Source organism: Maritimibacter sp. 55A14, assembly GCF_003122205.1.
In the GTDB taxonomy this organism is placed as follows: Bacteria; Pseudomonadota; Alphaproteobacteria; order Rhodobacterales; family Rhodobacteraceae; genus QEYE01.
In genome coordinates this window covers 108,622-162,331 of record NZ_QEYE01000004.1, presented here as the reverse complement: position 1 = coordinate 162,331, position 53,710 = coordinate 108,622, and the positions used below count along the sequence as shown (strand labels likewise).

Here is a 53,710-nt window from a genome sequence, read left to right as displayed (position 1 = left end):
CTGGGTTTCCGCGGCGTGAACATTACGATCCCGCACAAGGAGGCGGCGTTGGAACTGGCGAATGCGGTCTCCGACCGGGCGGCGCTGATCGGGGCGGCGAATACGCTGATCTTCCGCAGCGACGGGACGATTCAGGCCGACAACACGGATGGTTACGGGTTCCTGGCCAATCTCAAGCAATCCGCCCCGCATTGGCGGGCCGATGCGGGGCCGGCGGTGGTGCTCGGCGCCGGGGGCGCGGCGCGCGCGGTCGTCTCGGCGCTGCTGGGCGACGGCGCGCCGGAGATCGTGCTGGCCAATCGTACCCGCGCGCGGTCCGACATGTTGCGCGAACATTTCGGCGCCCGTGTGCGTGTGGTGGAGTGGACGCAGGTCGGCAGCCACATGGAAGGCGCCGCGACGCTGGTCAACACGACATCGCTGGGCATGACCGGAAAGCCGGAACTGAACGTGAAACTCGACCGGCTGCCGCAGACCGCGCTTGTCACGGATATCGTCTATGCCCCGCTGCGGACCGCGCTGCTGGAACGCGCGGCGGACCGGGGCAATCCGACCGTGGACGGGCTGGGAATGCTGCTCCACCAGGCGGTGCCGGGGTTCGAAGCGTGGTTCGGCGTGCGCCCCGAGGTAGATGACGAGTTGCGCGCGGCGGTTCTGGAGGGATGAGCGGGCGGCCCTTCATCCTGGGTCTCACCGGGTCCATCGGTATGGGGAAATCGACCACCGCCGGGTTCTTTCGCGAGTTCGGCGTGCCGGTCTGGGATGCCGACGCGGCGGTGCACCGGCTCTACGCGGCGGGTGGCGCGGCGGTTGCGCCGATTGCCGCGCTCTATCCCGATGCGGTCGTGGGGGGCGCCGTGGACCGCGAAGCGCTCAAGCGCCGCATCTCAGCCGATCCCGCGGCACTGGGCCGGATCGAGCGCATCGTGCACCCGCTGGTCGCGGCCGACAGGCAGGCTTTCATCGCGGCGCAGGCGCGCGCCGGGGCGGATCTGGTGGTGGTCGATATCCCGCTGCTCTACGAGACCGGCGCCGAAGGCACGGTGGATGCGGTCGCTGTCGTGTCGGCTCCCGAGGAGGAACAGCGTGCCCGCGTCCTGGCGCGTCCCGGCATGACCGAAGCGCATTTCGAAAGCATCCTGTCGCGGCAGGTTCCCGACGCCGAGAAACGCCAACGCGCCGACCACGTGATAGAGACGCGGACGCTTGAAGACGCGCGCCGGGCAGTGCAGGATCTGATCGCGGAACTGACCGGGGTGGATAAGGGGGGCGAATGATGCGCGAGATCGTGCTCGACACCGAAACCACGGGGCTCGACCCGGAAACCGGCGACCGCATCGTGGAAATCGGCGCACTGGAGCTTTACAACCATGTTGCCACGGGCCGTACCTATCATCAGTACATCAACCCCGCACGCGCCATGCCGGCGGAAGCCTTCGCCGTGCATGGACTGGGCGACGATTTCCTGCGCGACAAGCCGCTTTTCGCCGAGATTTCGCAGGCTTTCGTGGACTTTATCGGCGATGCCCGGCTGGTGATCCACAATGCCAGTTTCGACATGAAATTCATCAACGCCGAACTGGGTTGGCTGAATCTACCGAGAATCCCGATGTCGCGGGCCGTCGATACGCTGGAGATCGCCCGGCGGAAGTATCCCGGCGCGGGCAATTCGCTCGACGCGCTCTGCCGCCGTTTTGGTGTGGACAATAGCGGGCGCACGCTGCACGGCGCGCTTCTGGACAGTGAATTGCTGGCCGAGGTCTATCTGGAGCTGATCGGCGGACGCCAGCCCGATTTCGGACTGAGCGCCGGGTATTCCGGTTCGGGAAACGCGCTCGGCAATACCGACTGGGCGCCGGGCCCGCGGCCGCGTCCGCTCGGGCCGCGGCTGACCGAGGCCGAGGCCGACGCCCATGCCGCCTTTGTCGCGGCGCTGGGCGACAAGACGCTCTGGCCTTCCTAGTTGGCGGCCTTGTTCTGCCCCTCGGCCTGCGCCTTCTGGTGCTGCGCAAGCTGCTGGCGGTACATCTGCAGGAAGTCGATATTGTCGAGGTTGAGCGGCGGATAGCCCCCGTCCCGCGTCACGTCGCTGACGATGCGGCGGATGAACGGGAAGAGCATCCGCGGACACTCGATCATCAGATAGGGGTGAAGCTGGTCCGCGGGCACGTTTTCCAGATGGATGATGCCGCCATATTCCAGCTCCATCAGGAAAATCTGCGTGTCGCCGCCCTTCGCCTTGGACGAGATGTTGAGCTTCACGATCACGTCGTACTGGTTTTCGGTCTCGCGCTTGCGGGCATCGACGCCGACCTGCACGTTGATGTCGGGCTGTGCGTCGCCCTTCATGCCGGATTGCGCGGCAACGTTCTCGAATGACATGTCCCGGATGAACTGCCCCAGGATTTGCATCCGCGGGGGCTGGTTTTCCTGGGCGGCGCCATTGCCGGATTCTGTCGTCTCAGCCATCGGTATCTCCTGATCGGTCGGTGCGTGTGCGATTTGAGCCGGTCTTTAGCAGCTTGCAGATAGGGCAGCAACGCTACTGATGCCGGCTCCAGCCCGAGGGGCGGTCGCGCCCGTCTTCGGGCGCGCTCTCGTCAACGACTTCGTAATCACCCTCGATCGTGTCCGCTCCCTGCGGCGGGCGGCCGGGGCCGGGTTGCGGACCGCGGGCCGAGGTCGAGGTGAAGACCACGCTCCGCGCCACCATCTGCCGTCCGACGATGCGGATGATCGTCGTGCGCAGCGGCGGGATCAGAAGTGCGATGCCCAAGGCGTCGGTGAAAAAGCCCGGCGTCAGCAGCAGCACCCCGGCGACCAGGATCAGCGCCCCGTGGACCAGCGGCACCGCCGGATCGCCGCCTTCGTTGAGCGCGCGTTGCAGCCGGTGCAGCGCCTGCACCCCCTGCGTGCGCATAAGCGCCGTGCCCAGCACCGCGGTCAGCACCACGATGCCCAGTGTCGGCCAGAGCCCGATCGCCCCCCCGACCTGAATGAAAAGCGCGATCTCGACAATCGGAACCGCGACAAAGAGAAAAAACAACCACATGACGCCCCCCTGGCGCAGAATGGGTTCCGGGCCATGCTAGACTTGGCCCCAAGCGTCCCCTACATATGGTGCGAGCGGCGCGATGCCAAACCCTTCACGCCTCAAAGAGGTTTCCAGCACATGAGTTCAGCGGTGATTCAACTCGTCGTCCTTGCCGGTATCGCGATCTTTCTGATCCTGCGGCTTCGCAGCGTGCTCGGCACCCGCGACGGGTTCGAGAAACCCCCGGCCGAAGCCCCGGCCCGCAGCGAACAGCGCCGCGATTTTCAGGTAATCGAGGGCGGACCGGATACCGATATCACCGACTACGTGTCCGAAAGCTCGGACGCCGCACGCGCCCTGGCGCAAATGAAGCAAGCGGATCCATCCTTCAATGTGGGCGAGTTCCTGCGCGGCGCGCGCGGCGCCTATGAAATGATCCTCATGGGCTACGAGAATGGCGAGCTGGATGAGATCGAGCCTTACCTGGCCGAGGACGTGCGCGACACCTTCGTCGATGCGCTCGCCGCGCGTGAGGACGAGGGGCTGAAGGTCGAGGCGACATTCGTCGGGCTGCGGGACATCAACATCACGAATGCCGGCTTCAACGCCGACACCGCCGAGGCCGAGATCACCGTTCGCTTCACGGGTGAGTTGACCTCGGTCGTGAAGGACAGCGAGGGCCGGGTGATCGAGGGCAACGCCAACGAAATCAAGCGCCAGCGCGACGTCTGGACCTTTGCGCGCCGGATGGGCGCGGATGATCCGAACTGGCTGCTTGTCGCGACCGGTGGATGACGCCGGCGCCGCTCGTCCGGGCGTTGCTGGCGGCGCTTCTCCTGCACGCCCCGCCGGCCATGGCCGGGCCTGACATCGAGATCATCGATTACGCCGATCTCGACGGCTGGGCCGACGACGATCACGCGGCGGCATTGTCGGTCTTCCGCAAGACCTGCATGGATATAGAAGATCCCGAATGGGCCCCTGTCTGCGCGCTGGCCCATCAGGCCCCCGGCGCGCGCAGTTTCTTCGAGATGTTCTTCCGCCCGGTGATCTTCGAGCCGGGGCAATCCGCGCTCTTCACTGGCTATTACGAGCCGGAACTGAACGGCGCGCTCCGCCCCGACGGGCGCTTCCGCTATCCGATCTACGCCAAGCCGCATGAACTGGTGCCGGGCCGCCCCTGGTATACCCGCGCCGAGATCGAGAGCGGCATCATCGCCGGACGCGGGCTGGAGATCGCCTGGCTCGACGATCCGGTGGACGTGTTCTTCCTGCATGTGCAGGGCTCCGGGCGCATCCGGCTGCCTGACGGGCGCGTGATGCGCGTGGGCTATGCTGCCAAGAACGGCCACGAATACCGCTCGGTCGGCAGGGAGCTCGTGCGCCGGGGCGTGTTCCGGCCGCATCAGGTCTCGGCACAGGTGATCCGCAACTGGGTGCGGCGCAATCCGCGCGACGGGCGCGACCTGCTGCATCACAACCCGTCCTTCGTGTTCTTCCGCAAGCTGCGGGGCGTAGACGAGAAGGACGGCCCGCCGGGGGCGATGAACCGACCGATCACGGCGATGCGCACGATCGCCGTCGATCCGGCCTTTACGCCGCTCGGCGCGCCGGTCTGGCTCGAAACGGACGGAAAGCCAAGGCTGCGCCGCCTGATGGTGGCGCAGGATACCGGATCGGCGATCAAGGGCGCGCAGCGCGCGGATATCTTCTTTGGCAGCGGCGAGGCGGCGGGCCGGGCCGCCGGCACGATGCGCGATCCCGGCCGGATGATCGTGCTGCTGCCCATCGAGATCGCCTATCGGCTGGCGCCGGGGGGTTGAGCCCATGGCGCGCCGAAAGGAACCCAGAAAGCTGAGCCCGGAGGAACGCGCGCTCTGGCGCAAGGTGGCGGAGACCGCAGCACCCCTGCGCCGCGATCCGCCGGCGCCATCGGAACCCGAGCCCGGCAGGGCAGCGCCCGAACCGGCCCGCGATCCACGCGGCACAACCGCGATCCCGTCTTTCCGAATGGGTGAGCGTGCGATCCGCGACCGTCCGCACCACGATCTCGCGCCGCCGATCTCCGAGACGCTGGAGGCCGCGCCGCTGACCATGGACCGCCGCGCCTATACCCGCATGAAGCGCGGCAAGCTGAAACCCGAAGCCCGGATCGACCTGCACGGCATGACGCTGGCCCAGGCCCATCCGGCGCTGACCGGCTTCATTCTGAGTGCCGCGGCGGACGGCAAGCGGCTGGTCCTGGTGATCACCGGCAAGGGCAGGCGCGGCCCCGACGAAGGACCGATCCCGGCGCGCCCCGGCGTGCTGCGCCACCAGGTGCCGCACTGGCTGGCCGCGCCGCCGCTGGCCGCGCTGGTCCTCCAGGTCGCGCAGGCCCATACCAGCCATGGCGGCGGCGGGGCGCTCTACGTCTATCTGCGGCGCCCGCGTTAACCCGCAGGCAAGGCGGTTGAGGCCCGGCGCACGCCCGCGCCCATCAGCATCATCGCGCAGAGAACATAAACCGCGATGCCGGCCATCTGCGTGTGGAATGGATAGCCGAGGTCGATGAGCCCGCCGGTCAGCCCCGGTCCCAGCGCGGTGCCGAAGACCATCACAGCGGTCGCCATCGCCTTGATCGCGCCGATATGCCGGGTGCCGTAGAATTCCGCCCAGAAGGCTTGCGGCAGGGTGGCGTTCGCGCCCACGGTCATCGCCATGAGCATGATCGCCACCGCCGCCGCGGCAATGCTCTGGGCCTGGCCCATGACCAGGAAACCGGCGGCGAAGGGCAACTGGTAGACCGGCATCAGCCGCGCCGTGCCCCAGCGGTCCAGCGCCCAGCCCGCGGTCAGCATCGAGGCCACGCTCACCGCCGAGAAGAGCGGGAAGAGCGCCACGAACTCCACCAGTTCCCAGCCCTTGGAATTGGCAAGGTGCACCTGCTGGAAGAAAAGCGCGGTGGAAAAGGCCGAGGGCGCCAGGATCGTCGGCACGGTGAACCAGAATAGCGGGTGGCGCAGCATCTCTGTCCGGGTCCAGTGGCGGCCGCCCATGCCCGCCGAATGACTGCCCTCGCCCAGCGATTGCGGCCGGCGTTCGACGCGCAGCAGCATCAGCAGCACCGGGATCGTGAGCAGCGCCAGCCCCGCCGCGGCCAGCCAGAGCGTCTGCCAGTGCACCGCCGCCATGAGCGCCACGAAGATCATCGGCAGAAACGCCTCGCCCGCGGTCACGCCCAGCGTCGCAATCGACAGCGCCCGGCCCCGCGTCGCCACGAACCAGCGCGCCATCGCCACCATCGCCACATGGCTGGACATGCCCTGCCCGGCGAAGCGCAGCGCGAAGATGACGAAGGGCAGCATCCAGGCGGCGCTGACATGGGCCATCGCAAGGCAGGCCGCCGCCAGCAGCACCATCACCACCGTGCCGATGGCGCGGGCGCGGAACCTGTCGGTCAGCCCGCCCGCCCAGACCATAAGCAACGCCGAGGCCGTGGTCCCCAGCGTGTAGATGCCGCCCCACTCCCCGTGGCTCAGCCCGAAGGCGGCGCGGATCTCGCCGGCATAGATCGAGATGAAGAAGGTTTGGCCGAAGGAGGAGGAGAAGGACAGCAGCGCCCCGGCGGCCAGCCATCTGGAATTTTCGGCGAGGAATGCGCGCATTGACATGAAACCGCCTTACGCGCGGACCCGCCCAAGCACAAGCGGCGCCCGCGTCCGCCCTTTACAGGCGCTGCGGCAGGCTCGATAAGACGGGTCGTGCGTTCCGGTTTCAAAGAGGCGATGCCGATGCGGCAGGGTACCCTCAGACCCATTCTGATCCTGCTCGTCGCGCTCACGCTCGCCGCCTGTGCGCAGCGCGGTCAGATCACCTTGTCGGAGTCGGCCCCCGAAGGCGCGACGGTGCATTCCATCTTCGTGGCGACATCACGGGTGCCGACCACGGGGCCGACGCGCTTCGGCTCCAAGCGGGCGGAGGCGCTGCGCCACGCGCTCTATGACATATCGGTGCCGCCCAACCATGAGAAGGGCCAGATCGAATGGCCGCGCGGCAACCGCGTCGATCCCGATTTTGCCTTCGTGACCACCTCCGAGATGGCGCTGACGGGACCGGACTTCACCCGAAGGCTGGACCGGCACCTGGACGGGCTCGCCCCCAGCAGCCGCGAGGTGGTGGTCTTCGTTCATGGCTTCAACAACACCTATGCCGAGGGGCTATACCGGCTGGCGCAGATCACCCATGATTTCGAGATCCCCGGCGCCGCGGTCAGCTATGCCTGGCCGTCGGCGGGCAATCCGTTGGGCTATGTCTATGACCGCGACAGCACGGTGACGGCCCGCGACGGGCTGGAGCAGCTTCTGCATCAGGTGGCCGAAACCCGCACCGACCGAATCCTGATCGTGGCCCATTCGATGGGCTCCTTCCTGACCATGGAGGCGCTGCGCCAGGCTGCGATCCGCGACCGCGCCAGCCCGCTCTGGCGCAAGATCAGCGGCGTGGTGTTGCTCTCGCCCGATATCGACGTGGATGTGTTCCGCAGCCAGGCGCGGGCCATCGGCGTGCTGCCGCAGCCCTTCTTCATCTTCACCTCCCGGCGCGACCGGGCGCTGATGCTCTCGGCCGGGTTGACCGGGCGGGTCACGCGCCTGGGCTCGCTGGACGATCTCGACGCGCTGGCCGATCTGAACGTGACGGTGGTTGACACGACGCAGGTCCGGGGCGGCGACGGGCTGGGCCATTTCACCACCGCCACCTCGCCTGCCGCGATCGCGGTGCTGGGCAACCTGCGCGCCTATCAGTTGGCGCTGAACGCCGATCAGGCCGGGGCGGCGAACGTGCTGCCCGGCTCGGTCCGGCTCTTCCGCAATGTCACGCAGGTGGTGCTGAACCCGCTGGGGCTGTGAACGGGTTCAGAGAACGTACCGGCTCACATCCACCGAGCGCGCCAGTTCGCCCAGGTGCTTTTCCACGAAGGCGTCGTCCACTGTCACGCTCTCGCCGGTCTTGTCGGGAGCGTTGAAGGACAGCTCCTCGAAGACCCGCTCCATGATCGTGTAGAGCCGGCGCGCCCCGATGTTTTCCACCGCCTGGTTGACCTCCGCCGCGATCCGCGCCAGCGCCGCGATGCCGCCTTCGGTGAAGCTGACGGTGACCCCCTCGGTGCCCAGAAGCGCGGTATACTGCCGGGTCAGCGCATTGTCGGTCTCGGTCAGGATGCGGACGAAATCGCCTTCGGTGAGCGCCCGAAGCTCCACCCGGATCGGCAGGCGGCCCTGCAATTCGGGCAGCAGGTCCGACGGCTTGGCGATGTGGAAGGCGCCCGAGGCGATGAAAAGAATGTGGTCGGTTTTCACCGGCCCGTATTTCGTGGCGACGGTGGTGCCCTCGACCAGTGGCAACAGGTCGCGCTGCACGCCCTCGCGGCTGACATCGGCGCCCTTGGCGTCGGTGCGCGCGCAGACCTTGTCGATCTCGTCGAGGAAGACGATCCCGTTCTCCTGCACCGCGGCCAGCGCGGCCTTGTTCACGGCCTCCTCGTCCAGAAGCTTGTCGGCTTCCTCGGCGACCAGAACCTCGTAGCTGTCGGAAACCTTCAGCTTGCGCCGCACGGTGCGCCCGCCGAACGCCTTGCCGAAGATGTCGCCCAGGTTCATCATCCCCGCGCTGCCACCGGGCTGACCGGGAATGTCGAGCATCTGCATCGGGTTGGAGGTGTCGGCCAGGTCGAGCTCGATCTCCTTGTCATCGAGCTCGCCCGCGCGCAGCTTCTTGCGGAACAGGTCGCGCGTGCCGCCGCGCGCATCGGGACCCGCGATGGCGTCAAGCACGCGATCCTCGGCGGCCTCGTGGGCGCGCGCCTTGACCTCTTCGCGCATGGTCTCGCGGGTCATGGCGATGGCGCTTTCCACCAGATCGCGGATGATCTGTTCCACGTCGCGCCCGACATAGCCCACCTCGGTGAATTTCGTGGCCTCCACCTTGATGAAGGGCGCGCGGGCCAGCCGTGCCAGCCGGCGCGAGATCTCGGTCTTGCCGACGCCGGTCGGCCCGATCATCAGGATGTTCTTGGGATAGACCTCCTCCTGCATTTCGGCGTCGAGCTGCTTGCGCCGCCAGCGGTTGCGCAGCGCCACGGCCACGGCGCGCTTGGCGTCCTTCTGACCGATGATGAAGCGGTCGAGCTCCGAGACGATCTCGCGCGGTGTCAGGTCGGTCATGCGTGAACTCCTGATTAACTTTCAGGTGACATACGTAACCGGAGGCCTGAGTCCAAGGGGTTGATTGCTGTAGCTACAATATGTATATACAGATTATGGCTCCGATGTGGTGGACTAAAGCTTCTTGCAGAAGTTTGGAGCCCGTCAGCAAGAAGCCGGAGGGAGTTCGATGTTTTGTCTCATTCGATCCGTGTTAAAAAACGAGAAACTCCCCAATGTTCAGCTACGACGACGACAAACGGGAACAAACGCTTCGCAAGCATGGAATTGACTTTCTCGACGCCGCAGAGGTTTTTGCGAGTGAGCACCTGCTCCTTCCTGCACGCAGCGAGATCGAGCAGCGCCAAATCGCAATCGGATACGTCGAGGGCATTGCTATAGCGGTTGTTTTCACCATCCGTGATGACAGTATCCGGATCATCACCGCGCGGAGGGCGAGAAAAAATGAGCGAGAAGCATATCACACGCACGTCGCTCAGCGAGATGCGGAGAACGAAAAGCCGAACTGACTGGGAGCGCCTTCGCCGCGAAGGCGATTACGGTGGGGCTCCGGAATTCGAGGTGGACTGGACCAAAGCCAAGTTGGTCGAACCGCTTCCGAAAAAGCTTATCTCATTGCGGATCGACAAGGATGTGCTGGAGTTTTTCCGCGCTCAAGGCAAGGGCTATCAGACACGCATCAACGCGGTTCTGCGCGCCTACAAAGAAGCGCAGGAAAGGTCCGACTAGGTCGAGCTAATCTTCTCCACCGTCAGGTTGCCGTTGGTATAGACGCAGATATCCGCGGCGATCTCCATCGCGCGGCGGGCGATCTCCTCGGCGTTACGGGCGCTGTCGAGCATCGCGCGAGCGGCGGCGAGCGCGTAATTCCCACCCGACCCGATCGCGGCCACGTCATGTTCGGGCTCCAGCACGTCGCCGGCGCCGGTGATCATGTAGATCTGCGCGCCGTCGCTGACGATCAGCATCGCCTCCAGCTTTTGCAGGAACTTGTCGGTGCGCCAGTCCTTGGCCAGCTCCACTGCGGCGCGCTGCAACTGTCCCGGCGTCGCCTCCAGCTTGGTTTCCAGCCGTTCCAGCAGGGTGAAGGCGTCGGCGGTGGAGCCGGCGAAGCCCGCCACCACGTCGTAGCCGCCGGGCGACAGGCGCCGCACCTTGCGTGCGCTGCCCTTGATGACGGTCTGGCCCAGGCTCACCTGCCCGTCGCCGGCGATCACCACCTCGCCGCCCTTGCGCACGCCCACGATCGTGGTGCCGTGCCAGCCGGGGAATGATGTGTCTTCGGTCATCGGGTTCTCCCTTTTCCGAGCGGGATATGGGGCCGCGCGTCCTGGACGCAACGCGCCGGTCATAGCCCAGCCGGGGGCAAATGGAAATGCGCCGCGGGCGCTTTCCGCGGGTGTCTGGAAATGCGGCGTGAACGGCGTTACGGTTGCGCCGGAGAATTGCGCGACTTTTCCGTCTCCGGGATTAGATCAGGGGACGGCGGACTTCCCAGAGCCAGGAGACGGAACATGGTGCATCCGGGTGCAGCAGGTGTGAAACGGGTATTGGCCACGGCGGCCGCGCTTGTTTTCTGTGTATCGGCCGCCGTCGCCCAGCAGGACCGTCCGCCGACACCGGTGACGGTCGTCACCCTGGAAACACAGGACGTGACGCTGACCAGCACGCTGCCCGGCCGGGTCGTGGCCTCCGGCGTGGCGGAGGTGCGGCCGCAGGTGGCAGGCATCATCACCGAACGGCTCTTTGACGAGGGCGCGGAGGTGGCGATGGGCGACGCGCTCTATCAGATCGACGCGGCAACCTACAGCGCGCGGGTCGCTGCCGCCGAGGCTGCCGTGGCGCAGGCCCGCGCCCGGCTGAGCGCGGCGCGAAAGGAGGCTGAGCGACTGCTTACGCTCAAGGACCGCCAGATCGTGGCCGAGCAGAATGTCGACAGCGCCGTGGCCGACCGCGATGCCGCGGCGGCCACGCTCCAGGTCGCGCAGGCCGAACTCAAATCCGCGCAGATCGACCTCGATCGCACCACCGTGCGCGCGCCGCTCTCCGGCGTCGTGGGGCGGTCTCTGACCACGCAGGGCGCGCTGGTGACCGCGGCGCAGGCGCAGCCGCTGACCGTGATCCGCAGCCTCGATCCGGCCTTTGTCGATGTCACCCAGTCGGCGGCCGAACTGATCCGCTGGCAGCGCGGCCTGACCGAGGCGGATCTGGGCGCGGCCGACCGCACGGTGACGCTGACCCTGGCCGACGGCACCGTCTACGAGCAGACCGGCCATCTCGCCGCGGCGGAGGCAAACGTGGACGAGCTGACCGGCGTCGTGGTGCTGCGCATGGAGTTTCCAAATCCCGACCGGCTGCTCCTGCCGGGCATGTATGTCCAGGTGGAGATGCCGCAGGGCGAGGCAAAGGGCGTGATCCTGGTCCCGCATGAGGCGGTGCGGCGCGACCGGCGCGGCCGCCCCACGGCGCTGGTCGTGAATGACGAGAACGTGGTCGAAAACCGCGACCTGACGGTGATCCGCGACCGCGGCAACGACTGGATCGTGAGCGGCGGTCTGGAAGACGGCGCGCGCGTCATCGTCGAGGGCGTGCAGAAGATCGGCGTGGGCGCCACCGTCGCGCCGGAAGAGCGCGCGGCGGCACCCGCCCCGGCGCAGAACTGACCCAGCTTCGGAGCCGCTGAACACATGGCACGCTTTTTCATCGACCGTCCGGTTTTCGCCTGGGTCATCTCGATCATCATCATGGGGATCGGCGGGCTGGCGATCCTGATCCTGCCGATCTCGCAATATCCGCAGATCGCCCCGCCCTCGGTGACGGTGACCGCGACCTATCCGGGGGCCTCGGCGCGCACTGTGGCCAACACAGTGACGCAGGTGATCGAACAGCAGATGACCGGGCTCGACGGGCTGCGCTACATCTCGTCCTCCTCGACCTCCTCGGGCCGGTCCGACATCACCCTGAATTTCGAGACCGGAACCGATCCCGACATCGCCCAGGTGCAGGTGCAGAACAAGCTGGGGCAGGCCTCGGCCCTGCTGCCGGAGATCGTGCAGCGCCAGGGCGTGACGGTGCGCAAATCCTCGGCCGGGTTTCTGATGGTGCTGGGGCTCATCTCCACCGACGATACGCTGGAGCAGGTGGATCTGGCCGATTACATGGTCAGCAACCTCGTGGACGAGTTCAGCCGGATCGAGGGCGTCGGTGAGGTACAGGTCTTCGGCGCCCAATACGCGATGCGCATCTGGCTCGACCCGGTGAAGCTGGCCGCCTATGAGCTGGTGCCGTCGGACGTGGTGCGGGCGGTTTCGCAGGAGAACGCGCAGATCTCGGCGGGCTCCTTCGGCGCGCTGCCCGCGCCCGAGGGCCAGCAGCTCAACGCCACGATCACCGCGCAATCGCTGCTGACCACGCCCGAGGATTTCGAGCAGATCGTGCTGCGCGCCGAAACCGATGGCGGGCTGGTGCTGGTCAAGGACGTGGCACGGGTGGAGATCGGCGCCGAAAGCTACGGCACCATCGCGCGCTTCAACCGTCAGCCCGCGGCGGGCATGGCGATCCGGCTGGCGCCGGGGGCCAATGCGCTCGACACGGCGGAGGCGGTGAAGGAGCGGATCGAGGCGGCTTCCGCCTTCTTTCCTGAAAATGTCGATTACATCATCCCCTACGACACCACGCCTTTCGTGAAAATTTCCATCGAGGAGGTGGTGAAGACGCTTTTCGAGGCGATCGGGCTGGTCTTTCTGGTGATGCTGCTCTTCCTGCAGAACCTGCGCGCCACGCTGATCCCTACGCTGGCCGTGCCGATCGTGCTGCTGGGCACGTTCGGCATCCTGGCCGCTTTCGGGTTTTCCATCAACACGCTGACCATGCTGGCAATGGTACTGGCCATCGGCCTGCTGGTGGACGACGCCATCGTCGTGGTCGAAAACGTCGAGCGCATCATGGAGGAGGAGGGTCTCGACCCGCGCGAGGCGACGCGCAAATCCATGGGCCAGATCACCGGCGCGCTGGTCGGCATCGCGATGGTGCTGTCGGCGGTTTTCGTGCCGATGGCCTTTTTCGGCGGCTCGACGGGCGTAATCTATCAGCAATTCTCGATCACCATCGTCTCGGCCATGGCGCTGTCGGTGCTGGTCGCGCTGACGCTGACGCCGGCGCTCTGCGCCACGATCCTGAAACCGCCCAGCGAGAACGGCGTAAAGCATCGCGGCCCGTTCGGCTGGTTCAACAACGGCTTCGAGCGGCTGCTCAAGGGCTATGCCGGATCGGTCGGCTGGATCATCCGCCGGCCGGTACGCATCGCAGTCATATACGTGATGATCGGCGTGGCGATGGGATGGCTCTTCGTCAAGACCCCGACCGGCTTCCTGCCGGAGGAGGATCAGGGAATCCTCTTCACGCTCATCACCACGCCCACGGGCGCCACGGCGGAACGCACGCTGGAGGCGGTAAAGCAGGTGGAGAATCATTTCCTCGCCGCCGAATCCGACACGGTGAAATCCATGTTCGGCGTAGTGGGTTTCAGCTTTTCCGGACGCGGCCAGAACAACGGCATCGCTTTCGTGCAGATGCGCGACTGGGACGAACGCACCGAACCGGGCGAGAGCGTGCAGGCCGTCGCCGGGCGCGGTTTCGGGGCGCTTGGCCAGATCAGGGACGCGATGGTCTTTCCCATCGTGCCGCCCTCGGTCATCGAGCTGGGCAATGTCAGCGGCTTCGATTTCTATCTCCAGGCCCGGTCCGGCCAGACGCATGAAGAGCTTCTGGCGGCGCGCAACCAGTTGATGGGGCTGGCCGGGCAAAGCCCGCTCATCGGGTCGATCCGGCCCAGCGGGCAGGAGGACGCGGCGCAGTTCAACCTGGATATCGACTGGCGCGCGGCGGGTGCGATGGGCGTCTCGGCGGCGGATGTCGGCAACCTTCTGACCACCGCCTGGGCGGGCCGCTACGTCAACGATTTCATCGACCAGGGCCGCATCAAGCGGGTCTATGTCCAGGGTGAAGCCGATGCTCGCGCGGTGCCGTCGGACATCGAACGCTGGCGCGTGCGCAATGCCAGCAGCGGGCTGGTGCCGTTTTCCAACTTTGCGGAGGGGAACTGGAAATTCGGGCCCCAAGGGCTCTACCGCTACAACGGCGTGCCGGCGATGCAGTTGCAGGGCGGTCCGGCGCCCGGCGCCACCACCGGCGAAGCGATGGCCGAGATGGAGCGGCTGATGCAGCAACTTCCGCCCGGATTCAACCTCAGTTGGACCGGCCTGTCGCTGGAGGAACGCGAATCCGGCAACCAGGCGCCGCTTCTCTACACGCTGTCGCTGGCGGCGGTGTTCCTGAGCCTCGCGGCCTTATACGAGAGCTGGGCGATTCCCTTCGCCGTGATGCTGGCCATGCCGATCGGCGTGCTGGGCGCGCTGCTGGGCGCCTGGGCCGGCGGGTTCGAGAACGGGGTCTTCTTCCAGGTCGGGCTGCTGACGGTGATCGGGCTGACCGGCAAGAACGCCATCCTGATCGTGGAGTTCGCCCGCGACCGGCAGGAGGGGGGCGAGCCGCTCTTCACCGCGGTCAGGGAGGCCGCGCGGCAGCGGTTCCGCCCCATCATCATGACCTCCATGGCATTCTCGCTGGGCGTTCTTCCGCTGGTGTTGAGCAGTGGCGCGGGTTCCGGCGGGCGCAACGCGATCGGCTCGGGCGTGCTGGGCGGTACGCTGTCAGCGACGGCTCTGGGCGTGCTCTTCGTGCCGCTCTTCTTCGTGCTGATCCGGCGGCTCGCGGGCAGCCGAGACTAGAATGGCCTTCTGACGGCGCGATGCGGAGTGGGCGCTCTTGTTGGCGCTTTTCTCTTGTCCCCGCGCGGGATCTGGGCCGCAGGATGCCGGGGCCGCGCCTCGTCAGACGCCCCCGCGCACACGCGTAATCAGGTCCAGCACCGACGGGCCGATCTCCTCGACGATGCGCGCCACGCCCTCGGCGTTGGGGTGGATGCCGTCGGGCTGCATGTAGCGGCCCCGCGCGGCCTCCATGCCGTCCTCGCCCGTAAGTCCGTCGAAGAAGGACGGAACCAGCAGCGTGTCGAATTCCGCCGCCAATTCGGGATAGATCGCGTCGAACTCCGCCTTGTAGTCCGGCCCGTAATTGTTCGACGCGCGCAGCCCGATCAGAAGCACATCCACATCCGCCGCCTCGGCCGCCTCCAGGATGCCGCGCAGGTTCTCGCGGCTGACCGCCGGATCTATGCCGCGCAGGAAATCATTGCCACCCAGTGCGACGATCATCGCATCGACCTCGGGCGCCAGCGTCCAGTCCACGCGTGAGAGCCCACCTGCGGTGGTGTCGCCCGAGACGCCCGCGTTCACCAGCGCCGCATCCGCCTCCCGCGCGTCGAGCCAGCGCTGCAACTGCGGCACGAAGCCGTCGGGCTGCGGCAGGCCGTAGCCCTGCGTCAGGCTGTCGCCCAGTGCCGCGATGGTGACCGTCTCCGCCCGCGCCGCCCCGGCGCAGAGCATCAGCACCAGCAAGAGATTGCCAATCGCGCGCAGCGCCCCATATCCTGTGGACCGGAACAACCCGAAAGCGTGGCCCATGACCGAAACCGTTCTGTCCCTCGACGAGGTGTCGCTGTCGCTGATGGGCAACGCGGGCCGGGTCGATATCCTGCATGACCTCACGCTCGATGTCGCGCCGGGGCAGACACTGGGGCTGGTCGGGCCAAGCGGGTCGGGCAAGTCGTCGCTCCTCATGCTCATGGGCGGGCTGGAACGCGCCACCTCCGGCACGGTCACGGCGCTGGGCCATGACCTGGGCCGGATGGACGAGGACGCGCTGGCCCGCTTCCGCCGGGATAACATGGGGGTTGTGTTTCAGTCCTTCCACCTGATTCCGACCATGACGGCGCTGGAAAACGTGGCCACGCCGCTGGAGCTTGCCGGACATCGCGACGCCTTCGACCGCGCCGGGGCCGAGCTGGAGGCGATGGGCCTGGCCAGCCGCGCGGGACATTACCCCGCACAGATGTCGGGAGGCGAGCAGCAGCGCGTGGCGCTGGCGCGCGCCTCGGTGACGCGGCCGCGTATCCTGTTGGCCGACGAGCCCACGGGCAACCTGGACGAGACCACCGGCGCGGGCATCATCGACATGCTCTTCGGGCTGCGCGACCGGCATGGCGCCACGCTGATCCTGGTGACCCATGCGCCCGAGCTCGCCCGGCGCTGCGACCGGGTCGTGGGGCTGCGCGATGGCCGCATCGAAGGTCAGGAGAGGCAAGCCGCCGAATGACGCCGCCGCTGCCCTTCCGCCTGGCCATGCGCGACCTGCGCGGCCAGATCCCGCGTTTCCGGGTCTTCCTGGCCTGCCTGGCGCTGGGCGTCGCCGCGCTGGCCGCGGTGGGCACCGTGCGCAGTTCCATACAGGCCGGGCTGGAACGCGAGGGCGCCGCGCTTCTGGGTGGCGACGCGGAGGCGGAGTTCACATATCGCTTCGCCCGCGGACCGGAGCGCGACTGGCTGGAGGCGATCTCCGAGCGAGTGTCGGAAACCATCGACTTCCGCTCGATGGTGGTGGTGGAGCGCGACCGGACCGAGCGCGGCCTGACCCAGGTCAAGGCGGTGGACGCGGCCTATCCGCTGATCGGGGATGTGCGGCTCGACCCGCCGATGCCGCTGGCGCAGGCGTTGGAAGGCTCCGGCGGCCTGCCCGGCGGGGCCATGGCGCGGGTGCTGGCGGACCGGCTGGCGCTGTCGCCGGGCGACGAGTTCCGGCTGGGTCAGCGGGCATTTCGGCTGACCGCGATCCTCGACGCCTATCCCGACGAAGTCGGCGGCGGCTTCGGGCTGGGGCCGCGAACGCTGGTGCGGACCGAGGACCTCGAAGGCTCCGGACTGATCGCCGAGGGCACGCTCTTCTCCACGCAATACCGGCTGGACCTGCCAGACGGCGCCGATCTGGACGCGCTGAAAGCCGAGGCGCGGGCGCGGTTCACCGAAAGCGGCCTGCGCTGGCGCGATGCACGGCAGGGCGCGCCGGGCGTGTCGCAATTCATCGAGCGGCTGGGCGCGTTCCTGGTGCTGATCGGGCTCTCGGGCCTTGCCGTGGGTGGGGTCGGCGTGTCGGCGGCGGTGCGCGCGTATCTGGTGGGCAAGACCGGCACCATCGCCACGCTCAAGACGCTGGGCGCGTCGCGGTCCACGATCTTCCAGACCTATTTCATCCAGATCGGGGTGCTGAGCGGGCTGGGCATCCTGCTGGGTCTGGCACTGGGCGCCGGGCTGCCGGTGCTGGCCGCGCCGCTGATCGAGGCCCGCCTGCCCGTTCCGGCGGAGTTCGGCCTGCATCTGCGCCCGCTGGCGGAGGCGGCAATTTATGGCAGCCTCGCGGCGCTGATCTTCACGCTCTGGCCGCTGGCACGGGTCGAGGATATCCGCGCCGCGACGCTCTTCCGCGACGCCTTCGCCGCCGGGCGCGCCCTGCCCGCGCCGCGCTACCTTCTGGCCACGGTGGTCCTTCTGGCGCTGCTTCTTGGCGCGGCCGTGTGGTTTTCGGACAACCTGCGCCTGACGCTCTGGACGGCGGGCGGGATTGCCGGGACGCTGGCACTGCTGGTTCTGGCGGCGCTCGGCGCGCGGCACCTGGCGCGGCGGTCGGGCCGGGCGGCGCGCGGACGTCCGGCGCTGAGACTGGCACTCGGCGCCATCTCGGCCCGCGGGGGCGAGACGGTCAGCGTCGTGCTGTCGCTGGGGCTGGGATTGGCGGTACTTTCGGCCGTGGGCCAGATTGACGGCAACCTGCGCAACGCGATCCGCTCCGAATTGCCGGAGGTGGCGCCGTCCTATTTCTTCGTCGACATCCAGCCCGGCCAGATCGACGGCTTCCGCGCCCGGCTGTCCGGGAACCCGCAGGTCCGCAAGGTGCAGAGCGCGCCTATGCTGCGCGGCATCGTCACCCGCATCAACGGCCGGAACGCGCAGGAGGTGGCGGGCGGGCACTGGGTCATCCGGGGCGACCGTGGCATTACCTATGCCGCGACGCCGCCGGAGGACACGACGATCACGCGCGGCGCCTGGTGGCCCGCGGATTACAGCGGCCCGCCGCTGGTCAGCTTCGCCGAGGAGGAGGCGCTGGAGATCGGGCTGGAGATCGGTGACACGATCACCGTCAACATCCTGGGCCGCGACATCACCGCCGAGATCGCCAGCTTCCGCGAGGTGAGCTTCGAGACCGCCGGCATCGGCTTCATCATGGTGATGAGCCCCAACGCCCTGCAAGGCGCGCCGCATAGCTGGATTTCGACGGTCTACGCGGAGCCGCAGGCCGAGGCCGCGGTGTTGCGCGAACTGGCGGACGCCTATCCCAACATCACCGCGATCCGGGTGCGCGACGCCATCGACCGGGTGGCGGAACTTCTGGGCGGCATCGCGGCGGCGGCGCGCTACGGGGCGGGTGTCACGCTGCTGACCGGTTTTCTGGTCCTTATCGGCGCCGCTGCGGCGGGCGAGCCAGCGCGTGTTTTCGAGGCGGCCGTGCTCAAGACGCTGGGCGCCACGCGCCGGCGGATCCTGTCGAGCTTCGCGCTGCGCGCCGCCCTTCTGGGCGCGGCCGCCGGGGCGGTAGCGCTGGGCGCGGGGCTTCTGGGCGGCTGGGCCGTCAGCACCTTCGTGATGGAGACCGATTTCGCGGTGATCTGGCCATCGGCATTGGGCATCGTGCTGGGCGGGATTCTGGCCAGCACCATCGCCGGGCTGCTCTTCGCGCTGCGGCCGCTGGCGGCTCGCCCGGCGCGCGTCCTGCGGGGCCGCGAGTAGGGCTGTGAACGAGAAAGGGCCGCCCGAAGGCGGCCCTTGTAATCATCACGGCGCGGCGTCAGTCGAGCGAGCGCTCGACCTCCTCGCGCACGAAGATCTCGATCACGTCGCCCGGACGGATGTCCTCGTAATTCTCGAAGGCCATGCCGCATTCCTGGCCGACATTCACTTCCTTCACCTCGTCCTTGAAGCGCTTGAGCGTCTTCAGCGTACCCTCGTGGATCACCACGTTGTCGCGCAGCAGGCGCACGCCGGCGGACCGGCGCGCCGCGCCTTCGGTAACCTGACAGCCTGCGACCTTGCCGACGCCGGTCACCTTGAAGACCTCCTTGATCTCCGCATAGCCGATGAAATGCTCGCGCACCTCGGCCGAGAGCAGGCCCGAGGCGGCCGCCTTCACGTCGTCCACGAGATCGTAGATGACCGAGTAATAGCGGATTTCCACGCCCTTCTGGTTGGCCGATTGCCGCGCCGGCGCATTGGCCCGCACGTTGAAGCCGATCACCGGCGCGCCGGAGGCTTCGGCCAGCCCGATATCCGTTTCGGTGATGGCGCCGACACCGTAATGCAGCACGCGCACGCGCACCTCTTCGTTGCCGATCTTCTCCATCGCCTGGACGATCGCCTCGGCCGAGCCCTGCACATCGGCCTTCACCACGATGGGCAGTTCGGACACGTCGGCGTCTTCCTTGGCCTTGGCCATGAGCTGTTCCAGCGTGGTCGCGGCGCCCGCGGCGGCGCGCTTGTCCTTGGCGGCCTCCTGCCGGTACTCGGAAATCTCGCGCGCCTGCGCTTCGGTCTCCACCACGTTGAGCACGTCGCCCGCTTCGGGTGTGCCGTTGAGGCCCAGAACCTCCACCGGCACCGATGGCCCTGCTTCGGGCACCCGGTCGCCGTGGTCGTTCACCAGCGCGCGCACCTTGCCCCACTGCTCGCCCACGACGAAGATATCGCCCTGGTGCAGCGTGCCGTTCTGGATCAGGACGGTGGCGACCGGGCCGCGGCCCACGTCGAGTTGCGCTTCGATGACGGCGCCGATCGCGGCGCGGTCAGGGTTGGCGCGCAGCTCCAGCAGTTCGGCCTGGAGCGCGATGTTTTCCAGCAACTCGTCAAGCCCGGTGCCGTTGATCGCGGAGACCTCCACATCCAGCACGTCGCCCGACATCTTCTCGACGATGACCTCGTGCTGCAACAGTTCGGCCCGCACCTTGTCCGGATCGGCGCCGGGACGGTCGATCTTGTTGATCGCGACGATCATCGGCACGCCCGCGGCGCGGGCATGCTTGATGGCCTCGATGGTCTGCGGCATCACCGAATCGTCGGCGGCCACCACGAGGATCACGATATCCGTCACCTGCGCCCCGCGGGAGCGCATCGAGGTGAAGGCAGCATGGCCCGGCGTGTCGAGGAAGGTCAGCACCGCGCCGCTTTCCGTCGTGACCTGATAGGCCCCGATATGCTGCGTGATGCCGCCGGCCTCGCCGCTGACCACATTGGTCTTGCGGATCGCGTCCAGAAGCGAGGTCTTGCCGTGGTCCACATGGCCCATGATCGTAATGACCGGCGGGCGCGTCTTAAGTTCCTTGGGATCGTCCTCGACCTGCTGGATCACGTCCTCCACATCTGCATCCGACACGCGCTGGATGCGGTGGCCGAATTCCTCGACGATCAGTTCCGCCGTGTCGGCGTCGATCGACTGGTTCTGGGTCGCCATGATGCCGTTCTGCATCAGCGCCTTGACCACGTCGGCCACGCGCTCGGCCATGCGGTTGGCCAGTTCCGAGACGACGATCGTCTCGGGCACCTGCACGTCACGCGTGACCTTCTCGCGCTGCTGCGGGCCGCCCATCGCCTTCTGGCGGGCGCGTTCCTGCTTGCGCTTCATTGCCGCCATCGAGCGACGGCGTCCGCCATCCTCCGACAGCGCCTGGTTCAGCGTCAGCTTGCCGGAGCGGCGGCGGTCGTCGCCCTTGCCGGGCTTTTCCCGGCGCTCGGGCTCGGGTTTGGCCTTCTTCGGCGGCGCGCCGCGCGTCGGGGCCTTGTCGGCCACCGGCGCGTTTTCCGGGCTCGGCGGGGCCGGTTCCGGCGCGGCTTCGGCGGCTTTCTTCTCGGCGCGCTTGTCCTCTTCCTCCTCGGCCTTCTTCCGGGCGCGCTCCTCACGCTCGCGCTCCTCGCGCTCCTTCTCCTCGATCTCGGCGCGCTTGCGGTTGCGCTCCTCCTCGCGGGCGAGATCCTCGGCGGCGCGGCGCTGGGCCTCGTCCGCCTCGCTGGCCTTGGCGGCCTGCACGGCCTTCAGGCGGCGCTCCATCTCGGCATCGGAAATGCCTGCGGGACGCGGCGCGCTCTTCGACGGGGTGCCGGACGGGGCCGCGCTGCCGGCGGAATTACCGGGCGTGCCGGGTTTGGGAACCACGACGCGCTTGCGCTTGGTCTCCACAACGACGGACTTCGTCCGGCCGTGGCTGAAGCTTTGCTTCACATGGCCGGAACGCGGGCCTCCGCGCACACCCAGCGGTTTCTTTTCGTTGTCGCTCATGCGTCTCCAACACCATTTTCGCCCGGCCGCGTATCGGCCGGACGGCTCATACCAGAGCTTGTCTTTCCGCGGACACCCGACAGCCGCGTGGCTTCCTCTACAACACGTGTCGTGAGTCCACCAGTCATCAGGGCCGCATGTATCACATGTTCACGTCCGAATGCCAAACCGATTTCTGAGCCGGTCAGGCAAGTGACATGGGCGTGATCGCCCGGCGGCGGCCGCAGCTTGCTCTTGCCTTGTTCGGAGCCGTCGGAGGCCTGCAACAGAAGCGCCGCCTGCCCGTCTGTGAGCGCCGCCTTTACCTTCTCGTAACCGGCCACCGCATCGCCGGCCTTGCGCGCCATGGCGACCAGTTCGATCATCCGGCGCGCGAGCAGCGTCTCGACCTGAACGGGCAGGTCGGGCGGTACCGCAACCTTGCGTCGCGCGGCCCGCGCGAAGAGCCCCTTGCGGGCGGCGGTCTCCAGCGCGGCGCGGTCGGCCGACACCCAGATGCCGCGGCCCGGAAGCCGGCCCAGGATGTCCGGCACGACCATGTCCTCGGGACCGACCACGAAACGGATCAACTGCGAGGCCGGTTCCGTCCGCCCCGTCGCGATGCAGCGCCGTTCGGGCTCATCGCGTGTTTTATTCGTGCCGCCGCGGCTCATGGCCAGCGCGTTCCGGGCCCTGACGGATCAGGCCCCGGCCTCCTCGGCTGATGCCTCTTCGTCCTCGACGGGCTCGTCCTCATCCTCTGCCAGATCGGCGGGATCGACCCAGCCAAGCTGTATGCGGGCGGTCATCACCATGTTCTGCGCCTCTTCCAGCGAGACGTCGAATTTCTCCAGCAGGCCGTCGTCCTTCTTGCGTTCGCCGTTTTCGGTGGTCCAGCCGCCGGCCAGTTCCCAGTCGGCGCAGGTGGCGAAGTCTTCCAGCGTCAGCACGCCGTCCTCGGCCAGCACCTCGATCATCTGGGGTGTCAGCCCCTCGAATGCAACCAGGCTGTCCTGCACGCCCAGTTCGCGTGCATGGTCCATCGCTTTCTGGTTTATGGCGTCCAGGCATTCGCGAGCGCGGGTCTGAAGCTCGTTGGCCGTGTCCTCGTCCACACCGTCGATGACCAGCAGCTCGTTGAGGTCCACATAGGCCACCTCCTCAAGCGTCGCGAAGCCTTCGGAAACAAGGAGTTGGGCGAAAAACTCGTCCAGGTCCAGAGTTTCCATGAACATCGCGGTGCGCTGGGTGAACTCGGCCTGGCGGCGCTCGCTCTCCTCGCTTTCGGTCATGATGTCGATATCGAGCCCGGTGAGCTGGCTGGCGAGCCGCACGTTCTGCCCGCGGCGCCCGATGGCCAGCGAAAGCTGCTCGTCGGGCACCACGACCTCGATGCGCTCGGCCTCCTCGTCGAGAACGACCTTGCTGACCTCGGCGGGTTGCAGCGCGTTCACCAGGAAGGTCGGCTGGTCCTCGTTCCAGGGGATGATATCGATCTTCTCGCCCTGAAGTTCGTTGACGACGGCCTGCACGCGGCTGCCGCGCATACCCACGCAGGCGCCGACCGGGTCGATGCCGCTGTCATAGGAGATCACGGCGATCTTGGCGCGGCTGCCGGGGTCGCGGGCCACGGCCTTGATCTCGATGATGCCGTCATAGATCTCCGGCACCTCCATCTTGAACAACTCCGCCATGAATTCCGGCGCGGTCCGCGACAGGAAAATCTGCGGGCCGCGGGCCTCGCGGCGGACATCCTTGATATAGGCGCGGATGCGGTCGCCGTTGCGATAGCTTTCCCGGCCGATCTTGTCGTTGCGGCGCAGGACGCCCTCGCCCTGACCGATATCGACGATCACGTTGCCGTACTCTTCGCGTTTCACGAGGCCGTTGATGATCGTGCCGGCGCGGTCCTTGAACTCCTCGTACTGGCGGTCGCGTTCGGCGTCGCGGACCTTCTGGAGGATGACCTGCTTGGCCGATTGCGCGGCGATGCGCCCCATCTCGACCGGCGGCAGCTCGTCGATGATCTCGTCGCCGACCTGCGGGTCGTCCTTGTAGGCGCGGGCCTCCTCGACGGTCAGCTCCTTGGCCAGATCCTCGACCTCTTCCACCACGGTGCGGACGCGCTGCATGGTCAGATCGCCGGTCTTGCGGTCGATATGGGCGCGGATGTCCAGCTCGGCGCCGTAGCGCGACTTGGCGCCGCGCGCCATCGAATCCTCCATCGCCTCGATCACCAGATCGGGGTCGATCATCTTCTCGCGGGCGACCGATTCAGCGATCTGGAGAAGCTCCAGCCGGTTTGCACTGGTAATGCTCATCTCACGTCCTCTTCAGGGGTGTCTTCGGTTTCAATCTCGTCGAAATCCGCGCCGTCCGCGCCGGGGTCGAACCCCTGCGCCTTGCGCGCCTTCAGCATTTCGGTGATCAGCTCGTCGGTCAGCACCAGCTTGGCGTCCGAGAGCCAGTCGAATTTCAGGCCGATCGTGCCCTGCTGGACCTCGATCAGAATCTCGTCGTCCTCCACGCCGGCCAGAACGCCCTTGAAGCGGCGCTGCCCGTCGATCGGTTCCGCGGTTTCCAGCCTTGCCTCGTGCCCGGCCCAGATGTCGAAATCCTTGAGCCGTGTGAGTGGCCGGTCGATGCCGGGGCTGGACACTTCCAGCGTGTAGTTGTCCTCGATCGGGTCCTCGACATCCAGCACCGCGGAGATGGCGGTGGAGATCTGCGCGCAGTCCTCCACCTCGATCCCGCCCTCGGGACGGTCCGCCATGATCTGCATCGTCTTGGCCTTGGCCGTGGCGCCGCCCATCAGGCGCACGCGCACCAGTTCGAAGCCCAGTCCCTCGATGACGGGACGGACGATCTCTGCCAGGCGCTGATCTATGGCGGCTTTGGCGACGAGGTCGGTCAAGGCTTACCTCCGCTTGGAATGAAGTTGGCACAAAAAAACGGGCGCGCGGCCCGTTGGAACTTTCCGGTGGGGTCTGGGGTTGGAAGCCGGACCGCCGCTGTCGAGAGGGATATAATCGGACTCGCGATTAAAGACAAGCCTCCCGAGAGGCAGAATCATGCGTCCGGAGGTTCATGAATGCGGCGGCAGGATACGAGCGGTATTGCATCGCGGAGAACCGTGGGCAGGCAGGTCGCGCCGGGGCATATGTCCGAAAGGCACAGGAAATCTGGCATTTCGCGTTTCCCCGTCCGCCACAGTTCGTGGAAAAGCCGCGACATTGTCGGTTGTACTCCGCAATCCTGCCCCATTCGCGAGCGAAAACTTGCTCAAATCGCGAAAAGAGCGAGAGGGACGTTCGCATGGATCGACTGACGGAAATGGAAGCATTCGCAATGGTCGTGGACCAGGGCGGCTTCACGGATGCTGCGAAGAAACTTGGCATCTCCAAGTCAGCGGTCTCCAAGCACGTCTCCGCCCTGGAAACCCGTCTCGGCGCGCGGCTGCTCAACCGGACGACCCGGCGCGTCAGCCCGACCGAAATCGGCCTTGCCTATTATGACCGCGCCCAACGTGTGCTCAACGATGCAGGAGAGGCCGACGCGATGGTGTCGGCCATGCAGTCCGCCCCCTCCGGCCTGCTGCGCATCTCCGTTGCGACCGATTTCGGCGTGAATCACGTGTCCCCCGTGCTCGGCGAATTCCTCCAGGCCTATCCCGACATCACCGTGAACATGGTACTCAACAACCGGTATGTGGAGCTGATTTCGGAAGGGTTCGACCTTTCGGTGCGAATCGGTGAGCTGGAAGACAGTTCTCTGCGCGCGCGCAAGCTGACCGACACGAACAAGCGCCTTGTCGCTTCGCCGGACTATTTCAATCGCTTCGGCCGCCCGCAGAAGATCGACGATCTGACCGAGCACAAGCTGCTGCATTACACCAACCAGTCGAATGGCAATGTCTGGAAGCTGACCTCGCCCACCGGCGAGAAGCGCCAGATCCGCGCTTCGGGCTGGCTGACGGTCAATGACGGGCAGTCGCTGCTCAACGCGGCCGTGTCCGGTCTCGGCATCGCCTATCTGCCCAGCTTCCTCTATGCCGACAAGGTCGCCTCGGGCGAGATCGAGATCGCCATGCCGGATCTGCCGGTGGAAACTCTGGGGGTTTACGCGGTCTATCCGCCGGGGCGCTACGTGCAGCCCAAGGTGCGGGCGATGATCGACTTCCTGGCCGAACACTTCAAGGAACGCGGTCCCGAGGTGTGGTAACGAGTTCTCCCGAGCGCCAGTTGGCGCCTACTGGGTCGAGGTGAGAACCACCTCGACCCTTCTGTTTTCAGCGCGCCCGTCTTCGGTCAGGTTGCTGCTGCGGGGCGAGAGATAGCCGATCCCCTGCGCATCCAGGCGTTCCGGTGCAATGCCGAATGACTCAACCAGCCGGCTGAGGACCGAGGTCGCGCGCTTCTCCGACAGCGCGACATTGCTTTCCAGTCCGCCGGCGGCATCCGTATGGCCGACCAGCGCGACGCTGTGGTCGGGGTTCTCCTCCAGATATCCCGCCAGCGCGTCGAGCGCGGCGCTGTCCTCCGGCCCCAGTTCGGCCGATCCGGTCTCGAAACTCAGCCCGTCCAGGACGGCCACGCCGTGCTGGAGCAGCGCCTCGCCCAGATCCATCGACGGGGCCGGCGCGATCTGCGGCGCAGGTTCCGGCACGGGATCGGTCGCCGGGCTCTTGGTGGAGACCGCGACCTCTGGCGCGACGCTGCCTTCGGGGCCCACATGGGTCACGTGGATATAGCCGTATTCGCTGCTGCGGCTGACCATCAGCGACATGAATTCCGGCTGCTCCCCGCCGTCGCGCCGGGCGGCGAGATAGCGGAAATCGCCCAGGTCCACATGCATGGCGGGCTCGCCGATCAGATCGGTGGCAAAGCGGAAATCGAAGCCGCCGCAGCCTTCCGTCTCGCACTCGAAGATCGTCTCGAAGCCGGTTTCCTCGAGTTGCGCGCGCAGGCCTTGCAGGATGTTGAGCGTCGATCTGCCGGGCAACGGGGTGCGCCAGGCCTCCTGCCGCACGAAGCCCTCGGCGCGCAGCATCTCGGGCGCGTCGCCGCGATAGGGGCCCACGGGCATCTGGTAGCTGCCGGAGGTTTCCACCTCCTCGGCGTTCTGCACCGGCGCACCCGGAAGGTCGAGCGCGACCGCCCCGGCGATGGCGGGCGGACAGGCGGCCAGAAGGGCCAGTATGGAGACTCGAAAGATCATCGGTGTGCTGCGTGGTACTCCACGTTCGGTTGCATGTCGGTGGCCGACGCCAGGCGGTTGGTCATGTTGAAGAACCCGGCCACGGCGGCGATGTCCCAGATGTCCCGATCCGAAAACCCCGCATCGCGGAGCACTTGCCGGTCCGGTTCCTCGATCCTGGCACTCGCTTCGGTCATTTTTGCGGCGAAATCCAACATCGCACGTTGACGCGGATCAAGTTTCGCCACCCGGTAGTTCATCACCAGCGCCTCGCCCAGCATCGGATCGCCGGAAAGCTCCCGCACTGTTGCGCCATGCGCCACCTGGCAGTACCAGCACCGGTTGATGGAGGAGACGACGACCGCGATCATCTCCCGCTCCAGCTTGGTCAGCCCGCTATCGGCGAGCATCAGGTCGTTGTAGAGCGCCGCAAAGACGTTGAGCTTGTCTATGTCGAACGCATAAGCGCGCAAAACGTTCGGCACGATGCCGAGTTTTTCTTCGCAGATGTCAAAATAGCGCTGCGTCTCCGGCGGCAGGGGATCCACCATTGGCAAATCCAGTGCCGTCACCTGTTCGGTTTTCTTCGTCACCCGCCTACGGTCCCCCCGGCTTACCGGGAATGTTTCATTCTGTAGTGATAGTTATCCACAGAATGGAGCCCGAGGCCAGCGAACAGCCCCTGGGCAGGCAGGTTTTCGCCTGTCGTGACAGTGGAAAACCATTGCGCGTCATGATTTTGCGCCCATTCGGCGGCCTTGCCCAAGATGTTCCGCGCAACGCCGGTGCGCCGGAACTCGTGCGACACGTCCAAGGCGTGCAACATTGCAACATTTCCGTGAAGGGCGACGAAGGCCGCACCCGCCGGGCGGTCCTTCTCGCGCGCGAACAGATAGCATTTCGGCCCACCCACCCGCGCCATCACGTCGAGCCGCGCCGGGCCGATACCGCCTGCGGCCCAGAGCTCGCGCATGATCGCCAGCGGTTCGGGGCCGGTGAAGACCTTCATGAATCCCGGCCGGTGCGCGGCCACGTCGCCCACCGGCGCCAGATAGATCAGGGTGGGATCGACGAGCGCATATCCCCGGCCGGCCAGTGCCGCGTCGAGTGCGGGCGGATCGCACCGCCGGATCATGAAAAGCGGCGTCTGCCCCGCCGCTTCCATCGTCACCTCCGCCGGGCCGATCGCCTCGGCGGTGAAATCGCCCTCCAGCGTCGCCGCCGAGACGCGCTTGCCACCACCCGCCCCGTCACGCAGCCGCCAGGGCCCCAGCCGGCGCGTTGCGGCTGCGGGCCAAGTGGCCTCCAGCATGGCGAAGAGCGCCGCGGTGTCCGGCGCGCTCATTCCTCCACCGCCTCCGGCAGGGCGCGGGCCAGGGCGGCCACGCCCCCCGCCAGCCGGTCGGCATCCTGTCCCCGAACCACCAGATTGGTGCCGAAGACCCCGTTGCGGATGAACGGGTAGGATCCGAAGGAAAGGTCAGGATAGGCCGCCGCGGTTTCGCCCAGCGGCCCCGCGACATCGCCCTCGGGCCGTTCCACGCGAAGGGTGCGAGAGATCACCGGCGTGCCCCCGGTCAACCGAGGCAGGACCGAGGCGACCATCGCCTGGAAGATCGCCGGCACCCCGGCCATCACATGCACGTTGCCCAGCGTGAAGCCCGGCGCGGCGGAGACCGGGTTGTCGATCAACTCCGCCCCCTGCGGGATCCGGGCCATGCGCAGCCGCGCCTCGTTCAGCACCTGGTCGGACTTGGCGTAATGCGCCTCCAGCAGGGCGCGGGCATCCGCGCGCACACCGATCGAGGCGCCCATCGCTTCGGCCACCGCATCGGCGGTGATGTCGTCATGGGTGGGCCCGATCCCGCCGGAGGTGAAGAGATGGTCATGGCCCGCCGACAGGGCGGTGACCGCGGCACGGATGCGCTCATGCCGGTCGGGCACGACGCGCACCTCCTGCAGGTCGATCCCGACGCGGGTCAACTCCCCGGCCAGGTGGTGCATGTTCGAATCGCGGGTCCGGCCGGAGAGGATCTCGTCTCCGATGACGAGCATCGCGGCAGTCGGGTCGGGCATGGGCGGGTCTCCCTGGATCGCGCCGCAGGATAGCCGCGTGCGGGGCGCTGGCAAGGGCTGTCGAGCCGTTATTCCCTCCGGTCACGACCTAGGCCTTTCGTCAGTGCGGGGGCAAGGAATGAACCTCCGCCCGACGCCATATGTTGCAGACCGCGCGGAGGCCGCGCTAGGACCATCGCATGGAATTCCAGTCCCCGCTCGTCCCCGCGCGGCTTCTGCGCCGCTACAAACGCTTCCTTGCCGATATCCGTCTGGAGGACGGGCGCGAGGTGACGGCCCATTGCGCCAATCCCGGCGCGATGACCGGCCTGGCGGATCCCGGCCTGCGCATCTGGGTGGAGCCCAACGACGATCCGCGCCGCAAGCTGGGCTGGTCCTGGAAACTGGTGGAACTGCCCGGCGGCCATTTCGCGGGCATCGACACCGGCCTGCCCAACCGCCTGGTGCGCGAGGCACTGGAGGCTCGCGCGATCCCGGCGGTGCAGGGCTATGAGAGCATTTGGGCAGAGGTGAAGTACGGCCGGGCCAGCCGCGTGGATTTCCTGCTCGACGGGCCGTCGGGGCGCACCTATCTGGAGGTCAAGAACGTGCATCTGCGCCGCGATGGCACCTGGGCGGAGTTCCCCGACTGCGTGACCGCCCGCGGCGCGCGGCATCTGGACGAGCTGGCAGCGATGGTTGCGGCCGGGCACCGCGCCCTGACGCTCTATGTCGTGCAGCGCAGCGATTGCACGGGCTTCCGGCTGGCCGCCGATATCGACCCGGCCTATGCCGCGGCCTTCGCGCGGGCCCGCGCCGCCGGTGTGGGCGCGATCTGCCACGGCACCCGGATCGGCATTTCGGGCGTGACGCTGGCCGGGCCGCTGCCCGTCGCGGCTTAGCCCCCACTGGCGCCCCGCGGCATTTGCCCTTATCTAGGGGCCCGAGAGCGTACGAACAGGAGCGACCCCCGTGAGAGACCGCCACGACGGCAGAGTGACCAAGGACGGCATCCGCATCCACGAGCGCGCGGATTTCGCCGGCATGCACAAGGCCGGGCGGCTGGCAGCCGAGATACTCGACGAGATCGCGCCGTTGATCGAACCGGGCGTCACCACGGGCCGGATCAACGAGGCGATCCATGCCCGCGTGGACGCCGCCGGGGCGAAATCGGCCACGGTGGGCTATCGCGGCTATCAGCACGCCTCCTGCATTTCGGTCAATCACGTCGTCTGCCACGGCATTCCGGGGGACAAGGCGCTCAAGGACGGCGATATCCTGAATGTGGACGTCACGGTGATCGTCGATGGCTGGTTTGGCGACACCAGCCGGATGTATGTGGCGGGCAAGCTCAGCCGCAAGGCCGAACGCCTGATCCAGGTGACGCATGACGCGCTGATGATCGGGATCGAGCAGGTGAAACCCGGCAACACGTTCGGCGATATCGGCGCCGCGATCCAGCGCTATGCCGAAGGCCAGCGCATGTCGGTGGTGCGCGATTTCTGCGGCCACGGGCTGGGCCGCGTGTTCCACGCCCCGCCCAACGTCCTGCATTACGGCCGCCCCGGCACCGGCCCGGTGCTGGAGGAGGGCATGTTCTTCACCATCGAGCCGATGGTCAATCTCGGCCGCCCGGAAACCAAGGTGCTTGCCGACGACTGGACGGCGGTGACGCGCGACAAGTCGCTCTCCGCCCAGTTCGAGCATTCCGTGGGCGTCACCGCGGAGGGCTGCGAGATATTCACGCTCTCGCCCGCGGGCCGGTTCCACCCGACCTGGGGCTGAATCCGTCCGCCTTTACGCGGCATTAACCGGAATCGGGCGAGCGTCGGGCCATGACAGGTCCGGTCACCCATTTCCGCGAGGCCCCGCTGCCCGATTTCGGCGCTGGCGAGCCGGTGCTGCCCCTGCCCGGCTGCGCGTCGGCGGACGGTGCCGGTGACCATGCGCAGCACCGCGAACGCCTGCGCCGGCGCTTCATGGCCGGCGGCGCCGCCGCGATGCCCGATTACGAGCTGCTGGAGCTTGTGCTCTTCCGCGCCATCCCCCGGCGCGACGTGAAACCGCTGGCCCGCAGGCTGCTGGCCGAGTTCGGGGATTTCAACGCCGTGCTGGCCGCGCCACCGCCGCGGCTCGCCCTCGTGCAGGGCGTGGGCGGCGCAGTGGTGCGGGAGCTCAAGATCGTCGCCGCCGCCGCCGCGCGCATGGCGCAGGCGCGGGTTCTGGACCGCCCGGTCCTCTCCTGCTGGCAGGCGTTGCTGGATTATTGCCAGATCGCGATGGCGCATCTGGAGACCGAGCAGTTCCGCATCCTCTATCTCGACCGCAAGAACGTGCTGATCGCCGATGAGGAACAGGGCCGCGGCACCGTGGATCACGTCCCCGTCTACCCGCGCGAAATCGTCAAGCGCGCGCTGGAACTCAACGCCTCGGCGCTGATTCTGGTCCACAACCACCCCTCGGGCGATCCCGCGCCTTCGGAGGCCGATATCGAGATGACGCAGCGCATCGTCGGGGCGGCCGGGGCGTTGGGGCTGACCGTGCACGATCATCTGGTGGTGGGTCGCGGCCGCAGCGTTAGCTTCCGGGCGGATGGCTATCTCTGAGGCCGCACCCAGATCTCGACCCGGCGATTGACGCGGCGGCCCCAGGGGGTGTCGTCGCAGGCCAGCGGCGACAGTTCCCCGAACCCGACCGAGCGCATTGCCAGCCGCTCCGCCGCCGTGCCGTCCAGCGCGGCCGCCAGCGCCCGGCGGACAGCCTCGGCGCGCTCCAGCGACAGGCGGCGGTTCAGCGCCGCGGGACCTTCGGCATCGGAAAACCCGGCGAAGATCAGCTCCTGCCCGTCGAAGCCGCCCGCGGCGATGCGCCGGGCCAGCAGATCGACGTTCACCCGCGAGCCCGCGTCGAGCCCGCTGGCCCCGCCGTCGAAGCGAAACCCGGCCGAAAGCCGCCGCGCCCCGTCGAGTTCGGCCACCATGCGCTGAAGCTCCGCCAGCCCGACATCCCGCCCGGCGCTGGCGATGGCATGGGCCAGGCGCGGCCCTTCGGCGGCGAAGGGCAAGGTGACGATATCCTGGCCCACGAACCCCGCGCGCGGCAGCAGCGCCTGTGCGGCCTCGCTGCCCAGATAGTCCAGCAGGCTGCGGGCCAGGCGCGGCAGCCGACGCGCCGGGCGATAGGCAAGCAGCCGCACCGTCAGCGGGTAGTCTCCCGCCTTGAGCGCGGCATCGGTGGGCCAGACCGGATAGCCGCAATCGCCAGTCAGCCCCAGCGCGCGGGCGGTTCCGCGATGGGCATATCCGGTCAACCCGATGGCGAAAGGATCGGCGGCCACCGCATCCGCGATGGCCTTGTCGCCGGGCAGCCGCTTCACCCCTGCGCCGATGGGACCTTCGGTGATCCGGGCGCGCAGCAGCGCGGCGCTCGCGGTGCCGTCGGGCCGGGCATAGGCGGTGATCGCCACGTCCGGTCCGCCCAGTTCCCGCCAGTTGGCGATCCGGCCCGTGAAGATCCCCTTGAGATCGTCAAGGCGCAGCGCGGTCACCGGATTTCCGGGCGCCACGACCGCCACCACCGCGTCAAGCCCCAGAACTTGCGCGCGCCCGGTCGCGACAGGACCGGCCTCGCGGTCTGCGGCATTCGGCGGACGGGAGGCGAGCGCGATATCGGCCTCACCCGCCAGGAGATCGGCGAACCCTTCCGCCGTGCTACCGGCTTGCACCGCGATCTCGGCCAGCACCGGCCCGTCCGGAGCCGCCAGCCGGTATGTGAAACGACTGTCGTCATGAATGACGCGCGTGGCATGCAGGCCGCGCTGCCGGGCATAGCCCTCGATCAGGGGCGGGATCAGGCCCGTGGCAATGGACCGCGCACCGGACATGGCGATCCGCGCGACATGTTCGCCCGGCACCGGGCAGCCCGGCCCCGAACAGCGCACCGCCTCGCCATCGACCGTCATCGGGCCGTATTCGGTACCGATGCGGTAGAACTCGCCGTCATACTGAATGAGCGTCCCGTGCAGCACCACAGTGCCGTCGCGCGATGTCAGCGTGATGTCCTGTGCCGATGCGGTTCGGGCCACGACCAAAAGAAAAATGGCAGCAAGCGCTGCCAGTCGAGGTACATTCCGTGTCATGCAATCCCGCGTCGCGTCAGTTCCGCGCGATCTTCAGGTCTTGCAAGGCATTTTTCAACAGGAGAGTTTGGGTCGCCTCGCCGCAAGGCGGCATCCGGAAACTGACCGCAAGCCGTTCGGTGACGGTCCCGGATGTGCGGCGCAGGGTCAGCGCCTCCACCGGCTCGCCGCAGCTTTGCGCGCTGCTGCGGGCCGCCACCATCAGGCGGACCGCCCCCTCGGGCGTCCGGGTGCCGTGCGGCAGGCTGTAGATCTCGGCCAGGCGGGGCCGGTCCAGGCCGGGATCGCCCAGTTCGGTCAGGAACCCGCCGCCCACGCGCAGGGCGTGCAGCGGGCTGCGCCCGGCGCCGGGGCGGACGTGCCCGTTCGAGCCCTCGGCGGCGCCGAATTCAAGCGCGTGCAGGTCCAGATCGACCGCCCCCTGCCATTGCAGCACGACGCGGTCCACGTCATCGCCGTCGGGCACCGTGACGGTGGCACTGGCCGATTGACCGTCGCCGAAATAGACGCTGTAGGCGGCCTGCCGCTCCAGCGCGGGAACCATCAGGCTCAGCCCGCCATAGGCGGATGTGCGGGTGTCGAACTCCAGCCCGCCATGCCGGATCGTCACGCGTTGACGCGCCTGGCAGGGCGCGTCGAGCGAAAGCGAGACCATCGCGCCGGGCAGGGCGTCGGCCCGCAGCGTCGCCTGGCACGGGGTGCCATAGCGGCTCAGGTCGAGCTCCGCATCGCTTGGCGGGGACAGGCGCTGGGTATCGAGCGCGGCGGTGCGTGCCGAAAGATCGAGACGCCGTGTGAGCGGCGTCGCCACCGCCTCAGGCGCTTCCTGCGGCAGCGCGAAGGCTTCCATCCGCGCGGTGTCGGAGGTGCGCGGGACATTCCGGCGTGGATCGGGAAGGATCAGTGGCTGGCTGCGCACCGGATAGCGGGAGATCGAGGGCACACCCGCCCCGCTGCGCGCGTCCAGCCGGGCGGCCGTGTCGACCACCTGGCGCGGCTGGCCAGCCATTTTCGCCAGGTTGGTGACGATCTGATCGCCATGCTGCGAAATCGCCGTCATCGTGGCCGCGACGAACACCCCTGAGAGGATCGCGAGTTTCCGTTCGCTGAGGCGCATCCCATATGCTCCAATCTGGGCACCATCCCTTTACAGAGCATATGACGGAAACAATCCGCGCTTTCCTTGATACAATTGGGGTTTTTTGGTGGCGCCTGCTCAGGCGGCAGGATTCCACAACTTATGGTGTGGACGCCGCAAAAGGTCCCCCAGATATGGCTCGAGACGGTGCGCGCCGGGAGTAAGCCGGGCCGCATTTTCGCCTCAGGATTGTTTCACCGGGCTCGCAATTCGCCCGTGGCAATGCTTGAACTTCTTGCCGGACCCGCAGGGACAGGGCGAATTGCGGCCCGGACGGCCCCAGGTTTCAGGGTCGTTTTCGTCGAGCTCCGAGGTGGCGGGACCGCCTTCGGGGGCGGGCTCGGGCATCTGCGGCGCGTCCGCGGCGCGCTCCATCGCCTCGCGCTGGGCCTGAAGCTGGGCGATCATCTGCGCCTGCTCCTCTTCCGAGAGCGGCCGGATCCGCGACAGTTTCTCGGTCACCTCCGCGCGCAGCGAGTTGAGCAGCGTCTCGAAGAGCTGGAACGCCTCGGTCTTGTACTCGTTCAGGGGATCGCGCTGCGCGTAACTGCGGAAGCCCACGACCGAGCGCAGGTGCTCCAGCCGCAGAAGATGCTCGCGCCATTTGCCGTCGATGGCCTGCAACAGGATGGATTTTTCGATCTGGCGCATGTTCTCGGGGCCGAATTGCGCGGTCTTGCCGGCCATCAGTTCGTCGGAGGCGGTGTAGAGCCGCTCGCGGATATCCTCGTCGTCCACGCCTTCCTCGTCGGCCCAGGCAATCACGTCCGTATCGAGGCTCATCTTTTCCTTAAGCGCGGCGTGCAGGCCCTCCATGTCCCACTGTTCGGCATAGCTGCGCGCTGGAATATGCGTATCAACCAGATCGTCAACCAGTTGGTGGCGCATGTCCTGCACGATCTCCGACAGGTCGTCGGCCCGCATGATCTCCATGCGCTGACCGAAGATCGCCTTGCGCTGGTCGTTCATCACGTCGTCGAATTTCAGCAACTGCTTGCGGATGTCGAAGTTGCGCGCCTCGACCTTGGCCTGTGCCTTCTCCAGCGACTTGTTGACCCAGGGATGCGCGATCGCCTCGCCTTCCTTCATCCCCATCGTCTTGAGCATCTTGTCCAGCCGTTCGGACCCGAAGATGCGCATCAGGTCGTCTTCGAGCGACAGGAAGAAGCTGGACCGCCCCGGATCGCCCTGGCGCCCGGATCGGCCGCGCAACTGGTTGTCGATGCGCCGGCTTTCATGGCGCTCGGTGGCCAGGACATAGAGCCCGCCGGCCGCGATCACCTTCGCCTTGTCCTCAGAATGCTCCGCCTCGATACGTTCGCGCAGCGCCTCCGGGTCGGCCTCGGGATCGGCGTCGAGCGCCTCGAGCACGCGCAGCTCCACATTGCCGCCGAGTTGGATGTCGGTGCCCCGCCCGGCCATGTTCGTGGCGATCGTCACGATGCCGGGCTTGCCCGCGTCGGCCACGATCTGCGCTTCCTGTTCGTGATGGCGCGCATTGAGCACGTTATGCGGCACGCTTTCGGCCTTCAGCAGGTCCGACAGGAACTCGGATTTCTCGATCGAGGTGGTGCCCACAAGAACCGGCTGGCCCTTTTCATGGGCCTCCTTGATCTCCTGCACGATGGCGTCGAATTTCTCCTTCGCGGTGCGGAAGATCTGGTCGTGCTCGTCGACCCGCGCGATGGGCTTGTTCGTCGGCACTTCGACCACGCCCAGACCGTAGATCTCGGCAAACTCTTCGGCTTCGGTGTTGGCCGTGCCGGTCATGCCGGAGAGCTTGGAATATAGCCGGAAATAGTTCTGGAACGTCACCGAGGCCAGCGTCACGTTCTCGGGCTGGATATTTGCGCCCTCCTTGGCCTCGATGGCCTGGTGCAGACCGTCCGACAGGCGCCGCCCGCGCATCATGCGGCCGGTGAACTCGTCGATCAGGATCACCTCGCCGTCGCGAACGATGTAGTCCTTGTCGCGGGTGAAGAGCTTGTGCGCGCGCAGAGCCTGCGTCAAATGATGCACGATTGTGGTGGATTCCGGCGCATAGAGCGCCTGCCCCTCCGGCAGGATGCCCGCCGCGGAAAGCCGCTGCTCGATGAACTCGTTGCCGTCCTCGGTAAAGGTCACGTTGCGGGTCTTCTCGTCCAGCGAGAAGTGGTCCGCCGTAATGTCCGGGATCAGCTTGTCCACCGCGATGTAGAGATCCGAGCGGTCCTCGGAGGGACCGGAAATGATCAGCGGCGTACGCGCCTCGTCAATCAGGATGCTGTCCACCTCGTCCACGATCGCGAAATTGTGGCCGCGCTGGGCCATGTCCGACAGCTCCGACTTCATGTTGTCGCGCAGATAGTCGAAGCCCAGCTCGTTATTGGTGGCATAGGTGATGTCGGCGGCATAGGCGGCCTTCTTCTCCTCCTCCGGCTGGAAGGGGATCACGACGCCCGTGGTCATGCCGAGCGCGGCATAGACCTTGCCCATCCAGTCGGCGTCGCGCCGGGCCAGATAGTCGTTCACGGTGACGATATGCACGCCTTTTCCTGAGAGCGCGTTGAGATAGGCCGGGAAAGTGGCGACAAGCGTCTTGCCCTCGCCGGTCTTCATTTCGGAGATATTGCCCTGGTGCAGGAAGATGCCGCCCATGAGCTGCACGTCGAAGGCCCTGAGCCCCAGCGCGCGCCGCGCGGCCTCGCGGCAATTGGCGAAGGCTTCGGGCAGCAGCGCATCCAGCGTCTCGCCCTCCGCGTGCCGCTTCCGGAACTCCGCCGTCTTCTCGATGAGCTGCGCATCGGTGAGTTTCTCGAACTCGGGTTCCAGCGCGTTGACCTCTTCGACGATCGGGCGCGTGGCCTTGATCTTGCGGTCGTTCGGCGTGCCGAAGACCTTCTTCGCAATCGTTCCAAGACCCAGCATGACTGCCCTTCTCTTGCTTGCGGCGCGGCGCGTACGAAAACCCGGGGTTGTCTGCCTCGGCCTGCCGTTTTACATGCCAAGAGCGCGCGGTGCCCGGCGCGCGTGATCGAGTTTGCATGTAAGGGGCTGCGGAATGGGTGTCAACGGACCGTACCGGCCGGCGCACCCGGCACATCGGGGTGGCCTGGACCGCCCGAAGAGGAGGTTTTCGATGACAAGACTGACGCGCATTATCGCGGGGGCCGCTTTCGGGGCCGTTCTGGCCACATCGGCCCCGGCGCAGGACGTGCCCGACGCCGACACGGTGCTGGCCACGGTGAACGGCACCGAGATCACGCTGGGCCATGTGATCGCGTTGACATGGCGCCTGCCGCAGCAATACAAGAGCCTTGGCGACGAAGACCTCTATAACGGAATTCTGGAGCAGCTCATCCAGCAGACCGCGATGATGCAGGAGATCGAGGGCGAGCTGAACAAGGAAGCCCGCCTGTCGCTGGAGAACGAGCGCCGCGCCTTCATGGCAGCCGAACTGATCGACCGGATCGGCAAGGAGGAGATTTCCGAAGCGGCGGTCGAGGCGGCCTATGAGGCGCAATACGCAAATGCCGACGAGGAAACCGAGGCCCACGCCGCCCATATCCTTGTGGAAACCGAGGAAGAGGCCAAGGAAATCGCCGGGCTTCTGGCCGATGGCGGCGATTTCGCCGAGCTTGCACGCGAACGGTCCACCGGGCCGTCGGGGCCGGGCGGCGGCGATCTTGGCTGGCTGACCTTCGGCGAGGTGGTCAAGCCCTTCGCCGAGGCGCTCTTCGCGCTGGAGCCGGGCGAGATCTCCGATCCGGTCCAGAGCCAGTTCGGATGGCATGTGATCCAGCTCAAGGAATCCCGCATCAAGGAGGCGCCGCCGCTCAAGGAAGTGCGCGGGGATCTGGAGGAGTCCATTCGGAACCAGAAAATCAACGACGCCCTGGCCGGGATCGCGGAAGAAGCGGATATCGAGCGCGCCGATGTCGAGATCGACCCCTCGATCATCCGCGACATGGGCCTTCTGGCAGAGTAACGGTCCGGCGGGGGCGGGCGGAGATGGCGACAGGTGAAAGCATGGCGGGCGGCGCTAAGAAGTCTGCGCCGCCGGTATCCCCCCTTGCGCCGGCGGGCGGGTTTCCGCCCCTGCCGGCCATCGACGGGATCCGTTTCGCCGCCCATGCCGCCGGCGTGCGCTATGCCGGGCGCAGCGATGTGATGTTGGCCGAGATCTGCGCGGGCGCCAGCTTGGCCGGGGTCTTCACCCGGTCGGCCACCCGCGCCGCGCCGGTGCTCGACTGCGAGGCCAAGCTGGCCGCGCTGGCGCGCGACGGGGCGGGCGAGGGCGGTTTCGCGATCCTGGTCAATTCCGGCAACGCCAACGCCTTCACCGGGCGGTCCGGGGCAGAGGCCGTGCGCGCCACGACCGAAGGCGTGGCCGGGGTGCTGGGCATTCCAGCGGGCCATGTCTTCTCCTCCTCCACCGGGGTGATCGGCGAGCCGCTCCCGGCCGAACGCATCACTGCCGCGCTGGACGCGCTGAAGGCGGGGCTGTCGCCCGCCAGAGTCGAGGACGCCGCCCGCGCGATCATGACGACCGACACCTTCCCAAAGGGCGCCACCGCGACGGTGGAACTGGACGGCAGGCCGGTGCGCATCGCGGGCTTCGCCAAGGGATCGGGCATGATCGCGCCGGACATGGCGACGATGCTGGTCTATATCTTCACCGACGCCGCCATCGCGCAGCCGGTGCTGCAAAACATGGTTTCCACGCTCAACCGGCGCAGCTTCAACGCGATCACCGTGGATGGCGACACCTCCACCTCCGACACGCTGCTCGTCGCGGCGACCGGGCGGGCGGGCAACGCGCCGGTGGCCTCCGCGCGCTCCGCGGCGGGACGTGCCTTCGCCGGGGCGCTGGGCGCGGTCATGCTGGACCTGGCGCATCAGGTGGTGCGCGACGGCGAGGGCGCCACGAAATTCGTGGAAATCGCCGTGACCGGCGCCAGCAGCGACGCGGCGGCGCACAAGGTCGGCATGGCGGTCGCCAACTCGCCGCTCGTCAAGACCGCGATCGCGGGAGAGGACCCGAACTGGGGCCGGATCGTGATGGCGGTCGGCAAGTCCGGCGCACCGGCGGACCGAGACCGGCTGTCGATCCGCTTCGGCGACATTCCCGTGGCCGAGAAGGGCTGGGTTGCGGAAAGCTATCGCGAGGCAGATGGCGCGGCCTACATGAAGCGCGCCGAACTGGTGATCGGGGTCGATCTGGGGCTGGGCGAGGGCCACGCGACGGTCTGGACCTGCGATCTGACGCACCAGTATATCGCGATCAATGCCGACTATCGGTCATGAAGATCGTTCTCGTCGCGGCGGTGGCGCTGATCGACGCCGACGGCCGGGTGCTTCTGGCACAGCGCCCCACAGGCAAGGTGATGGCCGGGCTCTGGGAATTTCCCGGCGGCAAGGTCGATGCCGGGGAGACGCCGGAAGCCGCCCTGATCCGCGAGTTGCATGAGGAACTGGGCATCGACACCTGGTCGAGTTGCCTCGCGCCGCTGACCTTCGCCAGCCATGCCTACGCGGATTTCCACCTGCTCATGCCGCTTTATGCCTGCCGGAAATGGCAGGGCGTCCCGCAGCCGCGCGAAGGGCAGGTTCTGAAATGGGCGCGCAAACAGGAGCTTGGGCAATACCCGATGCCGCCCGCGGACATCCCGCTGCTGCCGATCCTGCGCGACTGGCTGTGAGCGCGCCTGAAACAATTGTAATAAAATTGTGAACAATACGTCAAAAAGTGATGCTTTGTTAACCAATTTCGCTATAACTCCCCTCACACTCGTCCCTTGCGGAGGTATTGGGGAATGCTTCGCACCATCAGGTTAGGCAGTTGCGTGTCGGTTCAGGGCACGCTGATCAGGACGCTGGAGAACGGCAAGCTCCTGGTCCGGGTCGGTGAACGGCTCTTCGAAGGGTTCCCGGTGGACCGGGAAATGGCCTGACGGCGCACAGCGCCGGATTCAGTCCAGCCAGCCCGCGAGGTTCTCCTCGACCAGTTCGGCCAGCACGGCGACATGCGCATCGTCGTCGTTCAGGCAGGGGATATAGGTGAATTTCTCGCCGCCCGCTTCCTCGAAGCTCTCGCGTATCTCCTCGTTGATCTCCTCCAGCGTCTCGATGCAATCCGAGGAGAAGGCCGGCGCGATCACCGCGATACGCTTCTTGCCGCGTTGCGCCAGGCGGGCCACTTCCTCCACCGTGTAGGGTTGCAGCCATTCCTCCGGCCCGAAGCGCGACTGGAAGGTCGTCAGCAGCTCGTCCTCGCGAAAGCCCAGCCGGTCGCGCAGCAATCGCGAGGTCTTCTGGCACTGGCAGTGATAGGGATCGCCCTCCATCAGGTAGCGTTTCGGAACCCCGTGATAGGAAGCCACCAGCACATCGGGACGGGTGTCGAGGTCGGCATAGGCGCGCTCCACCGATTGCGCCAGCGCGTCGATATAGGACGGCCGCGCGAAATAGGGTGGCACGGTGCGCGCGGCGGGCTGCCATCTGGCCTTCATCAGTGCGCGGAAGAACTGATCGTTCGCCGTGGCCGTCGTGGCGCCCGCATATTGCGGGTAGAGCGGGAAGAAGAGGATACGCTCGCAGCCCCGCTCGATCATCTCGCTGACCTTGGAGTCGGTGGACGGATTGCCGTAGCGCATGCAGAAATCCACCAGCACATCATCGCCATGGCGCCGTGCGAGCAGACGGCGGAGTTTCGCAGTCTGCTGCTTGGTGATTGTCATCAGCGGGCTTTCATCGGCGTCCTCGTTCCAGATCGACCTGTAAGCCGCACCCGAGGAGAAGGGGCGTTTCGTCAGCACGATGAGTTGCAGGATCGGCTGCCATTTCCAGGGCGCGTAGTCGATCACCCGCCTGTCAGACAGGAACTCGCCCAGATACCGGCGCATCGACCAGTAGTCGGTGGCGTCCGGGGTGCCCAGATTCGCGATCAGGACCCCTGTCTTTCCCATCCGCACCTCCGGGTGGTCGGCGGGGGCGTGAGGCAGCGGCGTCGGGGTAATCTCGTTCATCGGGCATCCTCGGGCGGGCGGAAGGGATCGGTGGGGTCGTAGCCTATGACGGCTTGCGGTCAACCCCGCGCGGCGTCGCGGTCTCGTCGAACTCCACGGTATCGAGCGCATCGGCGAGCCGCGCCGCGGCGGAGCCGGGCCGGAGCGGTTGCGGCTGGCTGGCAGCCGGCGCCCAGCCGGTCAGCCAGACCAGATCGAAGGTGGCGGGCACGCGCCCGTCCGTCATGCCGAAATGCGCGGCATAGAGGCGCGCGGCCTCTACGAAGAGTGCGCGGCGCGCGGGGGCGCGATGGCGGGCGGCCAGCGCGTTGGTCTCGCCCATGTCGCGCAGATCGCGCATCAGTTCCAGCGCGCCCGCATAGCTGGCTGTCAGCGGCTGCGCATCCGCGACCGGAAGCGCGAAACCCGCGCGTTGCAGCAGCCCGCCGAGATCACGGATCTCGCCCATCGGCGCCACACGCGGGCTGAGACCCCCGGTGACGCGGGTCTCGGCCTCGGCCAGCGATACGCGCAACTCGTGCAGGGTCCGCCCGCCGAAGAAAACCCCCAGGAAGAGCCCGTCGGGCACCAGTGCGCGGCGGCATTGCACGAGTTGTCCGACCGGGTCGGCAGACCAGTGCAGTGCCATCGCATGCACCACCAGGTCATGCGCGCCGGGCTCCAGCGCCAGCGCCTCGTCATCGGGTGCGATCCGAGCGCCGGGCAGGGCATCCGCCCAGAGATCGGGAAATCCGGTAACGATGGCGGGGCGCGTAAACCCCCTGTTAACCTCGTTGAGCCTTTCCTGAAGTTCCGAAGCGGCCGCTTCATGCAGGAAGCGCGCGGGATGGCCGCGCCGCGCGGCGCGCGCGCGGAAGCGGTCCAGCGCAGTGCGGTCTGCAAGCTTCGGCGGCGTCTGCATGGTCTACGGCCTTTCCTTGTCCGGTTGGGCGTCAAACTAGGAGTTCCGCATGGTTTTGCAAACCGCGATCCGTCTGCTCTATCCACCACAATGCATCAGTTGCGATGCGCTGGTGGAGACGGAGTTCGGTCTTTGCGGAAGCAGCTGGGCCGAGACGCCTTTCCTGTCGGGGCTGGCTTGCGACATGTGCGGCCTGCCGCTGCCGGGCGAGGCCGCCGCCGGTCCGGAGTTCTGCGATACGTGCCTGACGCATCCGAAACCCTGGGGGCGGGGCCGGGCGGCGCTGCGCTACGAGGGCCGCGCGCGCAAGCTGATCCTGGGCCTCAAGCATGGCGACCGGGTGGATCTGGCGCGCCCCGCCGCGGCATGGCTGGCGCGCGCCGCGGCGCCGCTGATCCGGCCCGAGACGCTGGTCGTGCCGGTGCCGCTGCATTGGCGGCGGTTGCTGGCGCGGCGCTACAACCAGGCGGCGCTGCTGTCGCGCGGGCTGGCCGCGACGCTGGGCCTGCCGCATTGCCCCGACCTGCTGACGCGCCCGCGCGCCACGCCAACGCTGGACGGTCTCGGACGCGCAGAACGGCAGGCCGCACTTGCGGGGCGGATCTCGGCCCACCCGCGCCGGGCGGCGCGTGCGAAGGGCCGCCATCTGCTGGTCGTCGATGACGTGATGACCAGTGGTGCGACGCTCTCCGCCGCGACCGAGGCCGCGCTGGCCGCCGGCGCCGCGGAGGTCGATGTCGTCGCGCTGGCACGAGTTGCGCAGGATACCTAAATCCCTATAGTCCCGCCGACGGACAAGGATTGGGTTGTATGAAACAAGTCGAGCTCTACACCACGCGGTTCTGCGGCTTCTGCATCGCTGCCAAGCGCCTGCTCAAGAAGAAGGGCGCCGCCTTTTCGGAGATCGACGTGGGCAGGGACCCCGCGCGCAGGGCCGAGATGATGCAGCGCGCCAAAGGCGGGCGCACGGTGCCGCAGATTTTCATCGGCGGGGAACATGTCGGCGGCTGCGACGAGCTTTACGCGCTCGACCGGGCCGGCAAGCTCGACCCGATGCTCAAGGGATAGGATGTTACGCGCCGGACTGATCCAGCTCACGTCTTCGGACATACCGCAGGACAACCTGCCGGTGACCGAGTCGCTGATCCGCGAGGCCGCAGCGGGTGGCGCGGCGTTCGTGCTGACCCCGGAGGTTACGAACCTCGTTTCCACCAGCCGGACGCATCAGAAGGCACATCTTTGCATCGAGGCAGAGGATCCGACGCTGGCGCGTCTTTGCCAGGTGGCGGCGGAGTTGGAGATCTGGCTGCTGATCGGGTCGCTCGCGCTCAGGACAGACGATCCCGAAGGCCGGTTCGCGAATCGCAGCCTCCTGATCAATCCGGCGGGCGAGATCGCTGCCTGGTACGACAAGATCCACATGTTCGATGTGCAGATCTCCGACACCGAAAGCTACCGCGAATCGGCGGGATTCCGGCCGGGCGAGCGGATGGTGCTGGCCGAAACGCCCTTCGGCACGATCGGCCTGACGGTCTGCTATGACTTGCGCTTTCCGCAGCTTTATCGAGATCTGGCGAAGGCGGGTGCGGCAATCATCACCGTGCCCGCGGCCTTCTCGCCGGTGACCGGCGCGGCGCATTGGGAAGTGCTGCTGCGCGCCCGCGCGATCGAGACGGGCGCCTTCATCCTGGCCCCGGCCCAGACCGGCACCCACAGCGCCAGCCGGGGCAAGCCGCGCGAGACCTATGGCCACAGCCTGGCCGTGGCGCCCTGGGGCGAGGTGCTGGCCGATGGCGGGACGGCGCCCGGTGTCACCCTGGTCGATCTCGATCCGGGCGAGGTGGCGCAGGCGCGACAACGCGTCCCGTCCCTGACCCATGATCGCGCTTATGATGGTCCGCGATGAACGAGCCTGACGATCCCCTCGCCACCGCGCTTTTCGGTGAGCTCTTCATGGCCGATCAGCTCGCCCGCAGCCGTCTCTCTCGGGCGCTGCCCAAGGGCATGGAACTGAGCCATTTTTCGGTCCTGAACCACCTGGCGCGGGTCAATGCCGAGCGCACCCCGGCGCAGCTTGCGCGCAGTTTCCACCTGACCCGCGGGGCGATGACCAACACGCTCAACAAGCTGGAGGTGGCGGGATATATCCATGTCCGGCCCGACTGGGACGATGCGCGACGCAAACAGGTTGCGATCAGCCCTGCGGGGCTGCGCGCGCGCGATGCGGCGATCTCGGAGATCGGGCCGATCCTGCAGGATGTCGTCTCGACCATCGGGGCGGAGAAGGTGCGGCTGGCGCTGCGCGTGCTGCGCGACTTGCGCACCCGGCTGGAACAGGAAAGCTAGACGGCGGCGCCCTTCACGCTCGCGGTCACGTAGTTCACGCTCAGGTCGCGGGACGACAGCGACCACGCCCACGTCACCGGGTTGAAAACGAACCCCTTGCGATCGACCGGCCTGAGCCCGGCGCGGGAGATCAGCTCGTATAACTCCTCGGGCGTGATGAACTTGTTCCATTCATGGGTGCCCCTGGGCAGCCAGCGCATCACGTATTCCGCGCCCAGGATCGCGGTGGCGAAGCTCTTGGCGTTGCGGTTGATGGTCGAGCAGAGCATCAGCCCGCCGGGGTCGAGTAGCTGCTGGCAGGCGGTCAGGTAGGCCAGCGGATCGGCGACATGCTCCACCACCTCCATGTTGAGTACCACGTCGAAACGCGCGCCCTCGGCGGCCAGCGCCTCGGCCGAAGTGTGGCGATAGTCGATCTCAAGCCCCGACTGGCGGGCGTGGATCTTGGCCACGGGGATGTTGCCCTCGGCCGCGTCGGCGCCGGTCACATCCGCGCCAAGCCGCGCCATCGGCTCGGACAGAAGCCCGCCGCCGCAGCCAATATCGAGAAGCCGAAGTCCGGCGAACGGCGCCGCCGTCTTCAGGTCGCGGTCGAATTCCGCCGCGATCTGGCTTGTGATATAGTCCAGCCGGCAGGGGTTGAGCATGTGCAGCGGCTTGAACTTTCCGGACGGGTCCCACCACTCGGCCGCCATGGCTTCGAATTTCGCGATCTCGGCGGGGTCGATCGTGGTGGCGGATTGCATGGACATCCTTCCCTCGAGTTGCAAGACTGTCGCGCGGCAGACGCTGTACCGGGTTATATAGGTCGTCCATGGAAATGTCCGTGAACAAAATGCGCGCAGCCCAGAGGCTTTATCCCCATGTGGAGCCCTTCGACCAGCGCGTTCTGGACACCGGCGACGGCCACCGCCTCTACGTCGAGCAATGCGGCAATCCCGAGGGCATCCCGGTCGTCGTCCTGCATGGCGGTCCCGGCGGCGGGTGCAGCCCGGCGATGCGCCGCTTTTTCGACCCGCAGAGCTATCGCGTGGTGCTCTTCGATCAGCGCGGCTGCGGCCGTTCGCGGCCCCATGCCAGCGTCGAGAACAACACCACCTGGCACCTGGTCCGCGACATCGAGATGATCCGCGAGGCACTGGGCGTGGAGCGTTGGGCGGTGTTCGGCGGCTCCTGGGGTGCGACGCTGTCTCTGCTCTATGCCCAGGCCCATCCCGACCGCGCCAGCGCTCTGATCCTGCGCGGCGTCTTCCTGATGACCCGCGCGGAACTGGACTGGTTCTACCGCGGCGGCGCGGCGCTTTTCTGGCCCGAAATCTGGGACCGGTTCCTGGAGCCGATCCCGGCGGCGGAACGCGCCGACCCGATCGCGGCCTATCACCGGCGGCTCTTCGGGACCGACCGGGTGGAACAGACGCGCTGCGCGCGGCGCTGGGTGATGTGGGAGAACGCGCTCGCCGCGCTGGAACAGGCCCCCGGCGCGATGGAGGCGCCCGCCGATTACGCGCGCGCCTTCGCACGGCTGGAGAATCACTATTTCCAGCATGGCGGGTTTCTGGAACGCGACGACCAGATCCTCGCCAACATGGACCGTATCGCCCATGTGCCCGGCGTGATCGTGCAGGGCCGCTACGACATGATCTGCCCGCCCGCCGCGGCCCGCCGCCTGGCTGCCGCCTGGCCCGGCGCGCAGCTCAGCATGATCCCGCTCGCCGGCCACGCCCTGTCGGAGCCGGGGATCAGCGCCGAGCTTGTCCGGGTCATGGACGATCTGCGCAGCCGGCTCTGATCTGATCTCGATCAATTTTCCCGCCGCGGAAACCTGTATTCTGTGTCCACCTTTTGAGGACCCGGAGGGAGCGCCGATGCGCCTGACCACCAGAACCAACCTGGCGATGCGCACGCTGATGTATTGCGCCGTCAATGCCACGCGCACCGTGCGCAAGTCGGAGATCGCCGCGCGCTGCAACTCGTCGGAGAACCATCTGGCGCAGGTCGTCAGCTTGATGGCCCAGAAAGGGTTTCTGGACACCGTGCGCGGGCGCGGTGGCGGAATCCGGCTGGCGCGGCCGGCGGCGCGGATCGCGGTGGGCGACGTGGTGCGCAGCTTCGAGGCCGACGTGCCTTTCGCCGAATGTTTCGATCCGAAATGCAACACCTGCCCGATCACGCCGCATTGCCGGTTGCGCGGCGCGATGGGCGGTGCGCTGGCGGCCTTTTACGGCTATCTCGACGATGTCAGCCTGGCCGATCTGGTCGACGGCAACAGCGGGCTGGCCGGTCTGATGGCCGAAGGCGCGGACCTGGCTGCCTTGCCCGCGTGACGGAGTGCTGCGCGGGATTGCAAAACGCGGCCCCGCGCCCTAGCTGGACGTCATGCGCGTCCAGACCAAGATCGCCACTTGCTGCTATTGCGGCCAGCGCACCGTTCTGGAGCTGGGTCGCGAGCGCCATCAGTTGCAATGCGCGGGCTGCGGCGCGCCGATCACCCGGATGAAACCGCTGAAGGTTGACTCGGGCCGTGGCGTGCACCCGGTCAAGCGCGGCCGCGCGGAGCGGCGCTATGTGCCCAATGGCTACCCGCGCGAGATGCCGCCACGACCCCGCAAGCGGCGCGGGCTGCTTTACTACCTCCGCGAAGCCTTCGACGAGATCGAGGATATCTTCGACTGACCTGGCCGCACGGAGCAGGGAGTCGTCCGTCGTCCCCGCGCGCCGGGAACCGCGCGGCTCGTCGCCGGATTGTCTAACGACGGCAAGGGCAATCCTCACCGCCCCGGTTCAGGTTTTCGGGACGTGGCTCTAGCGCAGTTCCAGCACCACTTCCGCTCCGCCCCAGCCATGTACACTGTCATGGGCGCGGATCGTCACACGGTCCACGCCGTCGGGGATCCGCACGCCCGAAAGCGACCGGGTGAAGGGCTGTTCGTTCACGTGCGGGTGCATCAGCTTGCGGTGCCCCAACTCGGTGCCGTCGGGGGCATGGACGCTCCAGCCGTCGGCATAGTGGTCCCAGCCCGTATCGGCGTGGCGCACGGTCACGTCGAAGCGCCAGCCGGCGGCGCCCTGGCTGGCTTCGGCGGCCACGACATCGGCCTGCCCGGCAAATCCGGGCGTCGCAGCGAGGGTGATCAGCAGAGCAAGGCAAGTCGGGCGCATGGCATCCTCCGGAGACGGGGGCGAATCCCGGCCAGTCTAACCCGGATGCCGCAATGCCGCATTTCACATTCGCGACGGGATGATATAGACACCGCCCGACTGACACACCCGATCAGGAGAGCAACATGGGTTATCGAGTCGCTGTCGTCGGCGCCACGGGCAATGTGGGCCGCGAAATGCTGAACATCCTGGCCGAGCGCCAGTTCCCGGTGGACGAGATCGCGGCGCTGGCGTCGCGGCGGTCGCTGGGCACCGAGGTCAGCTTCGGCGATGCCACGCTCAAGACCCAGGATCTCGACAATTTCGATTTCACGGGCTGGGATATCGCGCTCTTCGCCATCGGCTCGGACGCGACCAAGACCTACGCGCCCAAGGCGGCCAGGGCCGGGTGCGTCGTGATCGACAACTCGTCGCTCTACCGCTACGACCCGGACGTGCCGCTGGTGGTGCCGGAGGTGAACCCGCAGGCAGTCGAGGGTTATGCCAAGAAGAACATCATCGCCAATCCCAATTGCTCCACCGCGCAGATGGTGGTGGCGCTGAAGCCGCTGCACGACCGGGCGACGATCAAGCGCGTCGTGGTCTCGACCTACCAGTCGGTATCCGGCTCCGGCAAGGAAGGGATCGACGAGCTTTGGGACCAGACCAAGGGCATGTACGTGCCCGGTCAGGAAGTGGCGCCCAGCGTCTATCCCAAGCAGATCGCCTTCAACGTCATCCCGCATATCGACGTCTTCCTGGAAGACGGGCAGACCAAGGAGGAATGGAAAATGGTCGCGGAGACCAAGAAGATCGTGGACCCCGCGATCAAGGTCACGGCGACCTGCGTGCGCGTGCCGGTCTTCGTCGGCCATTCCGAGGCGGTGAATATCGAGTTCGAGGATCACCTGGACGAGGAGGAGGCCCGCGACATCCTGCGCGAAGCTCCCGGTATCCTGGTTGTCGACAAGCGCGAGGATGGCGGCTACGTCACGCCGGTGGAATGCGTGGGCGACTATGCCACCTTCATCAGCCGCATCCGCCAGGACCCCACGATCGACAACGGCATCAACCTGTGGTGCGTCTCCGACAACCTGCGCAAGGGCGCGGCGCTCAACGCCGTGCAGATCGCCGAGACGCTGGTCAACCGCGTGCTGTCCAAGCGATGAGCAAACCGGCGGGTATCCGGTGCAGCCGGGTGCCCGCTCACGCCGCGTGGCGGCGATGTGAACAATTGTTCCCCGATTTCGCCTGAATTTTGGCCCACCTTTCCCCACATGATATCCAGCGAAACCGTTGGAGGGCAGGCGCATGAAACATGTGCCCATGACAGAAACCGATCTTGCAACCGCGATCCCGACGCTCTGGCGCGAAGACGGCCGAAGCGGCGATCTTGATTGCGAAACCGCCGCGCTGCTGCGGGCCCATGTGCTGCGCGAGTTCGCGCTGGCCGATAGCTGGACGTCGCTCGCCGACAGCCTGGCGGCCAAGGGGCTCCGGCTGGGCTTCCGCGCGGGGCACATGGTGCTGATTCACCGGGGCAGCGAAGCGGTGCTTTGCACGGGGCGATTCCTGGGCGTCCCGCTGACCGAACTTGCGGCCCGGCTGGGCCGTCCGGTCCTGCGGATCGTGGACGATGCCGCCGCGGAGTTGCGGCTGCACTGCTACCGCACACGCAGAGCGCGAACAGGTTCACGAAGTGAAAACAACTGAAATGAATTGTTGCCAGTTAAGATATTAAAATCATGCTATAGTTTTCTCACTGGGGTTTGGTAGCGAGAGTGAGTTATGGGTAGAAAAGTGGTGGAGCATGGCGGCGCCGGCGGCGCGGCCGATGCGGATATCAGTATTCGTTGGCGGAACGGGGACACCGGAAACCGACTGGATTGCGAAACCGCGGTGTTGCTTCGGGCCCATCTGCGGCCGATCCTGGCCGGGGCGGAAAGCTGGGCGGATCTTCTGGACGGTCTTCATCGCAGGGGCTTCGGTCTCGCGTTTCGCGAGGGGCGGCTGTTCCTGACCGACCACGACAGCAGCCAGAGCATCTGCACCATGCGGTTCCTGGGAATGCCGCTTGCCGATCTGGCCGCGCGGCTCGGCCGGCTTTCGATGCAGGCGGTGCCCGGCGGCGGAACCGAGGCGGTCCTGCTGCACTGACCGGGCCGTCGGCCCGAGGATCGGGTCAGATTTCCTGGAACGCCTTGCTGGCGGCATCGTAGACGTGCAGCCGGCCTTCCCCGATCTCGTGCCAGACGCCGTGCAGGGTCAGAACGCCGTCATCCACCGCTTCGCGCACGAAGGGAAAGCCAAGCAGGTTCTCCAGCGAGATGACGATGCCGCGCTGCTCAAGCGCCCGCCGCTTGACCGCAATGTCGCCGAGATCGGCCACCGCCTCGTAGCCGGGCCGCAGAATGTCCATCCAGCGGCCGACGAAACTGGTCTTCTCCTCCAGTTCCGGCGCGCGGCCCTCGCACATGTCGAGGCACCCTTGCACGCCGCCGCAGCCCGAATGGCCGATCACCACCACATGCGCGACCTTCAGCGACGTGACCGCGAATTCCACCGCGGCCGAGGTGCCGTGATGGTCGCCGTCTGGCTCGAAGGGCGGCACCAGATTGGCGATGTTGCGGTGGATGAAGAACTCGCCCGTATCCGCCCCGAAGATCGAGGTCACGTGCACCCGGCTGTCGCAGCACGAGATGATCATGGCGCGCGGCCGCTGGCCTTCGTCCGAAAGGCGTTTGTACCAGCTCCGGTTCCCGGCGTAATCCGTGGCCTGCCAGCCGTGGAAGCGCTTGACGAGATAGGACGGCAGCGGTCTGGCGAATTCCATGTGACGAACCCCTCATTCCGGTTTCAGACTATGTAAGGCGGTCATGTCCCGATTTCGAGAGGTTTTTCGCCGGCGCCGCCGCGCCGCGCCGACGGCTCTTGCAGGCCGCCCCCCAATCGCTAGGTTGAGGCAGGTTTCACGGGGGGGGAGAGCAGCCATATGACACCGCGTTTCACCGAGGCCGGGCCGGGGGACGTGCCGCTGAGCGTGCTGGAGCCCGCGACGCTGGACGAGTGGGTGGCCGGACAGCCCGCCAGGATCGCCGCCTGGGTGCGGGCGACGGGTTTCGCCGCCGGTGCGGGTGAGACCTGCCTCTGCCCCGACACCGATGGCGGGATCGCGGCCGTGCTCTGCGGGCTTGGGGATGCTGGAGCCCGGGCGCGGGCGCGATTTACCGTGGCGCGGGCGGCGGCGGTGCTGCCGTCGGGCAGCTACATGCTGACCGAGGGGCTCGACCCGCGCGACCGGGACGAGGCAGCGCTGGGCTGGCTTCTGGCAGGCTACCGTTTCGACCGCTACAATGCCGCGCCACCCGCAGCGGCACATCTGGTCGCCCCGGAAGGCGTGGACGCCGCGCGGCTGGAGGCGATCGCGGCGGGAGAATTCCTGACCCGCGACCTGATCAATACGCCGGCTTCCGACTTGGGGCCGGACGCGCTGGAGGCCGCGTTCCGCGCGCTGGGCGCGGCGCATGGGGCCGAGGTGGCGGTGATCTCGGGAGACGATCTGCTGGCCGCGAACTTCCCGATGATCCACGCGGTCGGGCGGGCCTCCGACCAGGCGCCGCGGTTGCTGGACCTGCGCTGGGGCCGCGACGGCGACCCGACGCTGACGCTGGTGGGCAAGGGCGTCTGTTTCGACACCGGCGGGCTCAACATCAAGCCCGCCGCCTCGATGGGGCTGATGAAGAAGGACATGGGCGGCGCGGCGACGGTCATGGGCCTGGCCCAGACGATCATGGAGCTGGGCCTCCGCCTGCGGCTGCGCGTGCTGGTGCCCGCGGTGGAGAACTCGATTTCCGCCGGCGCCTTCCGGCCGCAGGACATCCTGACGTCCCGCAAGGGGCTGACGGTGGAGATCAACAACACCGACGCCGAGGGCCGCCTGGTGCTGGCCGACGCGCTGGCGCTGGCCGACGAGGAAGCGCCGGACTGCCTGATCTGCATGGCGACGCTGACCGGTGCCGCGCGGGTGGCGCTGGGCCCGGACCTGCCACCCTTCTACACCGATGACGACACGCTGGCGGACGCGCTCGCGCGTGCTGCCGACCGGGTGCGCGACCCGCTCTGGCGGATGCCGCTCTTCGCCCCCTACGAGACGATGATCGAGCCCGGCATCGCCGATCTCGACAACGCGCCGAAGGGCGGGTTCGCCGGGTCGATCACCGCCGCGCTCTTCCTGCGGCGTTTCGTGGAACGCACATCGCGTTTCGTGCATTTCGACATTTACGGATGGCGGCCCGAAGCCGCGCCGGGCCGGCCCAAGGGCGGCACGGGACAGGGCGCGCGCGCCATACTCGACGCATTGCCGGAGATCCTGAAGTCATGACCCGCGACAAGCGCACCACCCTGGCCAACGGGCGCGTGGCCGACGCCGCGCTGAAGGGCGAGGTCGAGGCCTCGCGCTATGTCGAGCCGTCGCACCACCAGTGCCGCCAGCCGATCGCCGACATCCTGGACCAGCCCGGCGGCACGAGGATCAGCCAGCTTCTCTACGGCGACGATTTTTCGGTCATCGAGCTGCGCAACGGCCATGCCTTCGGCCAATGCGGACGCGACGCCTATGTCGGCTATGTCGAGGAAACGGCGCTGGGCAAAGCCGTCACGGCGACGCATTGGGTCGTCGCGCCCGCCACGCATCTCTACCCGTCGCCGGATGTGAAGGCGCGGGCGCCGGTCTCGATCTTCTTCGGATCGGCGGTGCGGGTGTTGGCCCGCAAGGACGCGTTCGCCAAGATTCACACCGGGCATTACGTCCCGACCGTGCACCTGGCCCCAGTGAAGTCGCGCTTCGACGATCCTGCGGGCGTGGCGGAGCTTTTCCTTGGCACGCCCTATCTCTGGGGCGGCGGCGGGCGCTGGGGCATGGATTGTTCGGGCCTGATCCAGCGGGCAATGGAAGCCTGCGGCATCGACTGCCCGCGCGACACCGACATGCAGGAGGCCGCGCTGGGCCGCGCACTGGACAAGGGCGAGCCGCTCAAGCGTGGCGACCTGCTGTTCTGGAACGGCCATGTCGGGATCATGACCAGCCCGCGCACCCTGCTGCACGCCAACGCACATCACATGGCCGTGGCCCTGGAGCCGGTAATCGAGGCGATGCGGAGGATCGAGGCGACCGAGACCGGCAAGGTCACCAGCCGGCGGCGCATCTGAGCCGGTCAGCCGTTTTCCACGGCCCGGATCAACTTGCGTTCCAGCACCCGCAGCACGGTTTTCAGGTCGTGGCCGCGCTTCAGGATGCGCCCGTCCATGCCGATCACGGAATACTGACCCTGCCGCTCGCGCAGTTTCGGGCGTTTCTCGATTCGGTAGAGCGGATGTTCCGCGCTGCGCCGGAAGACCGAGAACGTGGCCGCCTCGCGCATGAAGCCCATCGCATAGTCGCGCCATTCGCCCGCGGCGACCATGCGGCCATAGAGCGAAAGGATGGTTCCCAGCTCCCAACGGTTGAAAATGACCTGCTGCTGCGGGCCGTGCTGCCTGAAACCACCTGCCGGATCATGCACTGTCATACCCACAGAGTTGCCCGCGCGGCGATCTAAATCAAGCGCCGCCTTGGAATCGCCCGAAAATCATCGCGGATTGACCGCGTGCGCTCCAAATCCGTGCCCGCATTTCCGGCGATACATGTCCCTGTAGCGAGAAACGCTCACCCCGGTGCCGCGGTTTTACAGCCCCCACCCAGCCCACGGTACCGGGGCACTTAACGGAACGAGATGCCCCCGCCCCACCAGCGGGGGCTTTTGTTCGATATGGGAAACAGATTGTTTCAATTCCTGAGTCAAACTTCCCAAAGATGCCGTAATTGCTGCACATCGCGGCCAGACTGCGCATCGACAAATAGCGGGTAGCTGCTAAAGCTTCCCCCGGCGCCGCGTGTAACAGCCCCCACCCAGTGCGTGGCGCCGGGGACCTTCCCCCACAATTCGCCTCTTTTCCGGTTGGAAAGCCCCCGGCACCCGCCTAGGCTGCGGCGGCCGCGACTTGCTGGAGGTTTTAATGCGCGATTTCCATCTTCCGGGGCGATCCCCCGCCCTCGCCGCCAACGGCATGTGCGCCACGTCACACCCGCTGGCCGCCAAGGTTGCGGTGCAGATGCTCGAATCCGGGGGAAATGCCGTGGACGCGGCAATCTCGGCCGCGATTCTGCTGGGGATCTGCGAGCCGCAGATGACGGGCATCGGCGG

57 protein-coding genes (2 of these 57 running past the window's edge) are annotated in these 53,710 nt (G+C 67.1%); 34 read left to right on the top strand and 23 right to left on the bottom strand.

Annotated elements, in window-relative coordinates:
- The 3 genes in view from DDZ14_RS05075 to dnaQ are tightly spaced (each overlapping or abutting the next) and all read left to right on the top strand, a layout consistent with a single transcriptional unit that may run on beyond the window.
- A protein-coding gene (locus DDZ14_RS05075) for a shikimate dehydrogenase (RefSeq protein ID WP_109423856.1) crosses the window boundary here: on the top strand, nt 1-666 show its 3' portion. The gene continues 174 nt to the left of window position 1, outside the view; the window shows 666 of its 840 coding nt (coding positions 175-840); its start codon lies beyond the left edge, outside the window; it ends in the stop codon at nt 664-666.
- A complete protein-coding gene (coaE, locus tag DDZ14_RS05070; protein WP_109423855.1) occupies nt 663-1,277 on the top strand; it encodes a dephospho-CoA kinase in 615 nt (204 codons plus the stop codon). The genes DDZ14_RS05075 and coaE overlap by 4 nt, the downstream gene beginning before the upstream one ends.
- Nucleotides 1,277-1,963: a DNA polymerase III subunit epsilon gene (gene dnaQ, locus DDZ14_RS05065; protein WP_109423925.1), complete on the top strand. Its 687-nt coding sequence runs from the start codon at nt 1,277-1,279 to the stop codon at nt 1,961-1,963. The genes coaE and dnaQ overlap by 1 nt, the downstream gene beginning before the upstream one ends.
- On the opposite strand, the gene secB is transcribed toward dnaQ, so the two are convergent.
- A complete protein-coding gene (gene secB, locus DDZ14_RS05060; RefSeq protein WP_109423854.1) occupies nt 1,960-2,469 on the bottom strand; it encodes a protein-export chaperone SecB in 510 nt (169 codons plus the stop codon). The genes dnaQ and secB overlap by 4 nt on opposite strands.
- A gap of 73 nt (nt 2,470-2,542) precedes the next feature.
- Nucleotides 2,543-3,052, bottom strand: a complete 510-nt coding sequence (locus DDZ14_RS05055) for an FxsA family protein (protein WP_109423853.1) — start codon at nt 3,050-3,052, stop codon at nt 2,543-2,545.
- Nucleotides 3,053-3,172: 120 nt separating this feature from the next.
- Between DDZ14_RS05055 and DDZ14_RS05050 the strand changes: the two genes are divergently transcribed.
- Genes DDZ14_RS05050 through DDZ14_RS05040 form a run of 3 tightly spaced genes read left to right on the top strand, consistent with a single transcriptional unit; the run spans nt 3,173 to nt 5,470 of the window.
- A complete protein-coding gene (locus tag DDZ14_RS05050) occupies nt 3,173-3,829 on the top strand; it encodes a Tim44/TimA family putative adaptor protein (RefSeq protein ID WP_109423852.1) in 657 nt (218 codons plus the stop codon).
- A complete protein-coding gene (locus DDZ14_RS05045; protein ID WP_109423851.1) occupies nt 3,826-4,857 on the top strand; it encodes a murein transglycosylase A in 1,032 nt (343 codons plus the stop codon). Before DDZ14_RS05050 ends, DDZ14_RS05045 begins: the two co-directional genes overlap by 4 nt.
- Nucleotides 4,858-4,861: 4 nt before the next feature.
- Nucleotides 4,862-5,470: a Smr/MutS family protein gene (locus DDZ14_RS05040; protein WP_109423850.1), complete on the top strand. Its 609-nt coding sequence runs from the start codon at nt 4,862-4,864 to the stop codon at nt 5,468-5,470.
- On the opposite strand, the gene DDZ14_RS05035 is transcribed toward DDZ14_RS05040, so the two are convergent.
- Nucleotides 5,467-6,687 (bottom strand): MFS transporter, encoded by a 1,221-nt coding sequence (locus tag DDZ14_RS05035; protein WP_109423849.1) that lies wholly within the window; start codon nt 6,685-6,687, stop codon nt 5,467-5,469. The two genes, DDZ14_RS05040 and DDZ14_RS05035, sit on opposite strands and share 4 nt — an antisense overlap.
- A 120-nt stretch (nt 6,688-6,807) precedes the next feature.
- Between DDZ14_RS05035 and DDZ14_RS05030 the strand changes: the two genes are divergently transcribed.
- Nucleotides 6,808-7,923 (top strand): alpha/beta hydrolase, encoded by a 1,116-nt coding sequence (locus DDZ14_RS05030; protein WP_158275463.1) that lies wholly within the window; start codon nt 6,808-6,810, stop codon nt 7,921-7,923.
- A 6-nt stretch (nt 7,924-7,929) separates the two neighbouring features.
- On the opposite strand, the gene hslU is transcribed toward DDZ14_RS05030, so the two are convergent.
- Nucleotides 7,930-9,237, bottom strand: a complete 1,308-nt coding sequence (hslU, locus tag DDZ14_RS05025; RefSeq protein ID WP_109423847.1) for an ATP-dependent protease ATPase subunit HslU — start codon at nt 9,235-9,237, stop codon at nt 7,930-7,932.
- Between the two features lie 215 nt (nt 9,238-9,452).
- Here hslU and DDZ14_RS05020 point away from each other — a divergent pair, with 215 nt between their 5' ends.
- Complete coding sequence (locus DDZ14_RS05020) at nt 9,453-9,746, top strand: BrnT family toxin (protein ID WP_109423846.1); 294 nt, start codon at nt 9,453-9,455, stop codon at nt 9,744-9,746.
- On the top strand, nt 9,640-9,966 hold the full coding sequence (locus tag DDZ14_RS19960; RefSeq protein ID WP_369914526.1) for a BrnA antitoxin family protein: 327 nt from the start codon (nt 9,640-9,642) through the stop codon (nt 9,964-9,966). The genes DDZ14_RS05020 and DDZ14_RS19960 overlap by 107 nt, the downstream gene beginning before the upstream one ends.
- On the opposite strand, the gene hslV is transcribed toward DDZ14_RS19960, so the two are convergent.
- Nucleotides 9,963-10,526 (bottom strand): ATP-dependent protease subunit HslV, encoded by a 564-nt coding sequence (gene hslV / locus DDZ14_RS05010; RefSeq protein WP_109423844.1) that lies wholly within the window; start codon nt 10,524-10,526, stop codon nt 9,963-9,965. The genes DDZ14_RS19960 and hslV overlap by 4 nt on opposite strands.
- 225 nt (nt 10,527-10,751) lie before the next feature.
- Here hslV and DDZ14_RS05005 point away from each other — a divergent pair, with 225 nt between their 5' ends.
- Nucleotides 10,752-11,900, top strand: coding sequence for an efflux RND transporter periplasmic adaptor subunit (locus DDZ14_RS05005; RefSeq protein WP_109423843.1), 1,149 nt, complete (start codon nt 10,752-10,754; stop codon nt 11,898-11,900).
- Nucleotides 11,901-11,924: 24 nt separating this feature from the next.
- Entirely contained in the window at nt 11,925-15,026 is a 3,102-nt protein-coding gene (locus tag DDZ14_RS05000; RefSeq protein WP_109423842.1) for an efflux RND transporter permease subunit, read from the top strand.
- Between the two features lie 102 nt (nt 15,027-15,128).
- On the opposite strand, the gene DDZ14_RS04995 is transcribed toward DDZ14_RS05000, so the two are convergent.
- On the bottom strand, nt 15,129-15,821 hold the full coding sequence (locus tag DDZ14_RS04995; RefSeq protein ID WP_109423841.1) for an arylesterase: 693 nt from the start codon (nt 15,819-15,821) through the stop codon (nt 15,129-15,131).
- Here DDZ14_RS04995 and DDZ14_RS04990 point away from each other — a divergent pair.
- Nucleotides 15,820-16,512, top strand: a complete 693-nt coding sequence (locus tag DDZ14_RS04990; protein ID WP_109423840.1) for an ABC transporter ATP-binding protein — start codon at nt 15,820-15,822, stop codon at nt 16,510-16,512. The two genes, DDZ14_RS04995 and DDZ14_RS04990, sit on opposite strands and share 2 nt — an antisense overlap.
- On the top strand, nt 16,509-19,034 hold the full coding sequence (locus DDZ14_RS04985; RefSeq protein WP_109423839.1) for an ABC transporter permease: 2,526 nt from the start codon (nt 16,509-16,511) through the stop codon (nt 19,032-19,034). Before DDZ14_RS04990 ends, DDZ14_RS04985 begins: the two co-directional genes overlap by 4 nt.
- Before the next feature lie 58 nt (nt 19,035-19,092).
- On the opposite strand, the gene infB is transcribed toward DDZ14_RS04985, so the two are convergent.
- From infB to rimP, 4 genes are read right to left on the bottom strand one after another with little or no spacing between them, the layout of a single operon-like run.
- On the bottom strand, nt 19,093-21,570 hold the full coding sequence (infB, locus tag DDZ14_RS04980; RefSeq protein WP_109423838.1) for a translation initiation factor IF-2: 2,478 nt from the start codon (nt 21,568-21,570) through the stop codon (nt 19,093-19,095).
- Nucleotides 21,567-22,223, bottom strand: a complete 657-nt coding sequence (locus DDZ14_RS04975) for an RNA-binding protein (protein ID WP_109423837.1) — start codon at nt 22,221-22,223, stop codon at nt 21,567-21,569. Before DDZ14_RS04975 ends, infB begins: the two co-directional genes overlap by 4 nt.
- 27 nt (nt 22,224-22,250) lie before the next feature.
- Nucleotides 22,251-23,870 (bottom strand): transcription termination factor NusA, encoded by a 1,620-nt coding sequence (nusA, locus tag DDZ14_RS04970; RefSeq protein WP_109423836.1) that lies wholly within the window; start codon nt 23,868-23,870, stop codon nt 22,251-22,253.
- A complete protein-coding gene (gene rimP / locus DDZ14_RS04965; RefSeq protein ID WP_109423835.1) occupies nt 23,867-24,463 on the bottom strand; it encodes a ribosome maturation factor RimP in 597 nt (198 codons plus the stop codon). Before rimP ends, nusA begins: the two co-directional genes overlap by 4 nt.
- A 401-nt stretch (nt 24,464-24,864) precedes the next feature.
- On the opposite strand from rimP, the gene DDZ14_RS04960 reads away from it, so the two are divergent.
- Nucleotides 24,865-25,770 (top strand): LysR family transcriptional regulator, encoded by a 906-nt coding sequence (locus tag DDZ14_RS04960; RefSeq protein WP_109423834.1) that lies wholly within the window; start codon nt 24,865-24,867, stop codon nt 25,768-25,770.
- A 27-nt stretch (nt 25,771-25,797) separates the two neighbouring features.
- Here DDZ14_RS04960 and DDZ14_RS04955 read toward each other — a convergent pair whose 3' ends face one another.
- The 4 genes from DDZ14_RS04955 to DDZ14_RS04940 are packed head-to-tail and all read right to left on the bottom strand — an operon-like array spanning nt 25,798 to nt 28,821.
- Complete coding sequence (locus DDZ14_RS04955; RefSeq protein ID WP_109423833.1) at nt 25,798-26,766, bottom strand: OmpA family protein; 969 nt, start codon at nt 26,764-26,766, stop codon at nt 25,798-25,800.
- Nucleotides 26,763-27,338 carry a peroxidase-related enzyme gene (locus tag DDZ14_RS04950; protein WP_233252488.1) on the bottom strand — a complete coding sequence of 192 codons (576 nt, stop codon included), beginning with the start codon at nt 27,336-27,338 and terminating at the stop codon, nt 26,763-26,765. Before DDZ14_RS04950 ends, DDZ14_RS04955 begins: the two co-directional genes overlap by 4 nt.
- Nucleotides 27,339-27,358: 20 nt before the next feature.
- Entirely contained in the window at nt 27,359-28,090 is a 732-nt protein-coding gene (locus tag DDZ14_RS04945; protein WP_109423832.1) for a GNAT family N-acetyltransferase, read from the bottom strand.
- A complete protein-coding gene (locus tag DDZ14_RS04940) occupies nt 28,087-28,821 on the bottom strand; it encodes a molybdopterin-binding protein (protein ID WP_109423831.1) in 735 nt (244 codons plus the stop codon). Before DDZ14_RS04940 ends, DDZ14_RS04945 begins: the two co-directional genes overlap by 4 nt.
- 179 nt (nt 28,822-29,000) lie before the next feature.
- Here DDZ14_RS04940 and sfsA point away from each other — a divergent pair, with 179 nt between their 5' ends.
- From sfsA to radC, 3 genes are all read left to right on the top strand, one after another.
- Nucleotides 29,001-29,702: a DNA/RNA nuclease SfsA gene (gene sfsA, locus DDZ14_RS04935; RefSeq protein WP_109423830.1), complete on the top strand. Its 702-nt coding sequence runs from the start codon at nt 29,001-29,003 to the stop codon at nt 29,700-29,702.
- A 70-nt stretch (nt 29,703-29,772) separates the two neighbouring features.
- Nucleotides 29,773-30,585, top strand: coding sequence for a type I methionyl aminopeptidase (gene map / locus DDZ14_RS04930; protein ID WP_109423829.1), 813 nt, complete (start codon nt 29,773-29,775; stop codon nt 30,583-30,585).
- 50 nt (nt 30,586-30,635) lie between these two features.
- Nucleotides 30,636-31,406 (top strand): DNA repair protein RadC, encoded by a 771-nt coding sequence (gene radC / locus DDZ14_RS04925; RefSeq protein WP_109423828.1) that lies wholly within the window; start codon nt 30,636-30,638, stop codon nt 31,404-31,406.
- Here the strand turns inward: radC and DDZ14_RS04920 are convergent.
- The 3 genes from DDZ14_RS04920 to secA all read right to left on the bottom strand — a co-directional run bounded on the left by DDZ14_RS04920 (nt 31,397) and on the right by secA (nt 36,983).
- Complete coding sequence (locus DDZ14_RS04920) at nt 31,397-32,938, bottom strand: substrate-binding domain-containing protein (RefSeq protein ID WP_109423827.1); 1,542 nt, start codon at nt 32,936-32,938, stop codon at nt 31,397-31,399. The two genes, radC and DDZ14_RS04920, sit on opposite strands and share 10 nt — an antisense overlap.
- A gap of 16 nt (nt 32,939-32,954) precedes the next feature.
- Nucleotides 32,955-34,055, bottom strand: a complete 1,101-nt coding sequence (locus DDZ14_RS04915) for a hypothetical protein (RefSeq protein WP_109423826.1) — start codon at nt 34,053-34,055, stop codon at nt 32,955-32,957.
- A 204-nt stretch (nt 34,056-34,259) separates the two neighbouring features.
- Nucleotides 34,260-36,983 (bottom strand): preprotein translocase subunit SecA, encoded by a 2,724-nt coding sequence (gene secA / locus DDZ14_RS04910; protein ID WP_109423825.1) that lies wholly within the window; start codon nt 36,981-36,983, stop codon nt 34,260-34,262.
- Nucleotides 36,984-37,194: 211 nt separating this feature from the next.
- On the opposite strand from secA, the gene DDZ14_RS04905 reads away from it, so the two are divergent.
- The 4 genes from DDZ14_RS04905 (at nt 37,195) to DDZ14_RS19855 (ending at nt 40,009) form a co-directional block, all read left to right on the top strand.
- The gene (locus DDZ14_RS04905; protein WP_109423824.1) at nt 37,195-38,043 is read left to right on the top strand and encodes a peptidylprolyl isomerase; all 849 of its coding nucleotides are present in this window, start codon (nt 37,195-37,197) and stop codon (nt 38,041-38,043) included.
- A gap of 23 nt (nt 38,044-38,066) precedes the next feature.
- Nucleotides 38,067-39,362, top strand: a complete 1,296-nt coding sequence (gene argJ, locus DDZ14_RS04900; protein WP_109423823.1) for a bifunctional glutamate N-acetyltransferase/amino-acid acetyltransferase ArgJ — start codon at nt 38,067-38,069, stop codon at nt 39,360-39,362.
- A complete protein-coding gene (locus DDZ14_RS04895) occupies nt 39,359-39,757 on the top strand; it encodes a (deoxy)nucleoside triphosphate pyrophosphohydrolase (RefSeq protein ID WP_109423822.1) in 399 nt (132 codons plus the stop codon). Before argJ ends, DDZ14_RS04895 begins: the two co-directional genes overlap by 4 nt.
- Nucleotides 39,758-39,871: 114 nt before the next feature.
- Complete coding sequence (locus DDZ14_RS19855; RefSeq protein WP_199221290.1) at nt 39,872-40,009, top strand: hypothetical protein; 138 nt, start codon at nt 39,872-39,874, stop codon at nt 40,007-40,009.
- Between the two features lie 18 nt (nt 40,010-40,027).
- Here the strand turns inward: DDZ14_RS19855 and hemH are convergent, their stop codons facing one another.
- Nucleotides 40,028-41,083: a ferrochelatase gene (hemH, locus tag DDZ14_RS04890; protein WP_109423821.1), complete on the bottom strand. Its 1,056-nt coding sequence runs from the start codon at nt 41,081-41,083 to the stop codon at nt 40,028-40,030.
- 43 nt (nt 41,084-41,126) lie between these two features.
- Nucleotides 41,127-41,984: an SAM-dependent methyltransferase gene (locus tag DDZ14_RS04885; protein WP_109423820.1), complete on the bottom strand. Its 858-nt coding sequence runs from the start codon at nt 41,982-41,984 to the stop codon at nt 41,127-41,129.
- Nucleotides 41,985-42,033: 49 nt separating this feature from the next.
- On the opposite strand from DDZ14_RS04885, the gene DDZ14_RS04880 reads away from it, so the two are divergent.
- Genes DDZ14_RS04880 through DDZ14_RS04865 form a run of 4 tightly spaced genes read left to right on the top strand, consistent with a single transcriptional unit; the run spans nt 42,034 to nt 44,330 of the window.
- Nucleotides 42,034-42,756, top strand: a complete 723-nt coding sequence (locus DDZ14_RS04880) for a double zinc ribbon domain-containing protein (RefSeq protein ID WP_109423819.1) — start codon at nt 42,034-42,036, stop codon at nt 42,754-42,756.
- A 38-nt stretch (nt 42,757-42,794) separates the two neighbouring features.
- Nucleotides 42,795-43,052, top strand: coding sequence for a glutaredoxin 3 (gene grxC, locus DDZ14_RS04875; RefSeq protein WP_109423818.1), 258 nt, complete (start codon nt 42,795-42,797; stop codon nt 43,050-43,052).
- A 1-nt stretch (nt 43,053) separates the two neighbouring features.
- Complete coding sequence (locus DDZ14_RS04870) at nt 43,054-43,890, top strand: carbon-nitrogen hydrolase family protein (RefSeq protein ID WP_109423817.1); 837 nt, start codon at nt 43,054-43,056, stop codon at nt 43,888-43,890.
- Nucleotides 43,887-44,330, top strand: a complete 444-nt coding sequence (locus tag DDZ14_RS04865; RefSeq protein ID WP_109423816.1) for a MarR family winged helix-turn-helix transcriptional regulator — start codon at nt 43,887-43,889, stop codon at nt 44,328-44,330. Before DDZ14_RS04870 ends, DDZ14_RS04865 begins: the two co-directional genes overlap by 4 nt.
- Here DDZ14_RS04865 and ubiG read toward each other — a convergent pair.
- Complete coding sequence (ubiG, locus tag DDZ14_RS04860; protein WP_109423815.1) at nt 44,327-45,076, bottom strand: bifunctional 2-polyprenyl-6-hydroxyphenol methylase/3-demethylubiquinol 3-O-methyltransferase UbiG; 750 nt, start codon at nt 45,074-45,076, stop codon at nt 44,327-44,329. The genes DDZ14_RS04865 and ubiG overlap by 4 nt on opposite strands.
- A 68-nt stretch (nt 45,077-45,144) precedes the next feature.
- On the opposite strand from ubiG, the gene pip reads away from it, so the two are divergent.
- The 3 genes from pip to DDZ14_RS04845 all read left to right on the top strand — a co-directional run bounded on the left by pip (nt 45,145) and on the right by DDZ14_RS04845 (nt 47,003).
- Complete coding sequence (gene pip / locus DDZ14_RS04855; RefSeq protein WP_109423814.1) at nt 45,145-46,119, top strand: prolyl aminopeptidase; 975 nt, start codon at nt 45,145-45,147, stop codon at nt 46,117-46,119.
- 76 nt (nt 46,120-46,195) lie between these two features.
- Entirely contained in the window at nt 46,196-46,654 is a 459-nt protein-coding gene (locus DDZ14_RS04850) for an Rrf2 family transcriptional regulator (RefSeq protein ID WP_109423813.1), read from the top strand.
- Nucleotides 46,655-46,706: 52 nt separating this feature from the next.
- Complete coding sequence (locus DDZ14_RS04845; protein WP_109423812.1) at nt 46,707-47,003, top strand: hypothetical protein; 297 nt, start codon at nt 46,707-46,709, stop codon at nt 47,001-47,003.
- Nucleotides 47,004-47,132: 129 nt separating this feature from the next.
- Here DDZ14_RS04845 and DDZ14_RS04840 read toward each other — a convergent pair whose 3' ends face one another.
- Nucleotides 47,133-47,489, bottom strand: a complete 357-nt coding sequence (locus DDZ14_RS04840; RefSeq protein WP_109423811.1) for a hypothetical protein — start codon at nt 47,487-47,489, stop codon at nt 47,133-47,135.
- A gap of 125 nt (nt 47,490-47,614) precedes the next feature.
- Between DDZ14_RS04840 and DDZ14_RS04835 the strand changes: the two genes are divergently transcribed.
- The 3 genes from DDZ14_RS04835 to DDZ14_RS04825 all read left to right on the top strand — a co-directional run bounded on the left by DDZ14_RS04835 (nt 47,615) and on the right by DDZ14_RS04825 (nt 49,625).
- On the top strand, nt 47,615-48,637 hold the full coding sequence (locus DDZ14_RS04835; RefSeq protein WP_109423810.1) for an aspartate-semialdehyde dehydrogenase: 1,023 nt from the start codon (nt 47,615-47,617) through the stop codon (nt 48,635-48,637).
- A 142-nt stretch (nt 48,638-48,779) separates the two neighbouring features.
- A complete protein-coding gene (locus DDZ14_RS04830; protein WP_233252486.1) occupies nt 48,780-49,181 on the top strand; it encodes a hypothetical protein in 402 nt (133 codons plus the stop codon).
- Nucleotides 49,182-49,256: 75 nt separating this feature from the next.
- Nucleotides 49,257-49,625, top strand: coding sequence for a hypothetical protein (locus DDZ14_RS04825; protein ID WP_109423809.1), 369 nt, complete (start codon nt 49,257-49,259; stop codon nt 49,623-49,625).
- Nucleotides 49,626-49,650: 25 nt separating this feature from the next.
- Here DDZ14_RS04825 and DDZ14_RS04820 read toward each other — a convergent pair whose 3' ends face one another.
- Nucleotides 49,651-50,301: a carbonic anhydrase gene (locus DDZ14_RS04820; RefSeq protein ID WP_109423808.1), complete on the bottom strand. Its 651-nt coding sequence runs from the start codon at nt 50,299-50,301 to the stop codon at nt 49,651-49,653.
- Between the two features lie 159 nt (nt 50,302-50,460).
- Between DDZ14_RS04820 and DDZ14_RS04815 the strand changes: the two genes are divergently transcribed.
- A complete protein-coding gene (locus DDZ14_RS04815; RefSeq protein WP_109423807.1) occupies nt 50,461-51,849 on the top strand; it encodes a M17 family metallopeptidase in 1,389 nt (462 codons plus the stop codon).
- A complete protein-coding gene (locus tag DDZ14_RS04810) occupies nt 51,846-52,676 on the top strand; it encodes an NlpC/P60 family protein (RefSeq protein ID WP_158275462.1) in 831 nt (276 codons plus the stop codon). The genes DDZ14_RS04815 and DDZ14_RS04810 overlap by 4 nt, the downstream gene beginning before the upstream one ends.
- 5 nt (nt 52,677-52,681) lie before the next feature.
- Here DDZ14_RS04810 and DDZ14_RS04805 read toward each other — a convergent pair whose 3' ends face one another.
- A complete protein-coding gene (locus tag DDZ14_RS04805; RefSeq protein WP_109423805.1) occupies nt 52,682-53,035 on the bottom strand; it encodes a DUF2794 domain-containing protein in 354 nt (117 codons plus the stop codon).
- 487 nt (nt 53,036-53,522) lie between these two features.
- Between DDZ14_RS04805 and DDZ14_RS04800 the strand changes: the two genes are divergently transcribed.
- Nucleotides 53,523-53,710 carry the 5' portion of a gamma-glutamyltransferase family protein gene (locus tag DDZ14_RS04800; protein WP_109423804.1) on the top strand. The gene runs 1,393 nt beyond the window's last position, so only the first 188 of its 1,581 coding nucleotides appear in the window; the start codon lies at nt 53,523-53,525; the stop codon falls past the right edge of the window.

What these genes read in the sequence shown, in the direction of transcription:
- DDZ14_RS04995 (WP_109423841.1), bottom strand. Translation starts at nt 15,821, where the DNA reads ATGGGCCACGCTTTCGGGTTGTTCCGGTCCACAGGATATGGGGCGCTG.
- DDZ14_RS04990 (WP_109423840.1), top strand. Translation starts at nt 15,820, where the DNA reads ATGACCGAAACCGTTCTGTCCCTCGACGAGGTGTCGCTGTCGCTGATG.
- DDZ14_RS04985 (WP_109423839.1), top strand. Translation starts at nt 16,509, where the DNA reads ATGACGCCGCCGCTGCCCTTCCGCCTGGCCATGCGCGACCTGCGCGGC.
- DDZ14_RS05045 (WP_109423851.1), top strand. Translation starts at nt 3,826, where the DNA reads ATGACGCCGGCGCCGCTCGTCCGGGCGTTGCTGGCGGCGCTTCTCCTG.
- pip (WP_109423814.1), top strand. Translation starts at nt 45,145, where the DNA reads ATGGAAATGTCCGTGAACAAAATGCGCGCAGCCCAGAGGCTTTATCCC.
- DDZ14_RS05050 (WP_109423852.1), top strand. Translation starts at nt 3,173, where the DNA reads ATGAGTTCAGCGGTGATTCAACTCGTCGTCCTTGCCGGTATCGCGATC.
- secA (WP_109423825.1), bottom strand. Translation starts at nt 36,983, where the DNA reads ATGCTGGGTCTTGGAACGATTGCGAAGAAGGTCTTCGGCACGCCGAAC.
- DDZ14_RS04880 (WP_109423819.1), top strand. Translation starts at nt 42,034, where the DNA reads ATGGTTTTGCAAACCGCGATCCGTCTGCTCTATCCACCACAATGCATC.
- DDZ14_RS04885 (WP_109423820.1), bottom strand. Translation starts at nt 41,984, where the DNA reads ATGCAGACGCCGCCGAAGCTTGCAGACCGCACTGCGCTGGACCGCTTC.
- DDZ14_RS05030 (WP_158275463.1), top strand. Translation starts at nt 6,808, where the DNA reads ATGCGGCAGGGTACCCTCAGACCCATTCTGATCCTGCTCGTCGCGCTC.
- radC (WP_109423828.1), top strand. Translation starts at nt 30,636, where the DNA reads ATGACAGGTCCGGTCACCCATTTCCGCGAGGCCCCGCTGCCCGATTTC.
- coaE (WP_109423855.1), top strand. Translation starts at nt 663, where the DNA reads ATGAGCGGGCGGCCCTTCATCCTGGGTCTCACCGGGTCCATCGGTATG.
- DDZ14_RS19855 (WP_199221290.1), top strand. Translation starts at nt 39,872, where the DNA reads ATGCTTCGCACCATCAGGTTAGGCAGTTGCGTGTCGGTTCAGGGCACG.
- ubiG (WP_109423815.1), bottom strand. Translation starts at nt 45,076, where the DNA reads ATGCAATCCGCCACCACGATCGACCCCGCCGAGATCGCGAAATTCGAA.
- DDZ14_RS04830 (WP_233252486.1), top strand. Translation starts at nt 48,780, where the DNA reads ATGAAACATGTGCCCATGACAGAAACCGATCTTGCAACCGCGATCCCG.
- DDZ14_RS19960 (WP_369914526.1), top strand. Translation starts at nt 9,640, where the DNA reads ATGACAGTATCCGGATCATCACCGCGCGGAGGGCGAGAAAAAATGAGC.
- DDZ14_RS04835 (WP_109423810.1), top strand. Translation starts at nt 47,615, where the DNA reads ATGGGTTATCGAGTCGCTGTCGTCGGCGCCACGGGCAATGTGGGCCGC.
- DDZ14_RS04845 (WP_109423812.1), top strand. Translation starts at nt 46,707, where the DNA reads ATGCGCGTCCAGACCAAGATCGCCACTTGCTGCTATTGCGGCCAGCGC.
- DDZ14_RS05035 (WP_109423849.1), bottom strand. Translation starts at nt 6,687, where the DNA reads ATGTCAATGCGCGCATTCCTCGCCGAAAATTCCAGATGGCTGGCCGCC.
- DDZ14_RS05020 (WP_109423846.1), top strand. Translation starts at nt 9,453, where the DNA reads ATGTTCAGCTACGACGACGACAAACGGGAACAAACGCTTCGCAAGCAT.
- argJ (WP_109423823.1), top strand. Translation starts at nt 38,067, where the DNA reads ATGGCGACAGGTGAAAGCATGGCGGGCGGCGCTAAGAAGTCTGCGCCG.
- DDZ14_RS04940 (WP_109423831.1), bottom strand. Translation starts at nt 28,821, where the DNA reads ATGCCCGACCCGACTGCCGCGATGCTCGTCATCGGAGACGAGATCCTC.
- DDZ14_RS04815 (WP_109423807.1), top strand. Translation starts at nt 50,461, where the DNA reads ATGACACCGCGTTTCACCGAGGCCGGGCCGGGGGACGTGCCGCTGAGC.
- DDZ14_RS04975 (WP_109423837.1), bottom strand. Translation starts at nt 22,223, where the DNA reads ATGAGCCGCGGCGGCACGAATAAAACACGCGATGAGCCCGAACGGCGC.
- grxC (WP_109423818.1), top strand. Translation starts at nt 42,795, where the DNA reads ATGAAACAAGTCGAGCTCTACACCACGCGGTTCTGCGGCTTCTGCATC.
- DDZ14_RS04810 (WP_158275462.1), top strand. Translation starts at nt 51,846, where the DNA reads ATGACCCGCGACAAGCGCACCACCCTGGCCAACGGGCGCGTGGCCGAC.
- dnaQ (WP_109423925.1), top strand. Translation starts at nt 1,277, where the DNA reads ATGCGCGAGATCGTGCTCGACACCGAAACCACGGGGCTCGACCCGGAA.
- DDZ14_RS04820 (WP_109423808.1), bottom strand. Translation starts at nt 50,301, where the DNA reads ATGGAATTCGCCAGACCGCTGCCGTCCTATCTCGTCAAGCGCTTCCAC.
- secB (WP_109423854.1), bottom strand. Translation starts at nt 2,469, where the DNA reads ATGGCTGAGACGACAGAATCCGGCAATGGCGCCGCCCAGGAAAACCAG.
- DDZ14_RS04960 (WP_109423834.1), top strand. Translation starts at nt 24,865, where the DNA reads ATGGATCGACTGACGGAAATGGAAGCATTCGCAATGGTCGTGGACCAG.
- hslU (WP_109423847.1), bottom strand. Translation starts at nt 9,237, where the DNA reads ATGACCGACCTGACACCGCGCGAGATCGTCTCGGAGCTCGACCGCTTC.
- DDZ14_RS04870 (WP_109423817.1), top strand. Translation starts at nt 43,054, where the DNA reads ATGTTACGCGCCGGACTGATCCAGCTCACGTCTTCGGACATACCGCAG.
- DDZ14_RS04920 (WP_109423827.1), bottom strand. Translation starts at nt 32,938, where the DNA reads ATGACACGGAATGTACCTCGACTGGCAGCGCTTGCTGCCATTTTTCTT.
- DDZ14_RS04825 (WP_109423809.1), top strand. Translation starts at nt 49,257, where the DNA reads ATGGGTAGAAAAGTGGTGGAGCATGGCGGCGCCGGCGGCGCGGCCGAT.
- DDZ14_RS04905 (WP_109423824.1), top strand. Translation starts at nt 37,195, where the DNA reads ATGACAAGACTGACGCGCATTATCGCGGGGGCCGCTTTCGGGGCCGTT.
- infB (WP_109423838.1), bottom strand. Translation starts at nt 21,570, where the DNA reads ATGAGCGACAACGAAAAGAAACCGCTGGGTGTGCGCGGAGGCCCGCGT.
- DDZ14_RS04840 (WP_109423811.1), bottom strand. Translation starts at nt 47,489, where the DNA reads ATGCGCCCGACTTGCCTTGCTCTGCTGATCACCCTCGCTGCGACGCCC.
- DDZ14_RS05005 (WP_109423843.1), top strand. Translation starts at nt 10,752, where the DNA reads ATGGTGCATCCGGGTGCAGCAGGTGTGAAACGGGTATTGGCCACGGCG.
- hemH (WP_109423821.1), bottom strand. Translation starts at nt 41,083, where the DNA reads ATGAACGAGATTACCCCGACGCCGCTGCCTCACGCCCCCGCCGACCAC.
- DDZ14_RS04895 (WP_109423822.1), top strand. Translation starts at nt 39,359, where the DNA reads ATGAAGATCGTTCTCGTCGCGGCGGTGGCGCTGATCGACGCCGACGGC.
- DDZ14_RS05040 (WP_109423850.1), top strand. Translation starts at nt 4,862, where the DNA reads ATGGCGCGCCGAAAGGAACCCAGAAAGCTGAGCCCGGAGGAACGCGCG.
- hslV (WP_109423844.1), bottom strand. Translation starts at nt 10,526, where the DNA reads ATGACCGAAGACACATCATTCCCCGGCTGGCACGGCACCACGATCGTG.
- DDZ14_RS04805 (WP_109423805.1), bottom strand. Translation starts at nt 53,035, where the DNA reads ATGACAGTGCATGATCCGGCAGGTGGTTTCAGGCAGCACGGCCCGCAG.
- DDZ14_RS04945 (WP_109423832.1), bottom strand. Translation starts at nt 28,090, where the DNA reads ATGAGCGCGCCGGACACCGCGGCGCTCTTCGCCATGCTGGAGGCCACT.
- DDZ14_RS04865 (WP_109423816.1), top strand. Translation starts at nt 43,887, where the DNA reads ATGAACGAGCCTGACGATCCCCTCGCCACCGCGCTTTTCGGTGAGCTC.
- DDZ14_RS04915 (WP_109423826.1), bottom strand. Translation starts at nt 34,055, where the DNA reads ATGCGCCTCAGCGAACGGAAACTCGCGATCCTCTCAGGGGTGTTCGTC.
- nusA (WP_109423836.1), bottom strand. Translation starts at nt 23,870, where the DNA reads ATGAGCATTACCAGTGCAAACCGGCTGGAGCTTCTCCAGATCGCTGAA.
- DDZ14_RS04850 (WP_109423813.1), top strand. Translation starts at nt 46,196, where the DNA reads ATGCGCCTGACCACCAGAACCAACCTGGCGATGCGCACGCTGATGTAT.
- DDZ14_RS05055 (WP_109423853.1), bottom strand. Translation starts at nt 3,052, where the DNA reads ATGTGGTTGTTTTTTCTCTTTGTCGCGGTTCCGATTGTCGAGATCGCG.
- sfsA (WP_109423830.1), top strand. Translation starts at nt 29,001, where the DNA reads ATGGAATTCCAGTCCCCGCTCGTCCCCGCGCGGCTTCTGCGCCGCTAC.
- DDZ14_RS05000 (WP_109423842.1), top strand. Translation starts at nt 11,925, where the DNA reads ATGGCACGCTTTTTCATCGACCGTCCGGTTTTCGCCTGGGTCATCTCG.
- DDZ14_RS04955 (WP_109423833.1), bottom strand. Translation starts at nt 26,766, where the DNA reads ATGATCTTTCGAGTCTCCATACTGGCCCTTCTGGCCGCCTGTCCGCCC.